Origin of the sequence: Microcoleus sp. Pol10D4, from assembly GCF_036701555.1 — a bacterium.
In the GTDB taxonomy this organism is placed as follows: Bacteria; Cyanobacteriota; Cyanobacteriia; order Cyanobacteriales; family Microcoleaceae; genus Microcoleus.
Map to the genome: position 1 here is coordinate 115,344 of NZ_JAUBRA010000002.1, position 57,671 is coordinate 173,014.

Sequence of the window (57,671 nt, forward strand, 5' to 3'; positions counted from 1 at the left end):
TAAACTCTGGAAAATAAACGGTGAAGAATTGTTAACTTTCAAAGTGGAGCGAGGTTGGATAACCAGCGCAAATTTTAGCCCAGACGGTCAGATAATTGCTGCGGCTGGCACTGATGGCACTGTTAAAGTTTGGAGTTTGAGAAAGATTGTGGAAAAGTTGCAAAAACAGCAGTCAATCGAAGCAAGCAACGATATCAAATTGATCCGAACTTTACAGGTTAAAAGTGATAAAATAATGAGTGTAACCTTCAGTCCAGATGGAGCAATGCTGGCGACGGGAAGTGCTGGGGGAACTGCGAGAATTTGGAGCAAAGACGGCACACCGCTAAGTATTTTAAAGCATACAAGTGGATTGACAAATATCAGCTTTAGTCCCGACAGTCAGATGTTGCTATCTGCAAGCACAGACAAAATGGTGAGGCTATGGAACATTGACGGTACGTTGATCCAAACTTTAAAAGGTAACAAGGATGCTGTTTGGAGTGCGAGTTTTAGTCCTGACGGCAAAGCGATCGCTAGTGCTAGTGCTGACGGTACGGTGATGCTGTGGAATTTTAATCTTGACAATTTGTTGATGCAGGGTTGCGATGGAGTCCGTAATTATTTTCAGACAAATCCGATCGCCAATCAAAACAATCGCCACCTCTGCGACGGGGTTGAAACTCAGTCAGGCATTAGGCAAAAAAACCCCGGTTAAGACTCAAAGTCGTGAGTTTTGCAGCAAAGTATTTAGGCAGCAACCGGCTTTTTGAGCGCCCGCTGCGTCTAGGGCTGATATCGTTAAAATTGGTAGCAGCTAATAGGTAATAGGTCAGCCCGATCGGTGTATTCAACTCTAGAACAAAAGTACCAGCGCCTGCAAAAAGACTTAAGAAACGGAGTCATCGCCCTTGGGGGCATTGTATGCACGGGTACTCTCTGGTATTGGCAAGTGGAAAAATGGTCTTTCCTAGATGCCGCTTACATGACAGTATTTACCCTAGCAACTGTGGGCTACGGTGAACTTCAGCCCCTCGGTCAACGCGGGCGAATGTTTACTATATGCCTGATTTTGATGGGTGTGATTGTGATTGGTTTCATCGTCAACCGCTTTACAGAAGCGCTGATTGAAGGATATTTTCAAGAAGGAGCAAGAATTAGGCAGCAGCGACGATTGGTAGATTCTTTGATCGGGCATTACATTCTCTGCGGTTTTGGGCGCACTGGCCGCCAAATTGCCTTGGAATTTCAGGCCGAATATATCTCTTTTGTGGTGATAGATTCGGCGATACAGTCGGTTGAGGCAGCTTTGGCGCTGGGGTACACGGCTGTCCAAGGAGACGCGACTTTGGACGAAACTTTGGTGAATGTAGGCATCGATCGCGCAATTTGCATAGTAGCAGCTTTGCCTTCGGATGCCGAGAATTTATACACTGTCATGTCAGCGAAAACTCTGAATCCGAAGGTACGGGCGATCGCCCGCGCCACCACAGAAGAAGCTGTAAAGAAGTTGCAGCGGGGCGGCGCCGATGCCGTTGTATCCCCCTACATTACCGGGGGAAAGCGCATGGCGGCGGCGGCTTTGCGGCCTCAAGTTATGGATTTTTTAGACGGTGTTTTGACGGGTACCGACAGTTCTTTTTACATGGAAGAATTTTTGGTCGATCCCAATAGTTGTGTCTACGTTGGGGAAACTTTGAGAGATGCCAAGTTGCGATCGCAATCAGGGGCTTTGGTTTTAGCAGTGCGGCGCGCTGGCGGGACTTTGATTGTCGGGCCTACCGGAGAAACTGCGATCGAAGGAGGAGATATGCTGATTTGTTTGGGTACTGCTGAACAACTGCGAACTCTCAATCAAATCCTCAGTCCCCTGAGTTTTCGCATCCCCCGGCCCCCAAAGTAATACGATGTCAGGTTTGTAGTCAGGAATGTAAGTCCTCTGTTGACTGTTGACTGTTGACTGTTGACTGTTGAAAGAGTGGTCGAAAAACTGAATTGTTGAGTGTTAAATGTTGACTCGATTTTATTATTCCAATGCAACCGGAAACGATAGGATATCAAATCCGTTGGCATCGGAATTATTCATCTCTCTCTTCCCTTTCTCTGTATCCTCTGTGTCAAGAGCGGTTTCATCATTCCGATACAACCGGAATTGATATGACAACTGACTGTTTGGACATTTGAACAATACCGATGCAACCGGAAACGATATGATTGAAAAAATTCATAATCTCCACCACACAAGGATTTAGGGCAAATAAAAATGCTCTCGGCTACTTTGCCGAGAGCATTTTTGAGCAGTTAAACTGCGTTTTGATACAAATTTGCTACATTCTCACAAATCCTAAAATCAAAAATCGCTGAAACCCAAAGCCGATGGTGGGATTTGAACCCACGACCGTTCGATTACGAATCGAATACTCTACCCCTGAGCTACATCGGCACAGACAATTTTGAATTATAGCACAACCTAAGCAAAAAAAGCAAGGAGTTGTAGAATTTAATTCAAAACTCCACAACTCGTAGCTTACCAACAGTTAAACGGTGACTTCCGCGTCAGTTGAGCCGCCTCTGGCCCCGGAATAAACTAAACCCCGCTGCATATCCAGCGTCAGCATAGTTCCGTCGCGAATTACGCGCGTGGCATTCTTTACGCCCACCATCACCGGCACGCCCAAGCGCAAACCGATAATCGCGGCGTGAGAAGTCAAACTGTCCTCTTCCGTCACTACACCTGCGGCTTTCCGAATCATCTCGACAAAAGCAACACTTGTGCGTTCCACTACCAAAATTTCTCCAGCGTGGAAATTGCCTACATCCGCAGCAGTGCGAGCAACCCTGGCCATGCCACTTACCGATCCCAAACCGACACCGGTGCCTTTGCCTAAAACTGCTGTCACTACTTCAACTTTGATCAAATCCGTCGATCCGGCAACGCCTTGCAGAGTACCGGCGGTCATCACCACTAAATCTCCGTCGCACACTAACTCTTTTTCCTGGGCGACTGTCATGGCAGAGTGAAATGTCTGGCCGGTGGAGGGCAAATCCAGCACCAGCAAGGGTTTTACTCCCCATACTAATTGCAGTTGTCGGGCTACGTCTACGTGAGGAGTAACTGCCAAAATCGGAGTTTTGGGCCGGAACTTCGAGACATTTCGGGCTGTGGCGCCGGTTTTGGTCAGCGTCATGATGGCCGCCGCGTTCAATTGTTCGGAGATTTGGCTGACTGCTTGGCTGATGCCGTTGGGGATCGATCGACCAATATCTTCTACATTCCTAATATTCCGCTTTATTCCTTCCCTCTCCATCCGCACCGCAATTCTCGCCATCGTCGCCACCGCTTCGACGGGGAACTTGCCGACAGCGGTTTCATTGGACAGCATCACGGCATCAGTTCCGTCAAGAATCGCGTTTGCCACGTCGGAAATCTCGGCGCGGGTGGGACGGGGATTGTTGACCATGCTGTCGAGCATCTGGGTAGCGGTAATTACCGGAATACCCAGGCGGTTGGAGGTAGCAATCAGCCGCTTTTGCAAAATCGGCACATCTTCGGCGGGTAGTTCCACTCCCAAATCGCCGCGGGCGACCATCACTCCGTTGCAAAGGGTGAGAATTTCCTCCATTTGTTCGATCGCCTCGTGCTTTTCGATCTTAGCAATCACCGGTACTTGCTTGCCCGCACTGGCAATCAGCTCTTTAATTTCGAGCACATCTTGGGGATTCCGCACAAAGCTCAGGGCTACCCAATCGACACCTTGGTCGAGGCCGAACATTAAATCTTTGCGGTCTTTATCAGTCAGCGCTTTAATTGACAGGTAAACTCCCGGAAAATTCACGCCTTTGTTGTTGGAAAGCGGCCCGCCGACGACGACGCGGCAGTACAATTCCCGCGCCGCGCGGTCTACTTTTTCGACCAGCATTTCCACTTTCCCGTCGTCAAGCAGAATTACTGCTCCCTCTGGAACTTCGTCTGCTAGGGGGTCGTAGGTAACGGAAGAAATGAGTTCGGTGCCGGGAACTTGGCGACTGGTGAGAATGAAAGGATCGCCGTTTTTGACAACTATAGAGCCTGTCTCAAAACGCCCTAAACGAATTTTCGGGCCTTGGAGGTCTTGGAGGATGGCTACCGGCTGGTTGAGTTCAAAGGATGTTTGCCGGATTAAGCGAATGCTGCGCTGGTGGTCTTCTTCTGTTCCGTGGGAAAAGTTGAGTCGCAAAGTTGTGGCACCGGCTTCTATGAGCTGGCGCAGCACTTGTGGATCCGAAGTTGCTGGGCCAATGGTGGCGACGATTTTAGTCCGGCGTAGGGCTTTTGGCAATTGCATCAGCGGTGTTCTGGGGAGGCAGGTGGATTTAGTGTTTAAATTTCGGCTAACGTTTCATCAGAAAAATGGGCGGAGCGTAGCGGAGGGCTGAAACCCCGTCCTTCTAGGACGGCTTTACATTGGATTGGGGTGGAGGGGTATGGTTGCCCCTCCGTGGAGATGTGGTCTTCTCCAAAACTCCCTTACGGGTAAAGTTAGCTTCGCCAATGTTTTGAGAGCTTGTTAAACTTGCAGCACTGTTTCAGTGACCTTAAAACTGTTTAACTGCAAATGACAGGGCAGGGGACTAGCTTCGCATCCCAGGGTGTCGTGACTCAAAAAACGTAGACCTCGAAAGTCTTAGGCTGGTCAGGACGGCTCGCAAGAATCTCTTACAAGCCTCATGCCTGATAGCTGAGGTTCCTGACTACAAGCAATGACGCTACTCTCAAGTCTTAAAAATTTTGATAGTCGTCAAGAAAGCAGGTATTGAACAATATATAGAATATCTGACTTTTTACCCATCGGTAATTTTTTCTTGGGGAGCGCTCTTTTTTGCAAATTTTTCCGATCTCAGGCTTGACATAAATACAGACATACCCATTTATTTTATTTGGTCTGCTGAACTCTTTTGGCTAATTTAGGACTGGTATCCTTGTACAACAGCAATACTTTGCTGCTTGTACAGACGCTAGTTTCTGGCGATCGAACTCAGTTCTTTCATAAAACTTTACTATTGTCCGGCTTGTATCTTATACTACGCAAGTGTGAAATATTAAGGAGTCTTAACAAAGATGTCGGAGGCAGGACGGCCGCTGACAGTGCCGAAAGAGTTTCTGAGTCCTCCCGGTGACTTTAATCCGACACTGCTGCTGTTTTTGAGTGCAGTAGCGATTATCGTGATTTCTTACTTGGGTTTCTGGTATTGGGAATGGCCCCAATGGTGCTGTTTTTTATTGAACGTGTTGGCTTTGCACATGGCTGGAACTGTGATTCACGATGCGTCTCATCATGCAGCCCATCGCGATCGCACAGTTAATGCTATTTTGGGACACGGTAGCGCCTTGATGTTGGGTTTTGCTTTCCCGGTGTTTACGCGGGTACATATGCAGCATCACGCCCACGTTAATGACCCAGATAACGATCCAGACCATTATGTTTCGACCGGCGGGCCTTTGTGGTTGATTGCTGCGAGGTTTTTTTACCACGAGATTTTCTTTTTTAAGCGCAAACTGTGGCGGAAATACGAATTATTGGAATGGTTTCTTAGCCGTTTGTTTGTGATCGCGATCGTGTATATCTCGATTCAATACGACCATTTAGATTACGTCCTGAATTTTTGGTTTTCTCCGGCTTTGGTGGTGGGGTTGGCGTTGGGGTTATTTTTTGATTATTTACCGCACCGTCCTTTTCACGAGCGCGATCGTTGGAAAAATGCCAGAGTATATCCTAGTCCTATTCTAAATATCTTGATTTTGGGGCAGAATTATCATCTGATTCATCACTTGTGGCCTTCTATTCCTTGGTACAATTACAAGCCTGCTTATGAGGCTGTGAAGCCACTGTTGGATGAGAAAGGTTCCCCTCAAAGTTTGGGAATATTGGAAGGGAAAAAGGACTTTTGGAGTTTTATATATGACATCTTTTTAGGGATTAGGCTGCATCACAAAAAAGCGTCTGATTGACAAAAAACCCGGTTTCTTTGAGAAGCCGGGTTTTTTTTATAACAAAAGCTTTTAACCATATATCCCCAGGGCAGGTTTTGTACTGTATCAAGTCCCGTAAAAAATAAACCCACCTGTAATGGTGAGTTAACTTTTAAATCAAGCCCAAAGTGAATGTATTATTTTTCCCCAGCCACCGCCACCGCTAAATTCCTATCGGGGCGCAAATTTTGAGCTCCCCGCAAATAAGGATGATAAATTTCAGTATGTGCCTGCCAGTTAACGTGAATTAAAAACCGGATGCAGCGTTCCAAAGCACCCTCAACGTGCATTTGCTGCACGTCCAACAAAGGAACATTACACCAGTGAGGACGTTCGCGGGCGATCGCGGCCGGAAACACAGCATCTAAATCACGAGTTGCAGAAAACGTAGCACTAATAATTAAATCGGGATTTATATCATTTTTTGCTTCTAATTCATCTAATAATTCTCTCACCGCTTCTCGAATTGCTGCCACCGAATTCTCGCTAGCAGTAGTTGCCCCACGAATCCCCCGCACTTGCCACTCCACGCAAATTTCCTCCATATTTTTGTTATTAGTCATTAGTCATTAGTCATTAGTCATTAGTCATACTAAATTAGGCTTAAATACCCACTTTATTTCTTAGTCCCCGCTTGAGTGGACTTCGTTTGTGTAGTTTTACCTCGAACTCGTAGGCGAAGCCAGCGCAAAGCGCTTATGATGGGCGAAGCGCCACATTTGAGTTTGAGGTCAACAGATTTCAATCGCCCAATCCTCCAGGGAATAACGAATGACTACTGACTCCTGACTAATGACTAATTTATTTAATCACGGGCGATACATCCACAGCGGCAAACCGCTAGTAGAAAGCTCGAATTCCAGCACATTATTGTAAGCTGAAAGCCCAGATATATCCAGACTACTCCCCAAGACGCGATTTAGGAAAGGTTTTTGTTTTTCTAGGGTGCAAGACTCGGTTTTTTCCGGGTCGAGGCCTGCGAGTTCGGCGGCAAGGCGGCGAGCGTCCTCTTCTGTTCCCAGTCGATCGACCAAACCCAATTCTAAGGCTTGCTGACCGGTAAAAACGCGACCATCGGCAAAACTTTTGACTTTTTCAACAGCCAAGTTTCGGGCTTCGGCAACGGTTTCCACGAATTGCTGGTAGCTGGTGTCGATCAAGTCTTGCAGAATTTCCTGTTCAGGATCGGTCAATTCTCGATCGAATGCCAAGATATCTTTATACGGCCCCGATTTAATCACCTGAAAAGAAACGCCTACTTTTTCTAACAGCCGTTCTAGATTGTTGCCCCGGATAATCACGCCAATGCTGCCGGTAATTGTACCGGGATTAGCAACGATATGCTCGGCTCCCATGCCGATGTAAACTCCGCCCGAAGCTGAAATATTGCCGAAACTGGCGACAATTTTGACTTTTTCGCGCAAACGCTTGAGCGCGCTGTAAATTTCCTGGGAATCGCCGACAGTGCCGCCGGGGCTGTCTATCCGCAGCAGCAAGGCGGGAAATTTGCGTTCTTCAACAGTTTTGAGAGCTTCTAGGACTCGTTTGCGGGTTTCTCCGGCAATGGCTCCGGTGATTTCGATACGGGCTATTTGTTTGCGGTAGCGGGGCTTGAATGGCCAAATCATGGGCAGTTTTCGGGCAATGTTACGGATTTTGGTAGCTAACTTCTAGTTTGACTCATCCGAGGGAAGAAGGCATTCGGATCTGGCAGAGGGAAGATTTTCCGCATCTGTGGTTCCCTCACTCTCGGACTCTTCCACTCTCTAAGTTTCGGGTTCCTCTGCCATAAGTGCGATCGAATTTAACTCAACAGCGATATATAATTGTAAAAATTGCTTAACAAATCTACATCATTCTCGTGAGAGCCAATCTCATCAATTATTTGGAGTCTCCGCCATGCAGCTAAAGCTTACCGATTCAAAACTGCCTTTTGCCCCGCTGTTGCTAATTGCGCCGTTTTTCCTGTGGGGAACCGCGATGGTAGCCATGAAGGGGGTGATGCCGCACACAACGCCGCTGTTTGTGGCATTCGTGCGTTTAGTACCTGCGGGCGTGTTGGTGCTGCTGGCGGCGGCACTAATGGGAAAACCGCAGCCGCAGGGTTGGAAAGCTTGGCTGTGGATTTCTCTGTTTGCTTTGGTTGACGCTACTTTGTTTCAAGGCTTTTTAGCCGAAGGTTTGGCGAGAACCGGTGCCGGCTTGGGTTCGGTGATGATTGATTCTCAACCGCTAGCGGTGGCGATTTTGTGTTTGTGGCTGTTTCAAGAAAAAATTGGTTTCTGGGGCTGGTTGGGATTAGTTATTGGCGTTGCGGGCATCAGTTTAATTGGGTTGCCGGATGGCTGGATTTTGGGGCTTTTTCATCCTGAAAACAGGGAGGTTTCTGCGGGTATCGAACAGTTGTTTCAGGGTGGAGAATGGTTGATGCTGTTGGCTGCTTTGTCGATGGCTGTCGGTACGGTTTTGGTGCGCTGGGTTTGCCGTTATGTTGACCCGGTGGTGGCGACTGGTTGGCACATGATTTTGGGCGGTTTGCCGCTGTTGGCAATTTCGGCTGCAACTGAGTCTGAACAGTTTGTGAATATCGATTTTTCCGGCTGGATGGCGTTAGGTTATTCTACTGTGTTCGGAAGTGCGATCGCCTACGGTTTATTCTTTTATTTTGCTTCGAGTGGCAGTCTCACAAGTTTGAGTTCTCTTACCTTTCTTACGCCTGTATTTGCTTTGCTATTCGGCAATTTGTTCTTGGGCGAAGTGCTCAATCCGCTGCAATCGATGGGAGTCGGGCTGACTTTGGTTAGTATTTATTTGATTAATCAGCGGGATACTTTGGGTGAGAAATTGCGAAAAGTGCGATCGGGTGAAGCGAGTGCAGAAGTTGAAGCAACAGGATTATTAGAATCGTCAGAGTTGAATTCTGTAGAATTACCCGTGCAGTTGCGGGTTAGCGAATTGGAATCAGAAGTGTAGCAGGTGGAAAAGTTTAGGGAGAATTGGTTAATTCTTGAATTAACTGATTTGGAGTTAAAATCCTAGGAGTAGTAACTGGAAAATCTCGCGGGTTGCGGGTGACAATGGCATCAATTCGATTGATTACAGCAGTGCTGTACTGAATCGCATCTTCAAAATCCTTGAAGTTGCAAGTTAATGCCATTGAAATAACAGAGTTATCTACGGTTGCTACTTGACAAAATGTGGCTAGCTGCCGCAAAAAATCCAGCGTCCAATCGCGGCCTCTGTCTCTGCGGATAATATAGTAAAGGTCGCTAAAAGTTGAGGCTGAAATATAGCCTTGAATTTGTGCTTCTTCAACAAAAGTTAAAATGCGATCGCTCTCAGCAAAGAAAGGTTCTCGTTCGAGCGCAACATCTACTATTATATTGGTGTCTATCAGGATTTTCACAAGTTATGTTTCTCTTTTAAATATTCCCATTTTGCTTGTTTGTCTGGATCGTCAAAATCCAGCGGTTCGGGTACAGCATCTCGATCGAATAAACCTTGAAATGCCTTCACGTTAGTTTTAAACTTTTTTTGAGGTGCTTCAGGTGCGATCGCATTTTCTGACGCGCTGGCTTGTTTAACCGTATCAGGTAGCTGCAAAACGATGATTTCTACATCTCCCGGCGGCATATTCACGGGTTCCACAACTACCAAGTTGCCAGTTGCATCGATTTTACCTCTCAGTTTGTATGCTTGCATGGTAATCTCCGATAACTATGTTTCTATTATATGACATAATAACTTGCTTCATTACCAATCCTCTTCATCACCAATCTTAATGTCTCTGCTTTGAATCTCTTCTATAAAAATTTTAAAACTGGGATTTTCTGCGTAATGCTTGATCAAAACTTTAGGCTTGCTATATTGTTCTGAAATTACTCGATAATATTTAGGATTTTTAGCATCGATCCTAAACTTGTGTTTTTTCTCAACTTGCAGATTTAAAGTATCGAGACAGTTTTTAACTTTAGATTTTTTCTTTTTGTCCGTATAATACAGTGGAAGCAACCAACACTCAATAGAATGTACGGAGATTGCAAATATAATTTTTTGTTGATATTTGCTGTAAAAATCATCGCCGCTTGCACCCCTAAACTTTTCAATAACTTTTTCAATTAACTGCTGAGGAGTAAATTCACCGTTTTCATCTTGCTTGGGGATATTATAATCTTCTGAAACATCCGTATCTATTTGGATAATGATATAGTCAATAAATTACAATGCTTCTTGAAAATCTCTTGACTTACAATAATTAAAAACTAGAGTCCAGCCGCCGTATGTGGATTTATTGTCATTGTCTTTATCTCTTTCTGGTTGAAGTTGTGTGATAACTAAATCTGGACTATTGAAATATCCTGCTAAAATATTTTCAATCACAATCTGGTCAGTCAATCCCTCAGTAATTAATCCAAAACTAATCATATTAAAAATTTTTAGGAAGTCCGCCGATATAGCCCCTCAAAAAAGCCTCTGATAATTTCACAGGTTCTTGTCCCTCTAGAGGTTCAGGTTTGAGAATGCGCCTAGCTTTAGTATGCCCTAATTGGTTGCGGTAGATCACAAACAGCCGCTGTTCATCATCATCTAAATCCAAACCGTCCAAAACTGCCGGGTTGTGGGTTGTGAATATAACTTGTTTGTCGTGTTTTTTTGCTAATTCGACTAATTCTTGCATTAATCTGCGACACAATCTGGGGTTGAGAGAAGCATCAATGTTATCTATTGCAAAAAATTTAGGTGTGATATCGGTAATAAATAGAGCAAAGTAAAAAAGCAAAAACAAAAACCCTTCATTGGAACTTCTTTGATCGAAGTAAGCTAAATCTGGATCTAAATATCTATCTTTAATTTGGAGAGAGCTTTGAATACTTGATAAATTTGGAGGAGATTCAAAATCTTGAAACCAATCTATCAATTGCAGTTTTTTCTTTATTTCATTAAGCTGCTCCGGGTTATCTGAACTCAAAAATTTTAAAAGTTTAAACAAACCTTCTCCATTAATGCCTAATGGTTGAATTTGACCTTCTTTTTCAAAAGTTCTTAAGGCTTGGTTTTCAGGAGAATAAATTATAAAAATATTGAGGGAAATTATCAGCGAGAATGCTTGCAACTCTTGGGTCAATCTTGATAGTTCTGGTTCTGAAAAATCCCTTTTTTCTTCTAATATAGAGCGGAGTTTTTCTGCCCCACCGTATTTGTCAATAACACTCTTAACAGCAGTTTTTAGAAAAGTTTCAATATCACCCAAAAAATTTTTACTAACCCACTTAGAATAGGGAAAATTATCATTTTGTAAAATACAACTGAATGGTTGTACCTCATTCCCTCTTAACTCAATTTTGATATCTTTAATCAAATTGTCAATTTCAAAAGCCGATCGCATCAATTGAGGTTCTGTAACTCTGATGCCCCTAGATGCTAAAAACTCGTTATCCAGCTTGTCATCTGCCGCCGCAGAAGCAAGGGCGATCGCCTCTAGGATATTGCTTTTGCCGCAGCCATTTTCACCGATCAATACAGTTACTCGTCCTAATTCTAGCTTCAGCTTTTGAATGGACTTATAATTTTCGATTCTGACTTCTCCAATCATAATTCAATCTCATATAATCTTAATGTACTCATTGTATCTCCGATCGCATGAATCTCAAAGAACGCTTGCACAGCCATCTGATTCAAATTGTACGCGATCGCAATCCATACCTCGCATCCGAAGGGCATTTTTATGCTCAGCAATACATCCGCGAACAGTTGGCACAGTGGGGAACTGTAGAAATTGACGACTTTTCCGTGCGCGGCCGAATTCATCACAATTTTATCTTGGATTTACCCCCCTTCGATCGGGCGAGTAAGAAGCGGTTGCCGCCGATCGTAATTGGTGCTCATTACGATACTGCACCCGGATCACCTGGGGCCGATGATAATGCTACTGGTGTTGCTGTTTTGCTGGAACTCGCAAGGGATATCGCATCTAAACCACTCAAATATCCAGTGCAATTAGTCGCCTTCGATATGGAAGAATACGGTTATTTGGGAAGCAGTCATCATGCAGGTAAATACAAGCAACAGCAAAAGGCAATCCGGTTAATGATTTCTTTGGAAATGTTGGGTTATTGCAACCATAATTCTAATTCTCAAAGCTATCCCGCTGGCTTGAAATATTTTTATCCAAATAGTGGTAATTTTATTGCTTTAATTGGCACTTTGCGGACGGTTCCCGATTTGATTAATTTGAGTGGCAAAATTCGCAAATCTGGTCAGCCCTGCGAGTGGCTGCCGGTGCCGAATCGAGGTTTAATTGTCCCCGATACTCGCCGCAGCGATCATGTTCCTTTTTGGGATAATGGTTATCCGGCTATTATGGTGACTGATACTGCTAATATGCGAAATCCGCATTATCATCGAGAAAGCGATAGGATTGAGACTTTGGATTTGGATTTTCTGGCTGGTGTTTGTCAGGGGTTAGTCAATGGCATTCGACATCTATAATTAACACGATCGATCGCCTGCTAGTTTGAGCGGTCATAAATTATGACTTTTATGACGAGAAGTTATGAATTTTATGAATTGACTCGAACAGAATTTTGTTGAATACTTGTAAATTAATCAAGCAAAAATTTCAAAAAAAAGAGATATGAATCCTACTTATCCCGATCGCACTCGCTGGCAATTTTGGATCGATCGCGGTGGCACTTTTACCGATATTGTCGCCCAGAGCCCTGACGGTAAGTTAGTCATTCACAAGCTGCTGTCGGAAAACCCAGAACGCTACACCGACGCCGCAGTTCAAGGAATTCGCGAGATTTTGAGAATTCCCGCCGACGCAGCTATACCCGCCGCCGAAATTGAAGCGATTAAAATGGGGACAACGGTAGCGACAAATGCTTTGCTGGAACGAAAGGGCGATCGCACAATTCTGTTAATTACTAAAGGTTTCGGCGATGCGCTGAGAATTGGCTATCAAAACCGCCCGAATATTTTCGCGCGTCACATTGTTTTGCCCCAGATGCTGTACGATCGAGTTATTGAAGTTGCAGAACGCTACAGCGCTCAAGGTGAGGAGTTAACTGCTGTCAATCCCGAGTTTATCCCGTCTTTGCAGCAAGCATACGATGAGGGAATTCGCAGTTGTGCGATCGTATTCATGCACGGCTACCGCTACTCGGAACACGAAAAACAAGTTGCTAAAATAGCGAAAGAAATTGGCTTTACTCAAATTTCAGTATCTCACGAAGTTAGCCCGCTGATGAAATTAGTTTCGCGGGGAGATACTGCGGTTGTCGATGCTTATTTATCTCCGATTTTACGTCGATACGTCGAACAAGTAATCAGTCAGTTAATCGAGGCAGATTTCGGGAATGAGGGATTATTAATGCCCAATGCCCAATGCCCAATTCCCAATGCCCAATTCCCCAAATTAATGTTTATGCAATCGAATGGCGGCTTAGTGGACGCCGCACAATTTCAAGGAAAAAACAGTATTTTATCCGGGCCTGCTGGGGGAATTGTCGGTGCAGTTCAAACGAGCAAAAAGGCAGGTTTTGATAAAATTATTACCTTTGATATGGGCGGAACTTCCACAGATGTTGCCCATTTTAACGGCGAATACGAACGCGAATTTGAGACGGAAATTGCTGGGGTGAGATTGCGATCGCCCGTGATGGCAATTCACACTGTAGCAGCCGGCGGCGGTTCAATTGTCTTTTTTGACGGGGCTCGCTACCGCGTCGGGCCGGAGTCTGCAGGGGCCAATCCTGGGCCCGCTTGCTATCGCAAAGGCGGCCCGTTGACGGTGACTGATTGCAATGTGATGTTGGGTAAAATTCAACCGGATTTTTTCCCGAAAGTATTTGGATTGAATGGAGATTTGCCGATCGCCCCTGACGTAGTAAAGCAAAAATTTGGGCAATTAGCGGGGGAAATTGGGGGCGAGAGGACGGCCGAAGAGGTGGCGGAGGGTTTTTTGGCGATCGCGGTGGAAAAGATGGCAAATGCTGTCAAAAAAATCTCGCTTCAGCGCGGTTACGATGTTTCGGAGTATACATTGTGCTGTTTCGGCGGTGCGGGCGGCCAACACGCTTGTGCGATCGCCGATGCTTTGGGGATGAAACGGGTATTTATTCACCCTTATGCGGGTGTGCTGTCCGCTTACGGTATGGGTTTGGCTGATGTGCGGGCTATTCGCGAAAGGGCGATTGAGCAACAATTAAATGCAGAATTATTACCTGAGTTGCATGATATTTTAACCGAATTGGAGGCTGAGGGAAAGAGGGAATTGAACCGCAGAGGCGCAGAGAACACAGAAAATGAGTCAGAGGTTTTAGTTGTTAAGAAGCTGCGCTTAAAATATCAGGGAAGTGACTCGGTTTTGGCGGTCAATTTTGCTGAAAATATTGAGGCGATGCAGGCTGAATTTGAAGCAGCCCACCGACAGCGTTACAGTTTTATTATGCCAGAAAAACCGCTGATTGTGGAAGCGGTTTCGGTGGAAGTTGTAGAAAAAATGGATGTGCCGGAAGCATCCACAATTTCCCCCTCTGATGGGACGCGCATCTTGCCCGTGCAACCAATTTCAACGGTGCAAATGTATGTTGTTGGCGGGTGGCGGAAAACGCCTGTTTATAAAAGAGAGGATTTGCGATCGGGCGACTGCATAGAAGGCCCTGCTATGATTGTTGAAGCTACGGGAACTAATATCATAGAACCGGGCTGGGAAGGGGAAATCACCGAAAATAACGATCTAATTTTGAACCGCAGATGCACGCAGATGGATGCAGAGAATATCGGCGTTCATTCGCGTTTATCTGCGGCTAAATCCGATCCGGTTTTGCTGGAAATTTTTAATAATTTGTTTCGGGCGATCGCCGAACAAATGGGCGTCACATTGCAAAACACAAGTTCCTCAGTCAACATCAAAGAACGCCTCGACTTTTCCTGTGCAATCTTCGACAAAAACGGGCAATTAGTTGCCAACGCGCCGCACATTCCCGTACATCTGGGCTCGATGAGCGAAAGCGTTGAAGCTTTAATTTTAGCACAAGGCAATGCGATTCAACCCGGCGATGTTTATGTTTCTAACAATCCCTACAACGGCGGCACACACTTGCCAGATATCACCGTTATTACTCCAGTATTTGAGCGTGATTCCTCCCTTCCTTTGTTTTATGTTGCCTCGCGGGGACACCACGCCGACATCGGCGGCATTACTCCCGGTTCCATGCCTCCTAACAGTACAACAGTAACTGAAGAAGGCGTATTGCTTGACAATTTTTTGTTAGTAAGCGAGGGCAATTTTCGAGAAAAAGAATTACTAAAAATTCTGACAGCGGGTAATTTTCCTGTTCGCAATTCCGCTCAAAATATAGCCGATTTGCAAGCACAAATTGCTGCTAACAAGCGGGGTGCACAAGAACTTCTCAAGATGATAGAGCATTATGGATTAGAGACTGTGCAAGCTTATATGGGCTTCGTGCAAGACAATGCGGAAGAGTCGGTACGCAGGGTAATTGATGTTTTGCAAGATGGCGAGTTTACTTATCCGATGGATAGTGGCGGACAAATTAAGGTAGCGATTACTATTGACAAATCGGCGCGCAGTGCAAAAATAGATTTTACTGGCACTTCCGGTCAACAAACCAACAATTTTAATGCTCCGGCTGCGGTGTGCAAAGCCGGTGTTTTGTATGTTTTCCGCACATTAGTAGATGACGATATTCCTCTAAATGCGGGCTGTTTGAAACCTCTCGAAATCATCAATCCCGAAGGCTGTATGCTGAATCCTCGCTATCCAGCGGCGGTAGTTGCCGGAAATGTGGAAACATCGCAGAATATTACCGATGCTTTGTATTGTGCTTTGGGAGTGATGGCTGCTTCTCAGGGAACTATGAATAATTTTACCTTTGGAAATCAGCGCTATCAATATTATGAAACTATTTGCGGCGGTTCGGGTGCTGGTGCAAGTTTTGATGGTACGGATGCGGTTCAAACTCACATGACTAATTCGCGTTTAACAGACCCAGAAGTATTAGAATGGCGCTTCCCGGTGTTGTTAGAAAGTTTTGCAATTCGGGCTAATAGTGGGGGGAATGGATCTCATAGTGGCGGTAATGGAGTTGTGCGGCGAGTGCGGTTTCGGGAGGCGATGACGGCGGGAATTTTATCGGGGCGGCGGGTGATTTCTCCTTGCGGTTTGAATGGGGGGGAACCGGGGAAAGTTGGGCAGAATTATGTTGAAAGAGTTGATGGAAAAGTTGAGGATTTGGGGAGTACGGCGACTGTGGAAATGCAGCCGGGGGATGTTTTTGTCATTGAAACACCGGGGGGCGGAGGATATGGTTATTTATAGTAGTAATATCAACTCCGGTAGCATTGGAATTAATATTACCCACAGTCAGGACACGGCACTGCTGCGTCCTCGGTATCATTCTGATGCTACCGGAAACGATATAAGTAAGCGCTCGCTTTTAATTTATCGTGATGAACCGACACGCATTGTTCGGGTGAAGATTCTTTTTTATGGGAAGTAATATAGCCAGAATTTTTGATAATAACTTTTCTGGTGTGTGAAAAGCTCGATCGCACGGGTTAACACCACATACTATCTTGAAAAAGCCGCAAAATGCCATAAATAGCGCTCTGCGAGCATCGTACCGCTAAAAAATGATCTTCAACTCTGGAATGTCGATCGACAAATCGTGTAGAATCGGGCTGCACCAGCATTTATTCTCCAAGCTATTCCAGAACAATTGTGCAAACACCTAATTTTTCAGAACTCAACCATCCTGTAGTCAAATCCCTGTTCCATCACAGCGACCAGGAATTATTGACCCTGTTTCAAAACCATCCCGATCAGGGTCGCTTCTTCACGGCGATTTTTTGCCGCTATGCTCAAATTGTACACTCCCTAATTCGCCATTCCGTGCGATCGCCCGTACAAGGCGATTACCTGTTTGCCCACACTTGGCTGCACATCTATCACGAACTGCGAGGCCTGGATTTGCGCCGCGAGATCCAAGAGTCTGATGGCGGAAATCTCAGTCTCCAAAACTGGCTGATTAATGTTACCGCAGTCTGCATAAATCAAGCTGAATTGCCCCCTGTTGAGTCGATTCACTACTCTTTGCAATCGGCTCCGCCTCCCCTGTGGTGTTACGTCAAACAAGCCTTGGAATTGTTGGCGCCGCTGCCTCGTTTAGTGGTATTGATGGCTCAGACTTTCCGCTGGAGCGAAACTAGAATTGCCGCTTATTTGCAAGCAGAAGGCGAAGCTATTTCCCCCGCTCAGGTAAAGGCTTTGCTGCAAAAAGGATATCAAAGTTTAGAATCAAATTTGCCGGAGGATATTCGGGCTATTTATCTAGGTGAAAATCTCGATTATCAAGAAGCACTTGTCTAGATATACACGATATAAATCCGCCCTTTCTAGTTGTAGGGGCGGGTTTTACCCGAAATATTTGGTAGGACTAACAGCATCGTAAACCCGCCCTTTCGCGAGGAAGAAGGAAAAAATGGCAGTTTATCAAGTTCGGTTGGTGAATGAGGCTCTCGCGCTCGATCGCACGATCGCAGTACCAGACGACCAGTATATCTTAGATATGGCAGAAGATGCCGGCATTCGCTTGCCGAATGGATGCAAGCAAGGAGAGTGTTCTGCTTGCGTTGTCAAACTGCTGAGCGGTGAAATCGACCAAAGCGAACAAAAGTTTTTGAAGCCGTCTGAATTGCAAGCGGGCTATGCTGTTACTTGTGTGGCTTACCCGCTTTCTGACTGCACTTTGTTAACCCATCAAGAACAAGTTTTGTATCAAGCAGCTCTTTATTTTAAGTAATAGGAAATCAGTTTTTTACCATCTTTTCTTCTAGCCTCGCTTGGCGCGGTATTTCTTTGTAGAAGAGCGAATTATATTCGCCGATCAAATCGTTATCCAAGCAGATTTGGTGTCATGTAAGGTGCGTGACTTTCCAGCATCTCGCTGTTAATTGAGGAACTAAAAAGTCACGCACCCTAACGAGTATAGATAAACCCGCCCTTATTAATTCAGCAATTGTAGAATCCGCTGAAGCGGAATTTCCGCCCAATCCAAGCGGTAATTCAGTTCGTAGGCTAGCTCGGCAACCGCTTTTTCCAAAATGTAAGCATCCAGCAAAACTTGTAGTTCCGGTATAGATTTGGGCAAGAAACTTGCATCGGCTGCTGTTACCAAATAGCTGTTAAGAAAAGTGAGGCTAACCCAGCGGTGCCAAACGTTCGCCCACTGCTGCATCTCCGGGAGATTTTCAGGGCGAATCATGCCGCTTTCTACTTCATTGCGGAGTGCCAAAGTAACAGCGTAACTCAAAGATTGCAGCATTCCCGCAACATCTCGCAGGGGCGACCTCTTCATCCGCCGCTCGCTTAAGGGTCGATCGCGTTCTCCTCCGAAATCAATAATTACGAAGTCTTTGCCTGTATAAAGAACTTGCCCAAAATGAAAGTCCCCGTGACAGCGAATTCTATCGGCGGTGATTCTCAAGTTCAAAATAGACTTGAAACGTTCCATGAGCAAATCTTCGCGGTTGAGGAGCGTCTGCGCCGATTTTTGTATTTCTGGCGGCAGTTTGGACAGCCGTTTTTTTAGCTCCAGCAAAGTTCTTCCGGCCAGATTTCTCATGTGTTGATAAATGGAACGCTGGTAAAAGGAGGTGAAGCTTTCAGGGGCAAAAGCGGGATTTTCTGTGTCAGAAGCTAAAGCGAGGTGAAGTTCGGCTGTCCGCTTACCTAAAAGTTCGGCTGATGCTAAGTAAGAGCCGATGAGTTCGCGAGCTAATGGCGGAATTTCTAGGGATAAATCCGCTACTAGCGAGTTTGGCTGCCGCTGCGTTTGTCCGGTCAAAGCGCTCGGTAAATAATTTTCGGGGGAAATAGATAAATTTTCGCCGGAATGCTTTGCTTCTACTGTCATTACTTGCTCGAAATAGTCACGCAGTGTGTCTAATGTATAAGACCAAGCATCTACGCTGTCGGGGATTAATTTTTGTAGGATTCCGACTGTAAGGACTTGTTGTGCTGGTGTGTGATATTCCAATGCTCCGGTAATTGGAGCGTAGTGTTGGATCGAGTTGCGCTCTGTTAAAAAGCGTCCGATTTCTAATTCAGGGTTAATTCCTTCCTCGACTTTTCGCAATATTTTTAGGACGAAGCGGTCGCCGTAACCTGCAGATGTATTGCTTTGTTCTTTTTTGAACAGGTGAGGTTCGAGCTGCGCTAACTCTTCTTCTGATTTGAATGCACTGTCGGCAATTCCTAGCAGTTGACCTGCCACACCTGTGTAACTGCGAGAATTGGCGATCGCCCCCAGCAGCGAGCTCAGAAAACCTTTCTCCCCAGCAGCATCAAATAGTATGCCGACTTCCTTGTTGGTTTCTGGGAAGTGCAGGCGCGCGATCGCCCGATCGTCCACATCACCTTTCATCTCTTCCCAACCTAAAGGCAAAACGTAAGTTTCCGGCATACCTTCAGTATAATTCAACAGCAAGAACAGAATGTAAACTTGAGATTGCTCCCCCGCACTATCTTTACATTCAACTGGTACAACATCACTTATTTCTAATGATTGAATTGTCCTGTCTGTACCGCTATACCAGCGATGGCGTCGCAGGTATCCCGGCAAAAGATTGAGCAGCATATCGCTTAACTGACTTGTAGCAAAAGCAGTTTTCCAATTGCCAATCACCGCTAAACTAGGCAAGTCTGTATGATGACCGTGCGACGAAAAATCTTCATTTTTAACAGTAAGAGTAAACCAGTAAAACGTGTGAGGACTCAAGCACAAAAAGTAAGGCAACTCGCCAACAGGAGGAAACTCCGTGCGGCCGAAAATCTCCACGGGAACAGCACCTTTAAAAGGCGCAAGGTCTAATTCTGCCGTCTGGACGAAGCGCGACAAATTAGCCACTACGAGGATGTGTTCGTCTTGATAAGTGCGTACAAAAGCTAAAACTTTGCGGTTTTCCGGGTACAGAAACTCGCAAGTCCCGCGACCGAATGCTTGGAAGCGCTGCCTAATTGCAATTAGGCGTTTCATCCACCACCAAAGAGAACTAGGATTCGCCCGCAGCGCTTCCACGTTAATAGATTCGTAGTGATATTCAGGGTCAACAATTGGCGGTGCGTACAGCCGCTGCGGGTTAGCACGGCTGAAACCGGCATTGCGATCGCCACTCCACTGCATCGGAGTTCTCACCCCGTTGCGATCGCCCAAATAGATATTGTCTCCCATGCCAATTTCATCGCCGTAGTAAAGCACCGGCGTACCCGGAAGAGACAGCAGCAAAGCATTCATCAACTCGATGCGGCGGCGGTTATTTCCCATCAAAGGAGCCAAGCGGCGGCGGATGCCCAAATTAATTCTCGCCTGAGTGTCTTGAGCGTAAACCCGATACATATAATCTCGGTCTTCATCACTCACCATTTCCAGCGTCAATTCATCATGATTCCGCAAAAATAATGCCCACTGACAATTATTGGGAATATGTGGAGTTTGCTGGAGAATGTCGCTAATTGGGAAGCTATCTTCCATATGCAAAGCCATAAATAAACGTGGCATCAGCGGAAAATGAAAGTTCATGTGACATTCATCCCCATTAGCGTAATATTCAACCGCATCCTCCGGCCACTGATTCGCCTCAGCCAGCAGCATCCGGTTCGGGAATTTCTCATCTACGTGCTGCCGCAATTGCTTCAGGAATTGGTGAGTTTCTGGCAGGTTTTCGCAGTTAGTACCTTCGCGCTCGTACAGGTAAGGCACCGCATCCATCCGCAGTCCGTCTACTCCCAGGGCCAACCAGAAATCTACCACATCTAAGATGGCTTGGCGGACGGCGGGATTGTCGTAATTCAAATCGGGTTGGTGGGAATAAAAACGGTGCCAGTAATAAGCTTTTGCTACCGCATCCCAAGCCCAATTAGAGGTTTCAAAATCTTTGAAAATAATCCGAGCATCTTGATATTTTTCCGGCGTGTCGCTCCACACATAAAAATCTCTTTCGTTACTGCCTTTTGGGGCGCGGCGCGCTCGCTGAAACCAAGCGTGCTGATCGGAAGTGTGGTTGACGATTAACTCAATAATGACTCGAATTCCCCGCTCGTGCGCTGCTTCTAAAAGGTCTTTAAAATCCTCTAAGGTGCCGTAAATCGGATTAACCGTAGTATAGTGAGATGTATCGTAGCCGTCGTCTCGGAGCGGCGACGGAAAAAATGGCAGTACCCAAATTGCTGTTACTCCCAAGTTTTGCAGGTAATCCAGTTTTTCTGTCAGTCCTCTAAAGTCGCCGATCCCGTCTGCATTGCTGTCTGCAAAAGCCCGAACTGGTACTTCGTAAATAATCGCGTCTTTGAACCACAAGGGGTCGTCATTTAACATTGAGTTGGGCATGATTTGTAGCGATGATTGGTAATTAGTAATTTGTACTTAAAATTTGGTAATTGGGATTTGTTAGTTCCCATCCAAACCGATAAATCATAACTCATAATTTGACCGCAATTCCTCATGCCAGCGGCAGACTTTTAATCGTAATTTATTAACGCAAAACTTATAATTTCTTAACTATAAAATCTCAAAAATCTGTTTTGCTATTTCGGATACAGTTCACAATCCGGGTACTGTGCTAGCTACCGATGCGCGGTGCACACCCTACCAAGGCGTGTCAACTTAAGCCTGAAACCCCTCTGTATCTCTCGCTAGTAGCCCAGTCTAGATCCCTTGTTGACACTAAGCACACCCTACAGACTCAGGATTAGGTGCGGTATTTACTACCTGCCGGACGGTTGCCACGACATTACAGTACCTTGACGTTGATTACTAATTTTCGTTACATTAGTTTACATAAAGCAACAAAAGTTAAGGAAAAAGCAAATATGGCTATTGTAATCGCTCTTTTAATCGTCGGTTGGGTCGCAGCCTCAGTAATTGGCACTCAAGCATATTTCCTTGGGGAACAGTCAAAGCCCATCCACGAGCGGAATTGGAACGATGATTCTTTTGAAAAATTGGCTGTAGCAATCACAGCAACAGAGATGGATTACAGCGTTCGCGTTCCCGCCTACAGCATGGATGCTTACGGCAGCAGCACCATCTCGAATTATTGATATCAAGTAACAGGTTTCACCATTTTCAATAACAGGCAGGATGCCTATTCCTAATTTTCAATAACAGGCAAGATGCCTGTTCCACAAGAAGACTTATTATTTGTGGAACAGGCAAGATGCCTGTTCCAAACTATTCGGCAACTACAAACTGTTACCTGTCAGCGCTGGGCGAGAATCTTTTTTGCGAAATTGCAAAGAGTTATTTTCGCAGTCGATCGCAATTGTATCTCCCTCGACAAACGCATTTTCCAGAATCTTGTTAGCCAGCGGGTTTTCCAACTCCCGCTGGATAGCGCGTTTCAAGGGACGAGCGCCGTAAACCGGGTCGTAACCGACATCTGTGATATGGTTTTTCGCCGCATCCGACAGTTCCAAAGTGATTTTTTGCTCGGCCAACAAACGCTCGATCCGCTTGACTTGAATGCTGACAATTTGCCGCAGTTCGACCTTGCTCAAAGTGTGGAACAAAATTATCTCGTCCACCCGATTGAGAAATTCCGGCCTGAAGTGCGATCGCAGCGCTGTCATCACCCGTTTTAACATCTGTTCGTACTCTTGGTCTGTCTCCCGGTCTTGAGTCAATAAATTTTCATTTTCGCTCTTGTTTTCAGTCTTGTGTTCAGTCTTGTTTTCACTCTTAGTTACAGTATCAACATCGACTCGCTCGGCCGACACCTCAACGGTACCATCGGCAGCCACTTTATAATCTGTCTTTTGACTTGACAAATCTTTCGTTTCCTGCTTCCGACTCGCAGGTTTTTTGACGGTTTTTTCCTTCTTAGTAAACACGTCTAAAATGTGGTCGCTGCCGATATTGCTAGTCATCACAATTACGGTATTTCTAAAGTCAACCACTCGACCTTGAGAATCGGTAATTCTGCCGTCATCCAACACTTGCAGCAAAATGTTAAATACGTCCGGGTGCGCTTTTTCCACTTCGTCAAACAGCACTACCGAATAAGGATGTCTCCGCACAGCTTCGGAAAGTTGTCCCCCTTCATCGTAACCGACATATCCGGGAGGAGCTCCTACCAACCGAGAAACGCTGTGCTTCTCCATGTATTCCGACATATCGATACGGACGATCGCATCATCGCTGTCAAACAAAAACTCCGCCAAAGCCCGCGCTAACTCAGTTTTTCCGACGCCTGTGGGGCCCATAAACAAGAAAGAGCCGATCGGCCTCCCCGGATCTTTCATACCCGCCCTAGCGCGCCGAATTGCCGCCGCCACGGCTGTTACAGCTTCCTCTTGACCGATGACTTTTTGGTGCAAATGTTTTTCCAATTGCAGCAATTTTTGGCGTTCGGATTCTAACAACCGGTTAACCGGAATGCCCGTCCATTTGGCGACAATTTCCGCAATATCGCCCTCAGTAACTTTTTCGCGCAGCAGGGAAGAACCTTGAGCTTGCTGTTTCAAAAGTTCCGCTTCTTTCGCTTCGCGATCGCGCACCGCCGTTTCCAACTTGCCGTACTTTAACTGTGCGGCTTTATTCAAATCGTAAGCCCTTTCTGCTTGTTCGATTTGGACTCGCAATTGGTCTTCTTCTGCTTTCAATTTATTGATTGCATCCAACAACTGCTTTTCGCCCAACCACTGAGAGGACAATTTTTCCTGCTTAACTTTTAAAATGTCAATCTCAGATGTGATGCGTTCGACGCGGAAGCCGAGCCCAGGGGCTAGAGCACCTTTGCCCTCGCCTTCGATCGACAATTTTTCCATTTCCAACTGCATCACCCGGCGGTCAATGCCTTCCAATTCCACAGGTTTAGAGGTAATCTCCATTTTCAAGTGGGCGGCCGCTTCATCTACAAGGTCGATCGCCTTGTCCGGCAAAAAGCGATCGGAAATATAGCGAAAAGACAGAGTTGCAGCAGCTACCAGGGCCGAATCAGTAATTTTTACCCCGTGGTGGCGTTCGTAACGGTCTTTCAATCCGCGCAAAATCGAAACAGTATCTTCAACGCTGGGTTCGCCGACAAATACTTGTTGAAAGCGACGTTCCAGTGCAGGATCTTTTTCAATATTCTTGCGGAATTCGTCGAGAGTTGTAGCGCCGATACAGCGCAATTCACCTCTCGCCAACATTGGTTTTAACAAATTTCCCGCATCCATTCCCGAACCGGAACTGCCACCGCCACCAGTCCCGACAACCGTGTGCAATTCGTCAATAAATAGGACAATTTGCCCGTCGGAATCGATGACTTCCCGCAGGACAGACCGCAATCGTTCTTCAAATTCGCCCCGGAATTTTGCCCCAGCAATTAAACTGCCCATGTCGAGGCTAAATAGCTGGCGATTTTTCAAAGATTCCGGTACGTCGCCGTTGACAATTCGCTGGGCTAAACCTTCGGCGATCGCAGTTTTTCCGACTCCGGGATCGCCAATTAACACCGGATTGTTTTTTTGACGACGGGAAAGAACTTGTACCACGCGGCGGATTTCCTCGTCGCGGCCGATTACTGGGTCGAGTTTGCCGGCTTTGGCGGCTTCTGTCAAATCGCGGCCGTACTTGCTGAGGGCGTCGGAGTTAGCTTCGCCATCTTGATCTTGCGCTTTAGCGCTGCTGCGGCTGCCTTTCCCCGTTTCGGAATTTTTTTCTTGGGCTTTAGCGGTGGCGCGGACTAATTTGATTGCTTCTTCGAGTTTTGGTCGATCGAGTGTACCGGCTGGGGGTTTGCGATCGTAACCTGGGCGGCCCGGCGGCCCGTCGCCTTTTGTCAGCAACCTGCGGCCGACTCGTTCGTCTTCTACTAAACCAATTAATAAATGTTCAACGGCGATAAAATTATCTTGCCAAGTCGCCCTGGTGGCCTCGGCAACATCTAACATCACTTCTAAGCCGCGGCCGAGGTATAGTTGGTCAGCGTTGGCAACTCTGGGCTGTCGTTTGGCAAAAGCATCTAACTGCTGGGCGAAGCGGGGGGCATCAACTCCAGCTTTGCTGAGAATGCTGTTGGCCTGGCCTTGCTGTTCGAGAAGGGCGATGGCTAAATGTTCAACCTCTAGCTGCTGATTGGCAAAGCGGCGGGCTACATCCTGGGATTTGACAATGGCTTCCCAGGCTTGATCTGTAAATTTGCTAGGGTCTGTTGGCTGCACGTTGGTTCCTCGCAATCAAGGGGATTCCTGTTGTTATCCGTTAATACATCGTCTCATAACCATCATAATCTTTAAACAGGATTATGAATTTCTGAGTGCGGTTAACTAAGGCGGAAGTTATAACCTAATTGACCTGTTGCAAAAGCTTACAGTCGGCAATCCACCCCGAAATTTGGTGCGTTCAGACCGACTAGGGCGATTCCCTTCGGGATAGGTTCGCTGGCCGTACTTATAAAAATATTGCCAGAATCAAGATTTTTTAGCAACTGAAAATTTATGCTATTTCCCACTTACCAATTTTTAGTATTTTTCCTAATTGTTTTTAGCGCGATCGTCTCGGTGAAACCCCAAGTAGATTTGTATAAAATTGTCTTGTTAGTTTCGAGTTTATTATTTTATTCCTTTTGGAGTTTAGACTTTCTATTGCTGCTTATTTTATCGACACTCTACAATTATATCATTCTCCGGGTTCTCTGCAACAGTAAGTATAAAAAAATTGCTTTAATCTCCGGTCTAATTTTCAACATTGGCTATCTCGGCATCTTTAAATATTGCAACTTCTTTGTAACTTCTTTATTTGAGGTACTGAACCAGCTACAAATTCCAGCCAACTTTCCAGTTTTGCAAATAATCGCCCCCGTCGGCGTGTCTTTCTACACTTTTAGAATGATTTCTCATTTAATCGACTGCTACCAGCAAAAAATCCCTTGTCCAAAATTTGTAGACTATGCCACCTACATTACCTACTTTCCCCAAATTGCCTCCGGGCCAATCTCGCGAGCCCGCGAATTTTACTCGCAGTTAAATTCACCTAAAAAATACGACTATCAAATCGAAGAAGTTATAGTCTTGATTTTGTCGGGACTATTCAAAAAATATACTTTATCGAGCTTTTTGTTTAACTTCACTCAACTGCCATTCACAGTCCCCCAGCAGTATAGCAGCATCGATTTAATCCTCGCGGCAATTTCCTATTCCTGTTTAATTTACGTAGATTTCAGTGGCTACTCGGATTTAGCCAACGGCATCTCCTGTTTGCTGGGTTTTAAACCCATTGCCAACTTTAATATGCCATACCGATCGCTCAGCCTGCAAGAATTTTGGAAAAGGTGGCACATCAGTCTTTCCGAGTGGCTGAGGGATTACGTTTACTTTCCCTTTGGCGGCAACAAATACGGCAAGTTGAGGAAGTACCTCAATCTCTTTTTAACAATGGCGATCGGTGGATTGTGGCACGGCGCAGGTTTAAACTTTATTTTCTGGGGAGCAATTCACGGTTTAGGATTAATTGTCAACCATTTATGTAAAGATCTCCCCCAAGCTATCCACTTTAAATTAGACTATGCCTTTCCCAGATTGGCTAAATTTTGCAGTTGGCTGCTAACATTTACTTTTGTTACTTGTAGCTGGGTATTTTTCGGCACTCCCAACTGGGAAACGGCGGTGAGTTTTTTTGAAGGAATTGTCAATCCTGCGGTAGCCACTTTTCAATTTAACTTTTGGCAATTGTATTTAGTAATTGCAGTCATTGGCACGATCAACTTGTGGGGCGATCGCATCTCCGAACTATTGCAAACCGTATTGTCATTAAAAAACATTTTTTTTCGGGTTGTCTTAGTTTCGCTGCTCGTGTATACTATCTTGATGTTGGGGCCAAGTACCATGCCGCCTTTTATTTACTTTAATTTCTAAGAAATATGAAAGACCGGGAAATTTTGCTGATTGTTACTTCTGTAATTCTCACTTTAATATTTTCAAACTTATCATTATTTCTAAAAAGCTTTGCTTCAACTCCTTTCGCCAGTCCAGAAATCAAAGAAGCAGCGCGCCAGATCGAAATAGACGGTTTCAGAAAATCAGAACAAGATTTTTGGAGCAAAATTAAAGATATTAACTTCGATAGCCTCCCCAAAGAAGCAGAAATTCCTCCTGTCAAAACCGAAACAAAAGCTGCCGTTGAACCCCCAAAGCCTGCTAATCCTCAAAAACAAACTCCAGTTAAAAAACCAACCTCAGTTAAAAAAACAACTCCAGCTAAACCCAAACTGACCATACCTTATCGCAAATTTTTATTTATTGGAGATTCGGTAATGTTCGACTTAGGAATTCAACTCCAGTACACTCTTAAGAAAAAATACAATATCGCCGATACCAAAATAGACTATAAGGTCTCGACTGGATTAAATCGGATAGATTATTATGATTGGTATGCCAGAACTCGCCAAATTCTTAATAATTACCAGCCGGATGTAGTGATAGTTTTGTTCGGAGCAAATGATCGTCAAAATATCATTGATTCTCAAGGAAAAGGCCGCGCTGTCCTGACCAAGGAATGGCAAAAAGCTTATCAAGAAAGAGTTGAAAGATATGCCAAGTTACTGGATTCGTCATCCGTCAGAAAAGTGTATTGGGTCGGTCAATCGATCCCTAACAAATCTCCGTATCTCAAAGCTTTTCCCATCATGAACGATATTTATAAAAATGCCAGCAAATCTTCATCCAAAATCGAATTTATTTCTACTTGGGACACTTTTGGAAAAGCCGGAAAATTTGTTCCTGTAATGGCTAATAAATCTGGTAAGCGAGGCTATGTAAAAAATAATGACGGCTTGCACTTTACATCCCACGGAGCTCAAATTATCAGCGACTTAATCGTTGACAAAATGGTGAGCGACAAAATCTTAAAAGATCCGACAAAAAAATGACTTTAGTAGGTTGAGTTTCGTGGCAAAATCTAAAAGTGTGACATTTGACCAATTATTGCTAAATAATATATTGAGTTCGGGACGCACATTGGCCTTGATCAACTAGGTTTATAGGAAAAATCTAGGCTTGAGTTATAATAAACTTACTCGTGAAACCGGGTTGATAACTCCCTATGCGTCCAAGACTAATATTGACAAAAAGCCATAGTAAATGTAATGCTGAATTCAGCATCCAACAACGGCCTCCATATCTAGCAATTGTCATGGCGACAAATTATGACGAGCAATGTGTGGAAACTCGATCGCACTAACATCCCTGAGTCAAGGGGGTGCAGCGGCACAGCACTCATCTTCCTTCTCACTAAATATACTCAACCTTGGCAAAGAATAAACCTAGTTGAAAAATTCCTGCAACAGTGCGGCATCGAGCCTTTTGCTGAAGTTTTGGGCGTACCCAACAGCGGAATATTCAGAGAAAATATACCGCAAGCCGTCAGAAAACCGCATCCGAATTTGCTGTTTCGGGCTTTGGCAATTCAGGCATTGGGGAATGTGCGAGAGGGGCTGATATCAAGTGAGAGAGAAGCTAGAGCAAGTGATTTTAGCAAAAATCTGCTGGCGGCGTTAGAACAGGAAGCGCGAGGGGGAGCGACTCCTTTAATTCGGTGGTCTGCGGCTGTTAGTATTAAGTCAATTTGGTTGGATGAAGCAGGCCAATGGCAAGGCAAGGAAGGTGCTGTCAATGCCACAATCAATGCAGAGGAAATTGAGCGACGGGTTGTAGAAGAGCAAATTCAACTATTAGCAAGCAACAAAATTGCTTTAGGTGACAGCAGCAGACATGACAGCCACAAGGAATATGAGAATTGTCTCGATTTTTGGGTGTACGGCCCTAGCTGGCTGCTGCCCAGTCTGCCAATGGATTGCGAAGAATATCTGTTTTGGATCGATCGAGTATTTGCTGCGATCGCACTTACGGGCCCGTACAAATTGAATGCTGAAAACGATGCAGCGGTAACAAACTTTTTGGAAGTTGCAGAAAATAATTTTAATGACTGGGAATTCTCTAAAATACTTGCCAAAATTTTTGAGTTCCTGCACCACCCGGAAGCGAAAGTAAAAAATCTAGCTACAATTATTTTAGAACCTTACAAAGATAAGCTAGACCGAAAATCGGCGCAGATTATGACAGCGCTGGTATATAAATTTAAGGTAAAATATCAGCCCTTAGAATGTCTGACTCTTCCCGAAATAGAAGAGTACAAAGCGTCACTGTATTTCGGTCAAATGGAAATTGACGACTTGTATGGTGAGGCTTTGTCGCTGTGTGGCGATCGGGATGTCGAACTCGCAAGTTTATTGTCAGCTACACAAAGGGAATCCCAAAATACTCTAGAGGAGCATATCAACAATCTCAGCAAGTTAGTTAAGTCAATCATAAATTGCCAGAGGTTGTTAGATGCTAATAGGGAACTTTTGTATTTGACTGTAGATCGGCTAGAAAAATGGGATTACACTCTAGACAATAAACTGGCGGCGCACCGCAAACAAATCCAAAACCTGAGCTTGGATAAAAGTACATCCGAGCAGTGCATAAACCTGGACAATGAACTCAATTATATCAGAGATGCTTTGCAGCATACTTTGTATGAAATCACCTCAAATATTAACAGCCAAATTAGAGAGTTAGAACTTTCTGCGTCCAAAAATAGCAAGACTGCAACAGATATGTTTAAGTGGACGTGGCTATTATTCAGGGTGGGTTTTTCAGTAGGGCTGTTTTTGTATTTATCGGATTTAGTGATTAAGTGGATATTCGCGGTCAGCTACACAAGCGAATTTTTAGTTTATTGGACTATTTTATTTAGTGTGATAGTAGTATTTTTGTTAGTATTATCTGTATTTTTTTCTGGGATCGCTGCTTTAAACCAGCGCCGAGAATCTAAATTACTTCCAAAATTTGATAGCTTAAGCCAAATAGGGAGCAGTTTTTCTATATTGTGGCAAAAAATTTATTTGCAACAGTTTGTACCGTCGGTGCGATCGCATTAAAAGTTTCAGTTGACAGTTGACAGTTGACAGTTGTGGGTACGACTGTTGTCAAAAGGAAAACGGAAGAGGGAAGATAGTTTTTCCTTCCCCTTCCCCCTCTTAAGAAATTTAGGATGCGGTTGTTGCTGCTACTTTCTGGGTGTTGCTACCTTGATTTGCCAGTTGAATTAATTCAACTTTATATCCATCTGGATCTTGCACAAAAGCGATGACTGTTGAACCGTGCTTCATCGGGCCGGGTTCGCGACTAACTTTACCGCCGTGAGCTTTAATTTCTTCGCAAGTACCGTAAATGTCATCAACGCCGATCGCAATATGACCGTAAGCATCACCCAAATTGTACTCTGTGACGCCCCAGTTGTATGTTAACTCCAAAACTGTAGTGTCTGATTCATCGCCGTAGCCCACAAAAGCCAGAGTAAATTTACCGTCTGGATAGTCCTTTTTCCGCAGCAATTTCATGCCCAGAACCTCGGTGTAAAATTTGAGGGACTCTTCCAGGTTGGCGACTCGGAGCATCGTGTGTAGTAGTTGCATTTAGCTCACTCCAAATTTTTTAAGCTTTAATCTATTTTAGCGATTTCTTGCTGAAAAAACTCGCGCCTCAACCGTCGCAATTGCCACAGGTTGATAACTGTCTATTTGATTTAGCTTTGTACTTCCACCACACCCCTAAACATATTCATGCCGCAAGTAAATAAGTATCGTCCAGGTTTTTGAGGGGTGAATTCAACAGCCGTCACCTGATTTAGAGGTAATTCGCGCACAATGTGAAAATCTGGTAACAACACTTTTTCCAGACAACTGTTGGGGTCGCGCCTCAAGAAATTGAGCCGGACTAATTTACCTGCTTTCACAACTACAGTGGCAGGCTCATAACCCCCGTCTACAGTAATAGTCAACTCTTGTATCCCCTGAATATATTCAGCTTTCTGCCCTTTAGCTTTACTGAACAAAAACCACCACAATTCCAAACCTATTAATGTCAAACCACCTATTGTTACGCCAACTTTTAAACCTAGTGGCTGTTCAATGCTGCGGAATTGAGTCGTTGAAGTAGAATGCGGGACGGACATTTCGGCAGCTTGAACTCCCGATGCAATTCCCATCACAAGTCCTAAACTCGCGAGACTTCCCCAAAATTGACGATGGTGTAACATTTTTCTCATTCCTCCAAATTTATGCACTAGATTTGGCTTGAAAGTTCCGTAATCGCAAAGCATTAGTAACTACAGAGACTGAACTGAAAGCCATTGCTGCACCGGCGATAATTGGATTTAGCAGCCAGCCAAAAATGGGGTACAAAATTCCCGCCGCGATCGGTATTCCAGCGATGTTATAAATAAACGCAAAAAACAGATTTTCGCGGATGTTCCGCATGGTGGCGCGGGAAAGCTTAATTGCTGTAACTATGCCTTGCAAATCTCCTGAAATTAAGGTAATGTCGCTGGCGGCGATCGCCACATCTGTGCCGGTGCCGATCGCAATTCCCACGTCTGCTAAGGCCAAAGCCGGTGCATCGTTAATCCCATCTCCCACCATCGCGACAATTTTTCCTTCCCGTTGCAGGGCTTGGATTTGAGCTGCTTTTTGGTCGGGTCTAACTTCCGCAAAAACGCGAGTAATGCCCACGGATTGGGCGATCGACTCTGCAGTCGCGCGATTATCTCCAGTCAGCATCGCCACCTCCAAACCAAGTTTTTGAAGCGCTTTCACGGCCTGCGCTGACGAGGGTTTGAGGGCATCAGCAATGCCCAGAATTGCCTCTATTTTGCCCTCTACAGCCATCCAAACAACCGTTTTGCTTGCAACTTCCAAAGCTCTCGCCCGCAGTTCCAGATATTCAGTATCGCAGCCGAGTTCCTGCATCCACCTCAGCGTTCCCAGGGCGATCGACTTTCCGCCTACAACCCCTCGTACACCACTCCCGGCGATCGCCTCAAAATTCTTAACATCCGTCAAATTTACCTCTTGGGATTGAGCATATCTAACAACAGCTTCCCCCAAAGGATGCTCCGAATTTCGCTCTACAGACGCCGCCAATTGCAGCAACTTTAACTCATTGCTGTTCGCCGTTCCTTTAATGGTCACAAAATCAGTTACAGTCGGCTTGCCTTCTGTGAGAGTTCCAGTTTTATCTAACACGATAATTTGAATTTGGTGAGCCAATTCTAAACTCTCGGCTCCTTTAATTAAAATCCCGTTTTCTGCACCTTTCCCAGTTCCCACCATCACAGCAGTCGGAGTCGCCAAGCCCAAAGCACAGGGACAGGCAATAATCAGCACTTCCACCATTGTTACGATCGCCAAAGTGATATTTCCAGTCGCGTTAAACCAGATAATAAAAGTAGCTAAAGCGACGGCAATTACTATGGGAACAAACCAACCAGTCACTTGGTCTGCTAACTTTTGAATCGGTGCTTTTGAACCCTGTGCGTCCTGCACCATCTTGACAATTTGAGCTAAAAATGTATCTTTGCCAACTCTTGTCGCCCGAAACTGGAAGCTGCCAGTTTTGTTAATTGTGGCTCCGATAACTTCGTCGCCAAGCTGCTTTTTGACAGGCAAACTTTCTCCCGTAACCATTGCTTCGTCTACCGTCGAAGCCCCCTCAATTACATCTCCGTCTACGGGGATTTGCTCGCCCGGCCGCACCTGCACGACATCGCCAATCTCCACTTGGGCGATCGGCACTTCCAACTCTTCCCCGTTGCGAATTATCCGAGCAGTTTTTGCTTGCAAACCCATGAGTTTGCGAATGGCCTCCGAAGTCTCTCCCTTCGCCCGATTTTCTAGGGTTTTCCCCAACAAAATTAAGGCAATAACGCTGGCGGCAACTTCGTAGTAAACGCCAGAATTTAAACCTTGGGCTGTGAATAAGCCTGGGAAAAATGTCACAAATACAGAATAAAAGTAAGCAGCACTTGTACCCAAGGCAATCAGAGTATCCATTGTTGCCACCCGCCGTTTTAGGGATTTCCAAGCTCCCACATAAAACGATTTCCCGCACCAAAATTGTACGGGGGATGTCAGGACTAATTGCAGCCAATAATTGTGCAGCCACGCGGGAATAAATGGCAGGTGCAAGCCGGTCATCGCTGGAATAGCGCCCACAACTAGCAGGATGCTGATGATACCTGCTGTCCAGAGTTTTCGCTGCAAGGTTTGAGATTCCGATTTGCGATCGGCTTGTTCGGAATCATCCTCTGGCGCCGCCATTTCTTGAAGCGGCAAAGCTTCGTATCCCGCATCGTCAACCGCCGATTGAATAGTTTCTAAGTTGGTTTGCTGGGAGTCGTATTGGATGGTTGCTTGTTCCATCCCAAAATTGACATGACACTCAAGTACGCCGGGAACAGATTGAATGGCTTGTTCGATAGATGAAGCACAAGAAGCACAACTCATGCCCCGCAATTTAAGTGTGAGATTGTCCATAGATCCCCTCCTAAATTAGACAATTACCTTCTGTCTTTAAATAGCTGGATAGCCAGCAGATGCGATCGCTTTCCTAACTTCACTTTCTGACTTAGCTGTTTGAATCGTGACCAATTTTGTCTTGAGATCGGCCTCAACTTTTGAGGCTGAGTCAATGGCTTGGACTGCTTTTGTGATTGTAGTCGCACAAGCAGAACAAGCCATCTTAGGAACTTTTAGCTGTAAAGTCATAATTTCAACCTCAGCAGAAACTACTCTGCTCAATCAATGAATTAACTCCATTGTAAAGTCTCCAGTCCACAGGAGAGTCAAGGGGAATTGTAAAATAAATCAGGAATTATGAAAAAAGTGGTTTGACACGCTACCCATAGGCGTAAGGCGCGCACTGCGTACCCTACATAATCAGGTTCAAGTGAGTTCTGTAAATCTTAACTTTGAGTGCGATCGAGGGCAGAGCAATAATTCTTTACAAGTTCGCCGCAAAAATTTCATCCTAATTTCATTTATATGTGAAAAACTGAAAATAAATGGCCGTTTTAAGGATATAAGCTCTATGAAACCAATTTCATTGAAAACAGGCTTTGCAGCACTGATGTTGACCGCCACAGCCGCTTTAACCAGTGGAGTGCTTGCAGCTTGTTCAAAAGCCCCTTCCAGTGAAACTCAAGCCCCAAACGTTACGGCTGCAACCGAAGCAAACAACAAGCAAAACGTGGCACAAGGCGGCGGCATGGGTGGTATGAATCATGGCATGAATCACGATATGTCAATGGATTTAGGCCCGGCTGATGCCGACTACGATTTGCGATTTATTGATGGCATGACAGTACACCATCAAGGTGCTGTAAACATGGCTCAAGATGTGCTTAAACAATCCAAACGCCCGGAAATGAAAAAACTTGCGACTGATATAATTGCTGCTCAAAACCGCGAAATAAATCAAATGAAAGAGTGGCGAAAAGCTTGGTATCCCAAAGCCAGCAGTACGCCGATGGCTTATCACGCTCCAATGGGTCACATGATGGCAATGACTCCCGAACAAATGCAAAGCATGATGATGAGCATGGATTTAGGGGCCGCTGACGACCAATTTGACTTGCGATTTATCAATGCGATGATTCCCCACCACGAAGGAGCTTTAGTGATGGCTGAAGATGCTTTGAAGAAGTCAAAACGCCCGGAAATGAAGAAATTGTCTCAAGAAATTCTGACTTCGCAAAAGCAAGAAATTGAGCAAATGAAACAGTGGCGGCAAGCTTGGTACAAACAGTAATTTAGCTCACCTCAACAAAACGTGACCCACATCCCGAAAATGAGTGACATTAATCACAGTAGCTCAATAGTTAAGAAAATACTTGGTTCACAAAAACAAGAAATTGAGCAAATGAAAAAGTGGCGACAACCTTGGTAGACAAAGTAATGTAGCTCGACTGTGGCTGTCAGCATTTGTCTGACTCCACCTCAGTTTTCTGAGATTACCTAAACATACTGTAGATAATTGAGTAGCCCTACCTCTAAAGTAGTAGAAGTTACGTAAGAATACTGTAGACAATGGATAAGCCCTACCTCTAAAGTAGTAGATAGGTCAGCAAAAAGCTATATAGATAGAGAGGGTAGTTTATGATATTGAATACATTGGAATTAAACAGCACTTATAAATCAAATGCAGCCGTAGATGAGCTACTGAGCGCATTGACAAACGAAATTGAAGCCCAAGCAGAGATAAAAAAACCGGAAAAAAATCTACAGCAAAATCGCTTGTCATTAGGCGAAACTTATCTTCGTATTTTAGAAGCTGGTGGGCATCTGGGCTGCTGATGCGAAATTTCATCCTAATTTCATTTGACCGTGAAATACTAGGTTGAGTAGAGCATTTCTAGCTCTTGGTCATTGCTTAGCGGTCGCTTCTTGGAAAATGCTAATAAGTAACTTTACTTAATGGGTATCACTTACTTACCTTGGCAAAATACCAACTGCTAAACCTGTGGCACTCAACCTGATTTCAAGGATAATGCCAACGATGATATTTCACAAATATGCTCAATCTCCGGCAATTATTAGCAGCTTTTCTGGAACTTTGTTCAGCCTAATTTTGCTAAGTTCTCCGGCTGTCGTTTTGGCACACGCGGGACACGGAGATGAATTTCACCAAAGCGGCGAAACAACTCAAATTCCAGCCACTATTTCTGTTGATGCGGAAACATCGAAGCGGATCGGAATTAAAGTTGAGTCAGTGAAAGCTCAGCGATTGGCTGTGGGCATTAAAACTACCGGACAAATTGAGACTTTACCCAACCAAAAAGTTGAAGTTCGGGCTCCCGTCAGCGGCACAGTGGTTGAGTTGCTAGTTAAACCGGGTGACAAAGTATCAAAAGGTCAACCTGTTGCTGTTTTATCCAGTGCGGAATTAGGGCAATTGCGCGTGGAATCGATCGCGAAACGAGCCGAAGCTGAAGGGGATTTGCAGCAGGCGCAGGCTGACTTTAAGTTAGCTCAAGAAAATTACGATCGCCAACTTCAAATATCCGCAGCAGAAATCGCCCAAGCCCAAACCCAATTGGCAGCGGTAACTAAGCAGTACCAGCAAGAACAAGAATTAGTAAACAAGCGTTCTGTTGTGCAAGCCGCTAAAGAAAACTATCAGCGTCAAGTTGAAATAGCGCAAGCCGAAATAGCGCGGGCAGAAACGGAATTAACTATTGCGAAAGAACAGTTCGATCGCGACAAAGAATTAGTGGCATCAGGGGCGATCGCGCGGCGCACAATGCTGGAATCGCAAGCCCACTTCGCCGAAGCCAAAGCCAATGTTGCTAAGGCAAAAAGCCGTCCTGAAGTTATCAAAGCCCAAACCGAAATTAAACAAGCCGAAGTAGACCTCCCTATGCGGGAATTGCGGGAATCTCAAGGCAGAGTAGCAGAAGCAAAAGCTCAACTTACCAGAGCTCTGAGTCGCCGGGAAGTCCTAGAAGCCGAGAACCAAGTCAAACGCGGCAAAACTGCCGTCGAAGTCGCTCAGTCGCGCATTCGCTTGGCTGACGCAGCCTATCAAGCGCGGCTGCAACAATTAGGAAGTGCTGCCAACGATCGAGGACTCGTTACCGTAGTTGCTCCGATTTCCGGGACGGTAGCCGATCGCGAAATCACTCCAGGAGAGTCAGTAAACTCGGCGGAAAAACCGCTGATGAGTATCTTAAATGACAGCAGCGTTTTTGCCACAGCAAATATTTACGAAAAAGACCTGAATCAAATCCAGTCAGGTCAAAAAGTAAGGGTAAAAATTGCTAGTTTCCCTAACCGCACTTTCACCGGAATAATTAACTTAATTGGCTCTGTGGTAGAAGGTGAAAGCCGGGCTATTCCTGTCAAAGCGGAAATTGATAATAGTGATGGTGTCCTCAAACCGAATATGTTTGCCGAATTAGAAATATTAACCAGTCGAACTACAACACCAGTTCTTGCAATTCCTACCTCAGCAATTGTAGAAGCTAATGGGAAGCAGTTGGTTTACCTGCAAAATGGCAATGCTTTTCAAGCAGTTGAAGTTACTTTAGGTAATACTTCCGGGGATTTAATTGAGGTGAAAAGTGGTTTGTTTGAGGCAGATTTAATAGTTACTCAACGCGCTCCTCAACTTTATGCTCAATCTTTGCGAGGTGATAGTAAACATTCAGAATCTGAGGAAAAGACGGCCTTAACTCCAAATGGAATAGAGGCTAGTTTTAAGAGTTTTCCAATGCCTCTATGGTTGGCGGGAGTAGCAGGAGGAACAATCTTATGTACTGTAGGTTTCTTAGTTGGGGTTATGGCTGGTCGCCGCAAGAGCGATCGGAAAGTTGCCGGAACTAATAAAGTGTGACAATTCGCCTTAATTTTAATAAACATAGTTTCTGCGAACAATCCGCTTTTTATCCTGATTTTATATTCTTATGTCCAAATAGCTCAAATAATAATTACCACTATTTCACTTCATGCTCAACTCAATCCTCAAATGGTCGATCGCTCAACGTTGGCTAGTTGTAATCGGTGCAATAATAGTCACTTTTTTGGGTAGTTATAATTTAACTATAATGCCCCTTGATGTTTTTCCTAATTTTGCCCCGCCTCAAGTAGAAATTCAAACAGAAGCTTCTGGATTGGCCCCTGAAGAAGTAGAGTCTTTAATCACTTTACCAATTGAGAGCGCAGTCAATGGAACTCCGGGGGTAGAAACCGTGCGATCCTCTTCGGCGGTAGGTATTTCAGTTGTGCGAGTAATTTTCAAAGCCGATACAGATATTTATCAAGCGAGACAATTAGTTGCTGAACGTTTACAGCAAACCCGATCAAAGTTGCCTCAAGGTGTTGAAGAACCGCAAATATCTCCTGTATCTTCTCCGATTGCCACAATTTTAATGTATGCCTTCACCCTAAAAGCAGAAGGAAAGGAGCCAAATACTGATTTAATGGAAGTGCGACGGTTAGTCGATCGAGATGTCACTAACAGATTACTTGCTGTGCAGGGAATATCACAAGTAATTGCCTATGGAGGTGATGTTAGAGAGTATCAAGTTTTGGTCGATCCCGTCAAATTAACTGCATTTAATATCTCTTTAGAAGATGTGACAAAAGCGGCACAGCAATCAAATACCAATGCGTCTGGGGGATTTTTGATTACACCCGATCGCGAAGAAATTATTCGTGGCGTAGGTCGGATTGAAACCATTGAAGAATTGGCAGAATCAGTAGTCATATCTAGGGATGGAAAACCCATCAAATTACGCGATGTGGCAGAGGTAAAATTGGGAGCAGCACTAGCTAGAGGAGATGGTAGTGTTAATGGTGAGAGAGGAGTGGTTTTACTGGTAAACAAGCAGCCTCAAATTGATACTCCAACTGTGACCAGAGCAGTTGAAAAAGCAATGGAGGAAGTGCAAGCCGGATTACCCCAGGATGTGAAAGTACAAGTAACTTTTCGCCAAGAAAGTTTTATTGATTCTGCTATTGAAAATGTCCGAGATTCCCTACGAGATGGCATCATTATTGTTTCAATAATCATGCTGATGTTTTTGATGAATTGGCGCACAACTCTCATCACTCTCAGCGCCATTCCCTTGTCCTTGCTGATAGGAATGTTGATTTTATCATGGTTTGGAGAAGGGATAAATACTATGACTCTTGGGGGATTGGCAGTAGCAATTGGTTCTGTTGTGGATGACTCAATTGTGGATATGGAAAACTGCTATCGGGGATTGCAAAAAAATCAAGTAGATGGCAAGCCTAAAGACGATTTTGAAATTGTTTATAGCACTTCGGTAGAGGTTCGCACCAGTGTAATTTTCTCTACAGTAATCATTGTTATTGTATTTGCGCCGATTTTTTATTTAACGGGAGTAGAAGGGCGAATCTTTACCCCAATGGGAGTGGCTTATTTAGTTTCTATTATGGCCTCTACTTTTGTAGCAATGACTCTTTCCCCTGCTCTTTGCGCTATCTTATTAGCAAATCGTCAATTGCCATCGGATGATACTTGGGTGTCGGCATTTAGCCAACGGCTTTATCGTCCTGCTTTGAATATGGCAATTAATCGTCCGAAATTCATCTTATTGCCAGCCATCGCTGCTTTTATTGCTTCCTTAATTGTGCTTCCCTCACTAGGAAGAGTATTTTTACCCGAATTTCAAGAGCGATCTTTAGTTAATACAATGTTACTTTATCCTGGGAGTTCCCTGTCTGCTACTAATGATATGGGACTTTCAATGCAGAATGCTCTCAAAGATGACCCTCGATTTACAGCAGTACAATTGCGATCGGGACGTGCGCCCGGTGATGCTGATGCCGGAGGGGTAAATTTAGGACATTTGGATGTAGAACTGAGCGATATTGGCATTAAAAAGCGAGAAGAAAGTATTGCCAAAATTCGAGAGGAATTTAATAAATTACCGGGTGTGGCTACCAGCGTGGGAGGCTTTATTTCGCATCGGATGGATGAAGTGCTTTCAGGAGTGAGAAGTGCGATCGCGGTGAAAGTTTTTGGGCCTGATTTGATAGAATTAAGAGCGATTGGGAAGGAAGTGGAAACAGCTATGGGCGAGGTAAAAGGTATTGTTGATTTGCAGTTAGAACAACAAATTCCCATTCGTCAGTTACAGATTAAATTTGAGCGAGCTTCGGCTGCACGTTACGGACTTACTATTGGAAGTCTTACAGAAACTATAGAAACTGCCTTGAATGGGAAAGTAGTATCTCAAGTCCTTAAAGAACAGCAGTTATTTGATTTATTGGTGTGGTTGAAACCGGAAAGTCGCAGTAATCTTGATACTATTCGTAACTTATTAGTTGATACTCCTTCTGGGCAGAAGATCCCACTCGCACAAGTCGCAAAAATTGAATACGGTACTGGCCCTAATACGATCAACCGCGAAAATGTTTCCCGTTTATTGGTTGTGGCTGCGAATGTGTCAGGACGAGATTTACGCTCAGTTGTTAATGAAATTAAGACCAAAGTACAACAGCAGGTAATCTTGCCTTCAGGTTATTTTATTCAGTATGGTGGACAATTTGAATCAGAAGAACGAGCTACCCAAACTATAATCCTATTTGGTAGCTTAGGAACAGTAATTATTGCGGTTCTGATGTACTTTGCTGTCCATTCTTTTGCAGGTGCGCTGATGATTATGATTAACTTACCCCTTGCATTAGTAGGAGGAATTTTCTCGATTGCGATCGGTGGTGGCATCATTTCTGTAGCTTCACTTGTGGGTTTTATCACCTTATTTGGAGTAGCGGTTCGTAACGGTTTGCTTTTGGTGGATAATTTCAATCAAAAACTAAGCAAGGGAATGCCTTTCAAGCAAGTAATTAAAGAAGGTGCGATGGAAAGATTGGTGGCGATTTTGATGACAGCTTTTACCTCTGCTTTAGGCATGGTTCCCCTGGTAGTTGGTACAGGCGCAGGCAAAGAAATTTTGCAACCTCTGGCGGTTGTGGTGTTGGGTGGATTGTTTACTTCTACAGCCTTAACTCTGTTAGTTTTGCCAGCTTTGTATGCTCAATTTGGGCATTTTTTACTACCTCAACAACCTCAGCCAGTTATTGAAGACGGGAAGGTAGCTAAAGCTGAAATAGCGAACTGATAAAGCCTACTCAACTTCCTCAATTAAACTGCAAAGTTCTTCGCTATCGGGATTATCAGAAGCTCGATTTGTCCAAAGTTTTTTATAAGCTTCCAACTCAGCTTTGAACGCACTCAGGCGCTGAATTTCCTCCTCAAGGAAATCAATTTTGCGACTTAATAAGTCTTGCACTAGCGGACAAGCTGTTATTCCTTGACGGCGAGATGCCAAAATTTGCTGAATTTCTTGAAGAGAAAAGTTGAGTCTTTGGGCTTTCTTGATAAATTGCACTTGTCTGGCAGCATCGGCTGTGTAGTAACGGTACCCACTACTGCTGCGTAAGGCAGGTTCTAGTAATCCTAAGCTTTCATAGTATCGCAGGGTGCCTACAGCAACACCAGTTTGCTTGGCTAGTTCTCCAATTTTTAGTAGCTGCTTTTCTAGGGATTCTGTTTCAAATTTTGTCACAGCCGTTCTAGGTAAGTTTGAACCATCTAATTATAGCGGTAGCCACTTTCACTTTTTTGTGCTGGTTATACTCAGCCAGGTTCTTATTATAAAATATTCTATCTTGTCCATAATTCTAGTGGCTGAAAAAGCAGCAGTAACTCAAAACAGAGTTACTGCTGCTGTCGGATATTCTCTTGCTTATCCCTGCTAAAAATCCGTGAGGTAATCTACACACACCGGGGAAAATAAGGATTATTTATCGCAATTAGCTAGCGGGCAGTCAGGAGTAGGAGTAGTGCAGGAGCCGGCAGCAAAGACAACAGCGGCTGTACCTGCTGTCAGGAGAACTGCCGTCAAAGCTGCGAGAGTGAATCGTTTAGTCTGAGTTGCTTTAGTCATTAATTTTTACCGGGGAATCTAGGATCGAAAAGTTTCTTTGGGAAACTATAAATAGCATAAACTCTCAAGTCGGCTATAGAGTCAAGGGGGGAAACATTAAGAATTATAAAAATATTTAATTTCCGAGGTCGCCAGCCGAATACCTGTATGAAAGTCTGAAGATTTCATCCTGATTTCAGGTTTGTGTGTCATACTTTTTAATCATTGTACGCAAAGACTCAAACAAATGAAATCGCTCCAATCAAATTTAATTATTTTAGGCAGCGTCGGATTGTTATTTTTGGGAGCTTGCAGTAAAGGCGACCAAGCAAGCGATCCAAATACCACTTCAGAATCCCCTCCTGTCGCCTCTCAACCTGCGTCTTCTGCTCCGGCCACTGCTCCTGCAACAGCAACTAAAGGGGGGCAAGTTGTAAAGTCTGGAGCTTACTATTTAGAGTTTGTACCTGAAAAAGAAGCTACCGGAACTCATTTAGATCTTTATTTGCAAAAAGGGGATAAGAAGGAACCAGTTCCTAACGCCAAAGTGACGGCTCAAGTGCAGTTACCGAATGGGAAGCAGCAAACCCTAGCTCTCAAGTATGATGCTGAGGGCAAACATTACGCTGTGGTGTTTCCCGGCAAAGAACCCGGTCAGTATCCAGTAAAAATGACTGCGGATATTAACGGCGAAAAAGTTGACGGTCGTTTTACCTTCAGTCAATAGATAGCTGATTTCCTAATGCGCTCTAACTTAGGGGCGCATTAGTTATTAGCAACAAACAACTGCCTCCTCCATTTCCACTAAAAAGCCGATCGCGTTTCGATCGCACTTAATTTCTTATTTGGTTACCTGAGTTTTTTTTGAACGGGAAAAACACTCGACCTGCCAAACTTTGGAAGTAGATGCCACCCACAGTACCTAAAAACATTAAATAGGCGATCGCCTGCACGACATAGAGCTTATCCGTGTATCCAAACAGCGCACTCAACAACAAACCGGGAAACTTTTCTTCGGGAAGCAGTGGGGAGATATTCCAGACCATCGGCCCGAGAATGCAAGAGTGGATTTTAGTAAATCTTTCGTAATAGAAACACAGTGCTGCTGATTCGCGATTTGTTTGCGATAAAATAGTCATCGCGCTGTCAAAAATACCCAAAGTAGATACCACTAAACCCGCTACAATAAAGAGCAATAAAATGCCCATATATTTAAAAAACAGGCGGATATTAATTTTGACTCCCCATTTAAAAAGCAGGACACCAAGTCCGGCGGCTGAAAGTATTCCTCCCAAAGCGCCGATCGCCGGAATAATGCCTTGTTGAAACTTGGCGACGACAAACAAAACAGTTTCAAACCCTTCGCGCAAAACGGCTATAAAAACTAAACTAAATACGCCCCAACCAGCATGAGAGTTTTGCGTTAAGGCAGCACTTACAGCGCCTTCAACTTCGGCTTTCATAAATCGCGCTTGCTTGGTCATCCAAATCAGCATCCAGCTCAGCATTGCGATCGCTATCACCCCAAAAGTGGCCTCTAGCAGCGACTCCATAATCGGTGCAAAAGGCTGATTGGATGCGGACAAAATTTGAATAGTCCAGCCGAACAGTACACCTATTAAAGCGCTGGCAATCAGTCCAACGCCAACACCGCCGAAAACCCAAGGACTTAAATAACTTTGTCCTGATTTTTTGAGACAAGCGAGAACGATTCCGACAACTAAGGCGGCTTCGACTCCTTCGCGGAGGGTAATTACAAATGTGGGCAATGCTTCGCCAAAATTCATTTTTTTATGCTGGGAATGAGAGTGGTTAATGAGCGAGGTAATTGGCAGATTATTTACCAATTACCGCTCTTGATGAGAGGGATATTTTTACTTACGATGCTGGTTTGAGAACTTTTTGGCTGTCGCTTTCGATCGTTTTAACGAGCTGGCTGACTTGTTCGGTGGTTTTTACGGGGGCAGGGGGTGCGATCGCCGTTGGCCAATTTGTCTTAAGTTCAGTCATGTTGGCAACAATTGCTTTATCGATTTCCGGGCTGGTTTTAGCCACTTGATCGGCAATATCTTTGTACAGGCTTTCCGCGTACATGACAAAACCCCGCGAATCTTGGTATTCAATAATTGCGGAAATTTTGCCGTTAGCAACCGCCGCTCCGTATTCGGAATTAGCTGTATCTAGCAAGCCGTTAATCACTTGCAGCACGAATTTCGGATCTTTTCGCTGCGCTTCGGGAAGGGCGGCAATTGCTCCATCAACTGCTTGCATTGATGTGTCGAATTCCGCATTCACTTGAGCCGGATCTTTTGCACCCGCTTTAACTAAATCCTGCAATTTAATTAAAGTAGCCTTAAATTCAGGAATTTTACGCTCGTTTAGCTGATCTTCCACATCGGCATAAATTTCTTCGACTGGATGCCCGATGTGCGGTTCTGCTTGGTCGGGTTTGCCTTGATCCAAGAGTTCTTTTGCTACGAAAAGATGCCCTTTCATCAAGCCAAGTTTAGTCATGTAGTCTACATCTTTGGCTTCACCTGTGAGGACGACATCTTCAATAGTCACCATGTCTTTAATTTCGTCGAATTGGGGTTGAGTAATGACATTTTTTGATACCAATTCTTCGACTTTCCCGTAAGGACGGCTGGCTTGAATCTTGTTAGAAAGTGCCGGTACTCCTAACTTGGCTTCGAGTTTATCTAACTCTGAAAGAATGGCAGTATTGATGTTGATGCCACCTTTGCCGCCGTGGTTCATGCTGTGGCCGCTTGTGGATGCGGGACTGGCTGTGGCAACGGGTGAGACTGTGCTGCCGGTGTTGCTGGCGGTGGGGGTGGAAACGCAACCGGCCAGAGCAACGAGGATGGCTGTAGCCGTGGCGGTCGGTAATAAGCGAAAGGATGGTAACATGGCTGTTGCTAATTTTTACATTATGTGCATTTGGACTTACAAGTTATTAAGAATAATTCTCAATTTGCAAGCTATTCATTCTACCTATTTGCGATCGATCTTGTCAAATAATTTCATACTTTCTTTGAAGCGGCGCACCGTGGTAGCAGGATGTGGGTTAAGCGATGACTTCAAATACCCCCATGCAGCCTGCTTCGGCGATCTCATCTTGATGGGGATGAAACATATATTTTCCAGGGTAGCCGTAGGTAAATTCTAAAATATGCCGTTCAGCTACTCCCATTGTAATTACATCGGTTCTTTCACTGGGAGTTAAAGTCATTCCCGTGCGGTACACATCAAAAAAGTTGGCGTGCAGGTGAAAAGTCACTGCTGCTTCGTACTCAATCAGGTTGAGAACATACAGCCGGATTAGCTGATTTCGGTAAATAGGGAGCGGGTTTTTCATGTAATAATTGGGCAACCCGTTAAAAGCGTATAGTTCGTTTTTTTCATCGTCGTTTACGTCGTATCCTCCCATGATTAACATGATTTCATCGGCGGGAGGACGGGGTTTTGGCGGATCGATAATGAACATTCCATATAGTCCTTTACCGATGTGGCGCGTTACGGGAGCAATATGGCAGTGATATAGATGCACTCCGTAGGGCGCGGCATCGAATTCATAAATAAATACCGAACCGTTTTTCACTGGTTTAACGCCATCCATTTCGCTGGTATGAACGCCGTGAAAGTGCAGCGAATGAGAATGTCCGGCTTTGTTATAAAAAATGACCCGGATACGATCGCCCTCAGTTGCCCTTAATGTCGGCCCCGGCACGCGATTGTTCACGTTCCAGGTGTTGAAGGTGACGGCGCTATTAAGTTGGACGATCGAAGTATTAGCTTCCAGGCGAAATTCGCGTACCGTGCGCCCGTTTTCGCGCGTCACCGTGCCGTAATCAAAATCCCGCGCAATTTGCATCGGGTTGATATTGCTGACGGTGATTGCATCTGCAGGCATGGGCGGTACTCTCGCGACTGATGTCGGTTTGCGAGTCAAGTGTTGAAGTGCGATCGCGCCGCCCGCTACCCCAGCCCCAGCTATTCCTAGCTGTAGCAGTTGGCGGCGACTCCAGCGCCCCGGCTTTTTCATGGCGGGACGATCGGATAAATCTGTCATACTTATTGAAAATTTTTATCAAATATTCACTCGTGCTAGATTATAAGACATTACCAGCTTGTTGTCAATAATTGTCAACTATCATCTTTTTCTGGGAAGTCAATCGATTTTAGATTTTAGATTTTATATTTTAGATTTATTCCCGTCAGTCAGCCTGCGCGTTGGAATGAATCCGGGGGCTTGCGATCCAATTAGTTTCGGTCATAAAATTTCATGCTGATTTCATCTCAGTATGTGATGTTAGATGTTGGGGTAGATGCTGTCGATCGCTAACAATGTATAAGGATTTACCGCTATAAATTAGAGTTATGAGAGTTTTGCTAGTTGAAGATGAGCCAGATTTAGGGAAAGCGATCGAGCGAACCTTAAAGCAGGAAAAATATATAGTTGATTGGGCCCTAGATGGCAATCAAGCTTGGGAATATTTAGAGAGTCACTGGATGCAATACACCCTCGCTATTTTTGACTGGTTGCTACCAGGATTGTCAGGAGTGGAACTGCTGCGGAGATTGCGTGCTAAAAATAGCGCTCTCCCCGTCTTGATGCTGACAGCAAAAGACCGAATGGAAGATAAAGTGGCGGGACTAGATGCCGGGGCTGACGATTATTTAGTTAAACCGTTTGGCATGGCGGAACTGTTAGCAAGATTGCGGGCTTTGCAAAGGCGATCGCCCCAAATTCAACCGCAACAACTACAGGTAGGGAATCTGGTTTTGGACTGCGGAGCTCGAACTGTGTGCCATCTCGATCGCAACGGCAAAAACCAGATAATTTCGCTGACAAACAAAGAATTTCAACTGTTAGAATATTTTATGAAACATCCGAACCAAATTATCACCACTGACCAAATTCGGAATCAGCTATGGGAGGCGAGCGCAGATACCTTTAGCAATGTGGTAGCAGCTCAAGTGCGCTTGCTGCGGCGCAAACTTGAGTCGGTTGGCGGCGCGAATTTAATTGAAACCGTTCACGGCGTCGGATACCGCATGAGAAATTAAAGCTGTAGGGGCAACGGCGGGGGGATTATATCTCGTTTCCAGTATCTGGCTATCATATAGAAAACTCGTGGAACAGGCATCTTGCCTGTTCTTAAGAAGGGTGCAAAGTGTATGTAACTTTAATATGTAACTTTCAACTTACATACATTTTGCACCATTGTCAATTACCTGTTGAGGAACGGGATATCCCGCCAGTTCCACAATAAAATTTAATTTTGTGGAACAGGCATCTGGCCTGTTATTAACAATTATATAAAATCTAACTTTAAATGAATCAAAATAAACTATTTAACCGAACTCGCTGGCAATTAGCCATTTCCTATGCAGCAGTAATGGGTTTGATTTTAAGCTTACTGGGATTTGGCGTATATAAGGCGATCGCCCACGCTCACTGGGTAGCCATAGACCGGGAATTAGAATCGGTAGCGGGGACGCTACACGACAGCCTAGAACTCAAATTACAGCAGCCCGGACGCTTGGAGCCTATAGTCAACGAACTTTTGCCCAACCTCCGCCTCATTGGAGTTCAAGGCATTAAAGAACAGTTGCCAAGCCGCCATATTTTAAGCGCTATCAACCAAGGCTATTACTATATTCGTTTATTTGATTATTCCGGTAAACTAATTGCTACGGCTGGCGATTATCCAGAAGAATTACCAGCCGGATTTAACTCCCAATACTGGCAAACAATAACTGACACCAAAGGTAATGTTTATCACCAAATTTCTGTAGCGCTACACACCCAAACACAGCAAGATTGGGGATATTTTCAAGTTGGGCGGAGCCTGCAAGACTTTAATGATTATCTCAGTACAGTGAAATGGGTTTTGAAATTAGGATTGCCTACAGCATTGATTTTGATCGGCTTTTCGAGTTGGTTATTGGCAGGATTAGCCATGAAACCGATTTATTCTTCCTACCGACAAATTCAACAGTTTACAGCGGATGCAGCCCACGAATTGCGGACGCCTTTAGCGGCTTCGCAGGCGACAGTAGAATCAGCACTGTTGACGCCTCAATTAGATGAAAAAGAGGCGCGGGAAATTTTGCGGACGATCGATCGCCAAAACCGACGATTAACTCAGTTAGTGGCTGATTTGCTGCTGCTGGCTCGCATGGATAATCAAGTGATACGCGATCGCCCTCAATTGTGTTGTTTGAATGACCTAGTTAGCGATTTAGTAGAGGAATTGGCAGCTTTGGCGATCGCTTCTAAGGTAGCCCTAACATCCGAAATGGGCGTACAGCAGCAATTAAATGTTGTCGGCAATTCCGACCAACTTTATCGCTTAGTTTCTAATTTAATTGTTAATGCCATTCAATACACTCCGGCGGGCGGGAAAGTAACAGTTATTTTAGATTGCAATCACATCGAGGCGATCGTTCAGGTTCAAGATACGGGTATTGGGATCGCGGCGGCAGATTTAGAGCGAATATTCGATCGATTCTACCGAGTCAACAGCGATCGATCGCGCAATACCGGCGGTTCGGGACTGGGATTGGCGATCGCCCAAACCATCGCCCGGGCACACGGCGGCAGCCTCAGCGCCCGCAGCGAATTGGGGCAGGGCGCTACTTTCCTGCTGCGGTTGCCTTTGTGAGCTACTATGTGAGGGAAACCGAATCATCTTTTTGGGGTAATCCCTTTTGCAAAAGAGAGCGCGATCGCCGAAAATCATTAAATAGTCATTAGTCCTCAGTCATTAGTCAGTAGTGAGTAGTTAGTAGTCAGTAGTTAGTAGTCAGTAGCGAGTAGTTAGCAGCTAACAACATATAACAGGAAAATTAAGCTCGGCTAACAATTAATGACCAATGACCAATGACCAATGACCAATGACTAATCACGGTTCATTCCCGACAAATACCTAGCGAAAAATTATGACAGTTTTAGAACAGGGAACAATCTCAATCCATACCGAAAATATTTTCCCGATTATCAAGAAGTCGCTATACACTGACCACGAAGTCTTCTTGCGGGAACTAATTTCTAACGGAGTGGATGCCATTGCCAAACTCAAAATGGTTTCTCGTTCCGGCGAATACGGCGGCGACATGGGCGAACCGCAAATCAACATTGCCATAGACAAAGAAAACAAAACCCTCTCAATTTCCGATAACGGGATCGGCATGACACCCGACGAGGTAAAAAAATACATCAACCAAGTCGCTTTCTCCAGCGCAGAAGAATTTATTCAAAAATACCAAGGCAGCGGCGACGACGCCATTATTGGTCACTTCGGCCTCGGTTTCTACTCTTCTTTCATGGTGGCGAAGAAAGTAGAGATTGATACCCTTTCTTACCAAGAAGGCTCCCAAGCAGTACACTGGTCTTGCGACGGTTCCCCCGCTTTTGAACTATCAGAATCCTCCCGCACCGAACGCGGAACTACTATTACTCTTACACTCCAAGATGAAGAAGAAGAATATCTAGAACCCAGCCGCATCGAGCACTTAATCAAAACTTACTGCGATTTCATGCCAGTTCCCATCAAATTTGAGGGTAAGGAACTCAACAAGCACAAAGCAATTTGGCGGGAATCAGCCAGCAATTTGCAAAAAGAAGATTACTTAGAACTGTACCGCCACCTTTACCCGTCCCAAGACGAGCCTCTGCTGTGGGTACACCTGAATACAGATTATCCTTTTATTGTCAACGGGATTCTTTACTTTCCCAAACTGCGCCCGGAGGTCGATGTTACCCAAGGGAATATCAAGCTATTCTGCAACCAGGTTTTTGTCAGCGACCACTGCGAAGAAATTATCCCGAAATTCTTGATGCCGCTGCGGGGAGTGATTGACAGTACCGACATTCCCCTGAACGTTTCTCGCAGTTCTTTGCAAAGCAATCGCACTGTGCGGAGAATTGCTGATTATATTGCGAAAAAAGTGGGCGATCGCCTGAAAGAACTCTACCGCGACGACCGTAACGAATACATCCGCTGCTGGCAAGATATCGGCACTTTTGTCAAGTTCGGAACTCTCAACGATGACAAGTTCAAAAAGCAAGTCGAAGATATTTTAATCTACCGCAGCACCTACGAACCAACAGCCGAGAAGCCAGAAACTGTAACGCCCGAAGTTCAGGTGCAAAGTGAGGAAGGAGATTTGTGGCAGGATGTGACTCCGAAGTCGGAAACTTCTACTTCGACGCAACCTTACACGACGCTGAAAGAGTATTTGGAACGCAATCAAAAACGCCATGAAAATCGCGTGTTTTATTGTACCGATCCTGCCTCTCAAGCAACTTACGTGGCAATGCACAAAAGCCAAGGTTTAGAAGTGCTGTTCATGGATTCTTTCATCGACACGCACTTTATTAGTTTCTTGGAACGAGAACACTCAGATGTCAAATTCTCGCGGGTTGATTCCGACATCGACGAAACGCTAATTGACAAAGAGAAAGAAGCGGAGATTGTCGATCCGGCGACGAATAAAACTCGCAGCGAACAAGTTAAGGAAATGTTCCAAAAAGCTCTCAATAAGCCGAAAGTGAACATTCGCACAGAAGCTTTGAAGTCTGACTCTGCGGAGGCGACGCCACCTGCGATCGTACTTTTGCCGGAAGCTTTGCGCCGGATGCGGGACATGACGGCGCTGTTGCTGCAGCAAGCGGCCGAATTCCCAGAAGACCACGTTTTGCTGGTGAATACGTCTCACCCGCTGATTCAAAATCTGGCGAGTTTGAGTCAGGGTGCGATTATTCAAGGTGGCGGCGAGTCTCCGTCGGCTGAGTTGGCGAGTATGATTTGTCACCACGTTTACGACTTGGCTTTGATGGCCCAGAAGGGTTTCGATGCTGAAGGGATGAAGGATTTTGTCGAGCGATCGAATCAAGTCTTGACAAAGTTGACTGAACGTGCAATGTAATTCCCCCCCCAACCCCCCTTGCTAAGGGGGGGAGCAAGAGTTTATTTCTCTTGCTAAAGGGATAACTAAAGCCTTCTTCCTTCTTCCTTCTTCCTTCTTCCTTCGGGTATAATGAAATGCTGCACGCAAAAAACGGTAATCTGGAGGGAAGTATGTCACGGAAATGTCAGCTAACGGGGAAGAAGGCGAATAACGGTTTTGCAGTTTCTCACTCACACCACCGCACTCACAAATTGCAAGAGGCAAATTTGCAGTGGAAGCGGGTTTGGTGGCCGCAGGAGAAGCGCTGGGTAAAATTGCACCTTTCTACAAAGGCGATTAAAACCTTGGAACACAAGGGTTTGGAAATAATGGCGAAGGAAGCTGGAATTAACCTGTACAAGCTTTAAAAAACTTGGCTAAATTAAAATGAGGGCGATCGCACACTTGAGAGTGCGATCGCTCTTATTTTAGAGAAAAACCTTTACTAAAGCTATTTTCGGCATTGCAGTAAATAAGTAGTCATCAGGCCTTTGCCTTTAATTTCGATCGCGCCGCGGTTTTCAAAGAAATACTTTTCTCGCAATTGCTGATAAGTTGTTTCTGTTACCTGAATACTCCCTGGCTTGCCGTGAGATTCCATGCGGGAAGCAGTGTTAACGGTGTCTCCCCATAAATCGTAAATAAATTTTTTAATTCCAATAACTCCGGCAACAACCGGGCCGCTATTGATGCCGATTCTGATGCTTAAATCTTGATTGTGGGTATGGCTGAAGTCAGTAATTGCCTCCTGCATATCGAGGGCCATTTGTGCGATCGCTTCTGCGTGATCCGGGCGAGGAATTGGCAGCCCTCCTACTACCATGTAAGCGTCGCCAATCGTCTTAATTTTTTCCAAACCGTGCTTTTCTGCTAGGTTGTCAAATGTCGAAAAGATGTCATTCAGCAAGGCTACTAATTGCGTTGGAGAAACTCGCGAACTCAATTGAGTAAAGCCTACTATGTCCGCAAACAAGACAGTAACGTCAGCAAAAGTATCTGCGATCGTACTGTCTCCCCGCTTCAAACGATTTGCTATTTCTTCCGGCAAAATATTCAACAACAAGCGTTCTGATTGTTCCTGTTGAACTCGCAGTGCACTTAAAGTATCATTCAGAGCATTAGTTCGTTCTTTTACTCTAAATTCTAACTCTTCATTCAGCTTGTAAAGCGCCATTTCAGCCCGCCTGCGGTCTGTGATATCCGTACCGATTGCCAGCATTCCCGCGAACTTTCCTGCTGCGTCAAACAGCGGTTTATTTGCCCAGGATACCCAAACGCGATCGCCGTTACGCCGGATACTTTCATTTTCATTTCGCGTGTATTGTTCTGGGTTTTGCAAAATATCTCTCAACTTTGCTGCCAAGTCATTTCCTGTTGTATCTGTCTGGGGAATAATTGTTCCCACGGCGTTTTTGCCAATTATCTCTTTTTCCTCGTAACCAAAAAACTTCTGTGCAAATTCGTTAAAAAAAGTAATATTTCCTTCCGTATCTAGTTTTAAAATAATGCTGTTAGCATTTTCCACTAATTCCCGATACTTAATTTCGCTTTGGCGCAGCGAATCCTCTGCTGAGGTGCGTTCCGCTACTGTGGCGGCCAATAACAGCGAAGTAATTACAATTACGCTCATAAAAGCCTGCAAAAATAAGATTGCCTGATTGATATTTTCCGCTTTGGCAATGAAGGGGCCGCCTCCCTGAGAACCTCCCCAAATGGCGATACTGGATACAATGAAAGATGCTAAAACCGCCCCGCCCCGGCCGAATTGAATGGTTGCCCAAATTACTAAGGGAAATGGCAAGTATTCGAGGGGATAACCGGAGAGATTACTTTCACTTTTTGAGTTGTATACTAGCCAACTGACGCTTACTAATAACACCAGGCCTATTGCAGCACCGATTCGATTTACAATTGTTTGATAACCTGTATTTTGTGAAGGGCTGAGCACTGGTTTGTGATTGTATATAATCAACAGAAGGGGAGTAAAAATTAAAACTCCTAATGTATCTCCGAGATACCAATTCCATCGAATGTGCCAATATTCGCTCCAGTCAACTAAACCAGTTACACAGAGGCGCAGCGTGCCGAGAGTGCAGTTGATTTGAGTGGCAACTACAGTACCGCAAAAAATTAAATTGACTACATCGATCAGCCGAGCAAGTGAGGGGCGAAACTTTAGCTGTTGCAGCAAGGTAAAGGCGCATAAAGCTTGTAAACAAGCGCAAAAGGCACTAAGTGCTGCAAGTGTTAAAGATACCTTAAGGTTAATAGTCTCGTAAAAAACCACGCCTAAAGCTATTCCCGGCCAAATGCGGCGACCAAATAATAAAATTGCAGCTTGTGCAATTCCTGCGGGCGGCCAGACACAGGTAGCTAATTTATTTACGCCTGGGATTGAAATTGCTATTGTTGCTCCCAAAGCGTAAACAAAAGCAAGAGCAGCTACTTTTGCTAAGTATTGCCAATTTCTAGATTGAAGAAATCGCAGAAACTGATTTTTTGGGGAAATCATACTGAGTGTTATATTTTTAACTAACTATAGCAACCGCGCCCGAAGATTAGGAAATTATTGATTCTGAAATATGACTTCTTATATTGCTTCTTCCTTCTTCATTATTTCTGATGCTATAACTTGATTCCTGTCAGAAAATAAGTGTTCATCTGGCCTTTGCCTTTAACTTCGATCGCGCCGCGACTTTCAAATACATACTTGTCCTGCAATATATCATAAATTGCAGACGTGACTTGAATGCACCCCGGCTTGCCGTGGGATTCCATGCGGGAAGCGGTATTAACGGTGTCTCCCCATAAATCGTAAATAAATTTTTTAATACCGATTACTCCGGCGACAACCGGGCCGGTGTTAATGCCAATTCTGATGCTAAAATCTTGATTGTGGGTATGGCTAAAGTTAGTAATTGCCTGCTGCATATCGATCGCCATTTGGGCGATCGCCTCTGCATGATCGCTGCGGGGCATTGGCAATCCTCCTACTACCATGTAAGCGTCGCCAATCGTCTTAATTTTTTCCAATCCGTGCTTTTCTGCTAGGCGATCGAATGTGGAAAAAATGTCGTTAAGCAAGGAAACTAATTGGGGCGGAGAAATTTGCGAACTAATTTGGGTAAAACCGACTATATCTGCAAATAATACTGTGACTTCGGCAAAAGTATCGGCGATGATGCTTTGGTCTTGTTTTAATCGGTCGGCAATGGGTTGTGGTAAAACGTTTAACAGGAGACGGTCAGATTTTTCTTGTTCTAAACGCAAAGCTGCCTCAGCTTGTTTACGAGTTGTGATATCTTGAACAGTACCTTCGTAATAAAGCAAATTTCCGTAGGAATCGCGCACGGTATAAGTATTTTCTGAAATCCAAATTATGCTGCCATCTCGGCGGTAAATTTGAGATTCAAAATCCGATACTTTGCCTTGCTCTTCTATTAAGCGGACAACTTCGGCGCGGCGATCGGGGTCAACATAAAGTTGTTGGCTAATATCAGTTAATGTGCCGACCAATTCCTCGCTCGAACTGTAACCGTAAATGCGAAGCAAAGCAGGATTGGCGCTGAGATATTGCCCATCTGGGGTAGTTTGAAAAATGCCGACTATCGCATTTTCAAAGATGCTGCGGTATTTTTCTTCAGCTTGCCGCAGTGCTTCTTCAGCCCGCTGGCGTTCTCGCGCTTCCATTGCGAAAGTTACAGAGTCTGCTAGAGAAACAGCAAAACTTTGTTCTTCAATCGTCCAATAGCGGAGCCTTCCTACGTGTTCTAAACAGAGAACTCCTGCTGTTTCTCCGCCTATTTGAATCGGCGTATCTAGCATAGAAGTGATGCCGATAGGAATTAGGTAAGATTCCGCAAATTCTCTAGTTCTAAAATCGTTTTGTGCGTCAAAGGCAGCAATTGCGCGTTCTTCTCGCAGTGCTTGAAAATAGACAGGATAATCTGCTGCTGCTAATTCCAAGCCGTGTGAGTGGTGGTTGAGAGTGCGATCGAACAAATCCAGGCACTCGATCTTGGATTTAGTGCGATCGTACAGCCAGACGCTCGATCGGGCAACTTCCAGAGTACGGCTAGCAGTTTCAGTTATTTCTTGAAGCGCTTTTGTTAAGTCGCCTTGATTCAGCGCTTTATTTTTGGCTAAATCAATTAATGCCGATTTCTGTTTCTGTAGCTGAATTTCGCTTTGTTTCAGGGCATTTGTCCGCTCTTCTACTCGGATTTCCAGCTTTTCATTCAGCTTTTGCAGCGCTATTTCAGCTTTTCGGCGATCGGTGATATCTGTCCCGATGCAGAGGATGCCCAAAAGTTTTCCCGCTGTATCAACCAACGGTTTATTTGCCCAAGATACCCAAACGCGATCGCCGCTGCGCCTCATGTTTTCATTTTCATAGCTGGTAAAGCGATCGGGATTGTGTAAAATTTGACTATAAACCAACTCTAAGTTATTTCCTTCACAGTCCGTCGGTGGAATAATGGTTCCCAAGGCATTTTTTCCCAAAATTTCTTCCTCCTTGTAACCAAAGAATTTTTCGGCAAATTCGTTAAAAAAAGTAATATTGCCATCAGCGTCCAGTTTCAGAATAATACTGTTAGCATTTTCCACCAATTCTCGATATTTAATTTCGCTCTCCCGCAGAGAATGCTCTGCTGATGTGCGTTCAGCTACTGTCGCTGCCAATAGCAGCGAGGTAATCGTAATTACACCCATAAAAGCTTGCAAAAATAAGATAGCCTGATTAATATTGTCGGCTTTGGCTGTGAAGGGTCCCCCTTCATGAGAACTGCCCAAAATTGCGATGATTGAGACAATAAATGATGCTAGGACAGCGGCTCGCTGACCGAATTGAAGCGCAGCCCACATGATCAAAGGAAACGGCAAATATTCGAGGGGATAACGAGAAATAGAATCTTCATATTTCGACTCAAAAACTAGCCAGCTCACTCCGATTAATAATATTAACCATAATCCTCGCTCAATTAAATAATTTTTCTCTGTTTCTGTTTCTCTTTTTAAATGATATGTGGTTCCTTGAGGACGAAGAAATATTAGAAGTAAGGGAGTAAAAATTAAAACTCCCATTGTGTCTCCTAACCACCAATTCCATCTAGCCGACCAATATTCACTCCACTCTATTTTGCCAGCTAAATATAGAGAAAACGCGCCAATAGTGCAACTGATTTGAGTAGAAATTAGACCGCCAAACAAGATTAAATTAATTACATCTTTCAAGCGCTCGATAGAGGGACGAAACCGGAACCAGCCCAGGACAGTTACGGCAAAAACAGCTTGCAGAATTGCCCCGGCGTTTCCTCCCAACCAAAGTGCAAATATCTGTTCACTTGGGTTAACCAAATTGAGCAAAAATGTACCCAAAACTATGGCAGGCCAGACTTTACTCCCAAACAATAAAAGTCCGGCTTGGGCAATTCCTGCGGGCGGCCACACCGAGGCAGCAAAGGGATTGACACCTTGAATTGAAATTGCTAGCCTCGCCCCCACGGCGTAAGCGACAGCAACAATAGTTACTTGAACTAAGTACCGCCCAATTCGGGATTGAGGGAATCGAAGAAACTGATTTAGGTTCAGATTCATATCGAGTGTTAAGTTTTAGGGAATTTCACATCAGAAGAAAGAGGGAAGTTCGGCAACGAGCAATGTACGGGATGTAACGGATATAACAGATGTCAGGAAGAGGGAAGAAGGAAGAGAAAGAGGGGAGCTAATGTAGGGTTTACACCGCGCACATTGCGAGCCTAAATGTAGGTGCGCGGTCGCGCACCTTACCAATTATAAAGGCTTAGTTGATGGCGGCTTCAATCCACTGTTTCAACGTAGAATTTACTTCATCAATGAGAATTTCCTGTGATTTGTGAGTTGCTCTTTCCACAACTTCAACTTTGCCTGATTTCAGCGAACGACCCGGAACAATCCGATAGGGAATGCCGATCAAATCAGCATCTTTGAATTTAACTCCGGCTCGTTCGTCGCGGTCATCTAGTAACGTTTCAATGCCAGATTGGTTGAGTTCTGCATATAGTTTTTCGGCGACTTCTACTTGTTGGGAGTCGGAAATATTGGGGATGCTAATGATGGCGTGATACGGGGCGATCGCCACTGGCCAAATTATCCCGTCTTTGTCGTAGGATTGTTCTACCGCCGATTGAGCTAGCCGCGACACGCCGACGCCGTAGCAGCCCATCACAAAGGGCATTTCTTCGCCTTGTTCGCTGGTGTAGGTGGCGCCCATTGCTTGGGAGTATTTGGTTCCTAATTGGAAGATGTGGCCGACTTCGATGCCTCTGGCGCTTTGCAAGGTTTGTTCGGGGTTGTGCACGGCCCGATCGCCCTTTTTGGCTGTTCTGACACCTACAACCGTTGCTGGCAGGGGAAATTCTTTATCCCAATTAGCTCCGACAACGTGGTATCCTGATTCGTTTGAACCGGTGACAAAGTTTGTCAGGTCAACTGCAGTGCGATCGACTAAACGCAAAAACTTAGAGTTTACCTCCTTGCTGCCAGCGATATAATCATCAGCAAGATCGGGAGCCATATAACCGAGAGGTAAAGATTTAGCCGCCCATTTCCGCTGAGCTTCCGCATCGGGAACAGTCAAAAATAAAACAGTTTTAGCTTGATAATTGCCCGCTAACTTCGTCAACTCATTCAGCAACTTTACCTGATTCACATCTTGGTCGCCGCGAATGCTTACCAATACCAAGACTGTGATGCCATTGTCGTAAACAGCTTGGTAAAGCACATTTTTGACAACTTGCGTCGGAGAACATTTCAAAACTTTGCAAAGTTTATCAATTGTTTCAGTTCCCGGCGTTTCCCGCTTTTCAAAAGTTGCAAATGGCGACGGTTCCACATCAGCAGGCATCGATACAGCCTTTTCCACATTAGCTGCATACTGACCATCTTCAGTATAAAGAACTTCATCTTCTCCCGCTTCAGCCAGCACCATAAACTCTTGAGAACCAGAACCGCCAATGGCTCCAGAATCAGCATCTACTGCTCGGAATTGCAAGCCCGATCGGCGCAGCATATTGCTATAAGCTTGAGCCATATCCTGATAAGTTTTTTTCAAACTTTCTTCGTTTGTGTGGAAAGAATAGCCATCTTTCATAATGAATTCGCGACCCCGCATCAACCCAAAACGCGGGCGAATTTCATCGCGGAACTTAGTTTGGATTTGATAAAGATGTAAAGGCAATTGCCGATAGGAACGAATCATATCTTTAGCAATTGTAGTAATTACTTCTTCGTGAGTTGGGCCCAGTCCCAATTCTCGCTGCTGCCTGTCTGTCATGGCAAACATAATACCTTCAGCTTGAGTATAGGTATCCCAGCGGCCGGATTCCCGCCACAAATCGGCC

At 44.8% G+C, this 57,671-nt stretch carries 43 protein-coding genes and 1 tRNA gene (2 of these 44 cut by a window edge); 21 read left to right on the plus strand and 23 right to left on the minus strand.

From position 1 onward, the window contains the following. Together QUA36_RS01945 and QUA36_RS01950 are read left to right on the plus strand one after the other, a co-directional pair. A protein-coding gene (locus tag QUA36_RS01945) for an AAA-like domain-containing protein (RefSeq protein ID WP_333455226.1) crosses the window boundary here: on the plus strand, window positions 1-697 show its final stretch. Its footprint begins 2,189 nt before the window's first position; the window shows 697 of its 2,886 coding nt (coding positions 2,190-2,886); its start codon lies off the left edge, out of view; the stop codon is at window positions 695-697. 126 nt (window positions 698-823) lie between these two features. Next, window positions 824-1,882, plus strand: coding sequence for a potassium channel protein (locus QUA36_RS01950; protein WP_333159278.1), 1,059 nt, complete (start codon window positions 824-826; stop codon window positions 1,880-1,882). Between the two features lie 468 nt (window positions 1,883-2,350). Here the strand turns inward: QUA36_RS01950 and QUA36_RS01955 are convergent. Both QUA36_RS01955 and pyk read right to left on the minus strand, forming a co-directional pair. Beyond that, window positions 2,351-2,422: transfer RNA gene (locus QUA36_RS01955), tRNA-Thr, on the minus strand. Between the two features lie 94 nt (window positions 2,423-2,516). Then, window positions 2,517-4,304, minus strand: a complete 1,788-nt coding sequence (gene pyk, locus QUA36_RS01960; protein WP_333227193.1) for a pyruvate kinase — start codon at window positions 4,302-4,304, stop codon at window positions 2,517-2,519. A gap of 773 nt (window positions 4,305-5,077) precedes the next feature. Here pyk and crtR point away from each other — a divergent pair. Further along, window positions 5,078-5,968, plus strand: coding sequence for a beta-carotene hydroxylase (gene crtR / locus QUA36_RS01965; protein ID WP_333365429.1), 891 nt, complete (start codon window positions 5,078-5,080; stop codon window positions 5,966-5,968). A gap of 158 nt (window positions 5,969-6,126) precedes the next feature. Here the strand turns inward: crtR and aroH are convergent, their stop codons facing one another. Together aroH and sppA are read right to left on the minus strand one after the other, a co-directional pair. Continuing rightward, entirely contained in the window at window positions 6,127-6,552 is a 426-nt protein-coding gene (gene aroH / locus QUA36_RS01970; RefSeq protein ID WP_333159192.1) for a chorismate mutase, read from the minus strand. A 246-nt stretch (window positions 6,553-6,798) separates the two neighbouring features. Beyond that, complete coding sequence (gene sppA, locus QUA36_RS01975; RefSeq protein ID WP_333455228.1) at window positions 6,799-7,617, minus strand: signal peptide peptidase SppA; 819 nt, start codon at window positions 7,615-7,617, stop codon at window positions 6,799-6,801. Window positions 7,618-7,888: 271 nt separating this feature from the next. Between sppA and QUA36_RS01980 the strand changes: the two genes are divergently transcribed. Further along, entirely contained in the window at window positions 7,889-8,962 is a 1,074-nt protein-coding gene (locus tag QUA36_RS01980; protein ID WP_333455230.1) for a DMT family transporter, read from the plus strand. 13 nt (window positions 8,963-8,975) lie between these two features. Here QUA36_RS01980 and QUA36_RS01985 read toward each other — a convergent pair whose 3' ends face one another. The 5 genes from QUA36_RS01985 to QUA36_RS02005 form a co-directional block, all read right to left on the minus strand. After that, the gene (locus QUA36_RS01985) at window positions 8,976-9,395 is read right to left on the minus strand and encodes a PIN domain-containing protein (RefSeq protein ID WP_333455232.1); all 420 of its coding nucleotides are present in this window, start codon (window positions 9,393-9,395) and stop codon (window positions 8,976-8,978) included. Continuing rightward, a complete protein-coding gene (locus tag QUA36_RS01990; RefSeq protein WP_333033220.1) occupies window positions 9,392-9,691 on the minus strand; it encodes a hypothetical protein in 300 nt (99 codons plus the stop codon). Before QUA36_RS01990 ends, QUA36_RS01985 begins: the two co-directional genes overlap by 4 nt. Window positions 9,692-9,742: 51 nt before the next feature. After that, window positions 9,743-10,000, minus strand: a complete 258-nt coding sequence (locus QUA36_RS01995) for a hypothetical protein (protein WP_333455234.1) — start codon at window positions 9,998-10,000, stop codon at window positions 9,743-9,745. A 207-nt stretch (window positions 10,001-10,207) separates the two neighbouring features. Beyond that, complete coding sequence (locus QUA36_RS02000; protein ID WP_333455236.1) at window positions 10,208-10,414, minus strand: hypothetical protein; 207 nt, start codon at window positions 10,412-10,414, stop codon at window positions 10,208-10,210. A gap of 1 nt (window position 10,415) precedes the next feature. Further along, entirely contained in the window at window positions 10,416-11,582 is a 1,167-nt protein-coding gene (locus QUA36_RS02005) for an AAA family ATPase (RefSeq protein WP_333455238.1), read from the minus strand. Between the two features lie 47 nt (window positions 11,583-11,629). Between QUA36_RS02005 and QUA36_RS02010 the strand changes: the two genes are divergently transcribed. The 4 genes from QUA36_RS02010 to QUA36_RS02025 all read left to right on the plus strand — a co-directional run bounded on the left by QUA36_RS02010 (window position 11,630) and on the right by QUA36_RS02025 (window position 17,817). Then, the gene (locus QUA36_RS02010; protein WP_333455240.1) at window positions 11,630-12,478 is read left to right on the plus strand and encodes a M28 family peptidase; all 849 of its coding nucleotides are present in this window, start codon (window positions 11,630-11,632) and stop codon (window positions 12,476-12,478) included. Between the two features lie 145 nt (window positions 12,479-12,623). Beyond that, window positions 12,624-16,334 carry a hydantoinase B/oxoprolinase family protein gene (locus tag QUA36_RS02015; RefSeq protein WP_333455242.1) on the plus strand — a complete coding sequence of 1,237 codons (3,711 nt, stop codon included), beginning with the start codon at window positions 12,624-12,626 and terminating at the stop codon, window positions 16,332-16,334. A 402-nt stretch (window positions 16,335-16,736) separates the two neighbouring features. After that, complete coding sequence (locus QUA36_RS02020) at window positions 16,737-17,384, plus strand: sigma-70 family RNA polymerase sigma factor (protein ID WP_333365406.1); 648 nt, start codon at window positions 16,737-16,739, stop codon at window positions 17,382-17,384. Window positions 17,385-17,496: 112 nt separating this feature from the next. Next, window positions 17,497-17,817: a 2Fe-2S iron-sulfur cluster-binding protein gene (locus QUA36_RS02025; RefSeq protein WP_333046751.1), complete on the plus strand. Its 321-nt coding sequence runs from the start codon at window positions 17,497-17,499 to the stop codon at window positions 17,815-17,817. Between the two features lie 204 nt (window positions 17,818-18,021). Here QUA36_RS02025 and treS read toward each other — a convergent pair whose 3' ends face one another. Continuing rightward, the gene (gene treS, locus QUA36_RS02030; RefSeq protein WP_333455244.1) at window positions 18,022-21,402 is read right to left on the minus strand and encodes a maltose alpha-D-glucosyltransferase; all 3,381 of its coding nucleotides are present in this window, start codon (window positions 21,400-21,402) and stop codon (window positions 18,022-18,024) included. Window positions 21,403-21,884: 482 nt separating this feature from the next. On the opposite strand from treS, the gene QUA36_RS02035 reads away from it, so the two are divergent. Then, a complete protein-coding gene (locus tag QUA36_RS02035) occupies window positions 21,885-22,115 on the plus strand; it encodes a photosystem II protein, Psb35-related (protein WP_333159172.1) in 231 nt (76 codons plus the stop codon). Between the two features lie 141 nt (window positions 22,116-22,256). Here QUA36_RS02035 and QUA36_RS02040 read toward each other — a convergent pair whose 3' ends face one another. Next, a complete protein-coding gene (locus QUA36_RS02040; protein WP_333455246.1) occupies window positions 22,257-25,220 on the minus strand; it encodes an AAA family ATPase in 2,964 nt (987 codons plus the stop codon). 276 nt (window positions 25,221-25,496) lie between these two features. Between QUA36_RS02040 and QUA36_RS02045 the strand changes: the two genes are divergently transcribed. The 3 genes from QUA36_RS02045 (at window position 25,497) to QUA36_RS02055 (ending at window position 29,977) form a co-directional block, all read left to right on the plus strand. Beyond that, window positions 25,497-26,912, plus strand: a complete 1,416-nt coding sequence (locus tag QUA36_RS02045) for an MBOAT family O-acyltransferase (protein WP_333455248.1) — start codon at window positions 25,497-25,499, stop codon at window positions 26,910-26,912. A 5-nt stretch (window positions 26,913-26,917) separates the two neighbouring features. Further along, the gene (locus tag QUA36_RS02050; protein ID WP_333455250.1) at window positions 26,918-27,925 is read left to right on the plus strand and encodes a DUF459 domain-containing protein; all 1,008 of its coding nucleotides are present in this window, start codon (window positions 26,918-26,920) and stop codon (window positions 27,923-27,925) included. Between the two features lie 276 nt (window positions 27,926-28,201). Then, the gene (locus tag QUA36_RS02055) at window positions 28,202-29,977 is read left to right on the plus strand and encodes a hypothetical protein (RefSeq protein WP_333365388.1); all 1,776 of its coding nucleotides are present in this window, start codon (window positions 28,202-28,204) and stop codon (window positions 29,975-29,977) included. Between the two features lie 108 nt (window positions 29,978-30,085). Here QUA36_RS02055 and gloA read toward each other — a convergent pair whose 3' ends face one another. The 4 genes from gloA to QUA36_RS02075 form a co-directional block, all read right to left on the minus strand. Continuing rightward, complete coding sequence (gene gloA, locus QUA36_RS02060; protein ID WP_333455252.1) at window positions 30,086-30,514, minus strand: lactoylglutathione lyase; 429 nt, start codon at window positions 30,512-30,514, stop codon at window positions 30,086-30,088. 110 nt (window positions 30,515-30,624) lie between these two features. Further along, window positions 30,625-31,137, minus strand: coding sequence for a cupredoxin domain-containing protein (locus QUA36_RS02065; RefSeq protein WP_333365381.1), 513 nt, complete (start codon window positions 31,135-31,137; stop codon window positions 30,625-30,627). Window positions 31,138-31,156: 19 nt separating this feature from the next. After that, entirely contained in the window at window positions 31,157-33,412 is a 2,256-nt protein-coding gene (locus QUA36_RS02070; RefSeq protein WP_333455254.1) for a heavy metal translocating P-type ATPase, read from the minus strand. Window positions 33,413-33,448: 36 nt separating this feature from the next. Beyond that, the gene (locus QUA36_RS02075) at window positions 33,449-33,643 is read right to left on the minus strand and encodes a heavy-metal-associated domain-containing protein (RefSeq protein ID WP_333159158.1); all 195 of its coding nucleotides are present in this window, start codon (window positions 33,641-33,643) and stop codon (window positions 33,449-33,451) included. Window positions 33,644-33,965: 322 nt separating this feature from the next. On the opposite strand from QUA36_RS02075, the gene QUA36_RS02080 reads away from it, so the two are divergent. From QUA36_RS02080 to QUA36_RS02095, 4 genes are all read left to right on the plus strand, one after another. Next, window positions 33,966-34,685 carry a DUF305 domain-containing protein gene (locus QUA36_RS02080; protein ID WP_333159156.1) on the plus strand — a complete coding sequence of 240 codons (720 nt, stop codon included), beginning with the start codon at window positions 33,966-33,968 and terminating at the stop codon, window positions 34,683-34,685. Between the two features lie 347 nt (window positions 34,686-35,032). After that, window positions 35,033-35,230: a hypothetical protein gene (locus QUA36_RS02085; RefSeq protein WP_333455256.1), complete on the plus strand. Its 198-nt coding sequence runs from the start codon at window positions 35,033-35,035 to the stop codon at window positions 35,228-35,230. A 202-nt stretch (window positions 35,231-35,432) separates the two neighbouring features. Next, entirely contained in the window at window positions 35,433-37,268 is a 1,836-nt protein-coding gene (locus QUA36_RS02090; RefSeq protein WP_333455258.1) for an efflux RND transporter periplasmic adaptor subunit, read from the plus strand. A gap of 112 nt (window positions 37,269-37,380) precedes the next feature. Then, on the plus strand, window positions 37,381-40,524 hold the full coding sequence (locus tag QUA36_RS02095) for an efflux RND transporter permease subunit (RefSeq protein WP_333455260.1): 3,144 nt from the start codon (window positions 37,381-37,383) through the stop codon (window positions 40,522-40,524). A gap of 6 nt (window positions 40,525-40,530) precedes the next feature. Here QUA36_RS02095 and QUA36_RS02100 read toward each other — a convergent pair whose 3' ends face one another. Both QUA36_RS02100 and QUA36_RS02105 read right to left on the minus strand, forming a co-directional pair. Then, window positions 40,531-40,971 (minus strand): heavy metal-responsive transcriptional regulator, encoded by a 441-nt coding sequence (locus QUA36_RS02100; RefSeq protein WP_333159150.1) that lies wholly within the window; start codon window positions 40,969-40,971, stop codon window positions 40,531-40,533. 234 nt (window positions 40,972-41,205) lie between these two features. Further along, window positions 41,206-41,352 carry a porin gene (locus tag QUA36_RS02105; RefSeq protein ID WP_333455262.1) on the minus strand — a complete coding sequence of 49 codons (147 nt, stop codon included), beginning with the start codon at window positions 41,350-41,352 and terminating at the stop codon, window positions 41,206-41,208. Between the two features lie 226 nt (window positions 41,353-41,578). Here QUA36_RS02105 and QUA36_RS02110 point away from each other — a divergent pair, with 226 nt between their 5' ends. After that, entirely contained in the window at window positions 41,579-42,058 is a 480-nt protein-coding gene (locus QUA36_RS02110) for a hypothetical protein (protein WP_333450797.1), read from the plus strand. A 106-nt stretch (window positions 42,059-42,164) separates the two neighbouring features. Here QUA36_RS02110 and QUA36_RS02115 read toward each other — a convergent pair whose 3' ends face one another. The 3 genes from QUA36_RS02115 to QUA36_RS02125 form a co-directional block, all read right to left on the minus strand. Beyond that, a complete protein-coding gene (locus QUA36_RS02115) occupies window positions 42,165-43,118 on the minus strand; it encodes an FTR1 family protein (protein WP_333159144.1) in 954 nt (317 codons plus the stop codon). A gap of 91 nt (window positions 43,119-43,209) precedes the next feature. After that, window positions 43,210-44,241: a helix-hairpin-helix domain-containing protein gene (locus tag QUA36_RS02120; RefSeq protein ID WP_333159142.1), complete on the minus strand. Its 1,032-nt coding sequence runs from the start codon at window positions 44,239-44,241 to the stop codon at window positions 43,210-43,212. A 157-nt stretch (window positions 44,242-44,398) separates the two neighbouring features. Further along, on the minus strand, window positions 44,399-45,403 hold the full coding sequence (locus tag QUA36_RS02125) for a multicopper oxidase domain-containing protein (RefSeq protein WP_333455265.1): 1,005 nt from the start codon (window positions 45,401-45,403) through the stop codon (window positions 44,399-44,401). A 308-nt stretch (window positions 45,404-45,711) separates the two neighbouring features. Between QUA36_RS02125 and rppA the strand changes: the two genes are divergently transcribed. The 4 genes from rppA to rpmB all read left to right on the plus strand — a co-directional run bounded on the left by rppA (window position 45,712) and on the right by rpmB (window position 50,657). Beyond that, complete coding sequence (rppA, locus tag QUA36_RS02130) at window positions 45,712-46,401, plus strand: two-component system response regulator RppA (RefSeq protein ID WP_333159138.1); 690 nt, start codon at window positions 45,712-45,714, stop codon at window positions 46,399-46,401. 269 nt (window positions 46,402-46,670) lie between these two features. Further along, a complete protein-coding gene (rppB, locus tag QUA36_RS02135; RefSeq protein WP_333455266.1) occupies window positions 46,671-48,002 on the plus strand; it encodes a two-component system sensor histidine kinase RppB in 1,332 nt (443 codons plus the stop codon). A gap of 277 nt (window positions 48,003-48,279) precedes the next feature. Further along, entirely contained in the window at window positions 48,280-50,268 is a 1,989-nt protein-coding gene (gene htpG, locus QUA36_RS02140; protein WP_333159134.1) for a molecular chaperone HtpG, read from the plus strand. 152 nt (window positions 50,269-50,420) lie between these two features. After that, a complete protein-coding gene (rpmB, locus tag QUA36_RS02145; protein WP_242724808.1) occupies window positions 50,421-50,657 on the plus strand; it encodes a 50S ribosomal protein L28 in 237 nt (78 codons plus the stop codon). A gap of 83 nt (window positions 50,658-50,740) precedes the next feature. On the opposite strand, the gene QUA36_RS02150 is transcribed toward rpmB, so the two are convergent. From QUA36_RS02150 to proS, 3 genes are all read right to left on the minus strand, one after another. After that, window positions 50,741-52,801 carry an adenylate/guanylate cyclase domain-containing protein gene (locus QUA36_RS02150; protein WP_333455268.1) on the minus strand — a complete coding sequence of 687 codons (2,061 nt, stop codon included), beginning with the start codon at window positions 52,799-52,801 and terminating at the stop codon, window positions 50,741-50,743. A gap of 113 nt (window positions 52,802-52,914) precedes the next feature. Further along, complete coding sequence (locus QUA36_RS02155; RefSeq protein WP_333455270.1) at window positions 52,915-55,887, minus strand: adenylate/guanylate cyclase domain-containing protein; 2,973 nt, start codon at window positions 55,885-55,887, stop codon at window positions 52,915-52,917. A 205-nt stretch (window positions 55,888-56,092) separates the two neighbouring features. After that, window positions 56,093-57,671, minus strand: the 3' portion of a protein-coding gene (gene proS, locus QUA36_RS02160; RefSeq protein WP_333455272.1) for a proline--tRNA ligase. The gene runs 227 nt beyond the window's last position; 1,579 of the gene's 1,806 nt are visible here — the last part of the coding sequence; its start codon lies off the right edge, out of view; its stop codon occupies window positions 56,093-56,095.

Bases quoted from the DNA above. Each gene is read 5' to 3' on its own strand.
- pyk (WP_333227193.1), bottom strand. From the start codon at position 4,304: ATGCAATTGCCAAAAGCCCTACGCCGGACTAAAATCGTCGCCACCATT.
- crtR (WP_333365429.1), top strand. From the start codon at position 5,078: ATGTCGGAGGCAGGACGGCCGCTGACAGTGCCGAAAGAGTTTCTGAGT.
- aroH (WP_333159192.1), bottom strand. From the start codon at position 6,552: ATGACTAATAACAAAAATATGGAGGAAATTTGCGTGGAGTGGCAAGTG.
- sppA (WP_333455228.1), bottom strand. From the start codon at position 7,617: ATGATTTGGCCATTCAAGCCCCGCTACCGCAAACAAATAGCCCGTATC.
- QUA36_RS01980 (WP_333455230.1), top strand. From the start codon at position 7,889: ATGCAGCTAAAGCTTACCGATTCAAAACTGCCTTTTGCCCCGCTGTTG.
- QUA36_RS01990 (WP_333033220.1), bottom strand. From the start codon at position 9,691: ATGCAAGCATACAAACTGAGAGGTAAAATCGATGCAACTGGCAACTTG.
- QUA36_RS02000 (WP_333455236.1), bottom strand. From the start codon at position 10,414: ATGATTAGTTTTGGATTAATTACTGAGGGATTGACTGACCAGATTGTG.
- QUA36_RS02005 (WP_333455238.1), bottom strand. From the start codon at position 11,582: ATGATTGGAGAAGTCAGAATCGAAAATTATAAGTCCATTCAAAAGCTG.
- QUA36_RS02010 (WP_333455240.1), top strand. From the start codon at position 11,630: ATGAATCTCAAAGAACGCTTGCACAGCCATCTGATTCAAATTGTACGC.
- QUA36_RS02015 (WP_333455242.1), top strand. From the start codon at position 12,624: ATGAATCCTACTTATCCCGATCGCACTCGCTGGCAATTTTGGATCGAT.
- QUA36_RS02025 (WP_333046751.1), top strand. From the start codon at position 17,497: ATGGCAGTTTATCAAGTTCGGTTGGTGAATGAGGCTCTCGCGCTCGAT.
- treS (WP_333455244.1), bottom strand. From the start codon at position 21,402: ATGCCCAACTCAATGTTAAATGACGACCCCTTGTGGTTCAAAGACGCG.
- QUA36_RS02035 (WP_333159172.1), top strand. From the start codon at position 21,885: ATGGCTATTGTAATCGCTCTTTTAATCGTCGGTTGGGTCGCAGCCTCA.
- QUA36_RS02045 (WP_333455248.1), top strand. From the start codon at position 25,497: ATGCTATTTCCCACTTACCAATTTTTAGTATTTTTCCTAATTGTTTTT.
- QUA36_RS02050 (WP_333455250.1), top strand. From the start codon at position 26,918: ATGAAAGACCGGGAAATTTTGCTGATTGTTACTTCTGTAATTCTCACT.
- QUA36_RS02055 (WP_333365388.1), top strand. From the start codon at position 28,202: ATGACGAGCAATGTGTGGAAACTCGATCGCACTAACATCCCTGAGTCA.
- gloA (WP_333455252.1), bottom strand. From the start codon at position 30,514: ATGCAACTACTACACACGATGCTCCGAGTCGCCAACCTGGAAGAGTCC.
- QUA36_RS02065 (WP_333365381.1), bottom strand. From the start codon at position 31,137: ATGTTACACCATCGTCAATTTTGGGGAAGTCTCGCGAGTTTAGGACTT.
- QUA36_RS02070 (WP_333455254.1), bottom strand. From the start codon at position 33,412: ATGGACAATCTCACACTTAAATTGCGGGGCATGAGTTGTGCTTCTTGT.
- QUA36_RS02075 (WP_333159158.1), bottom strand. From the start codon at position 33,643: ATGACTTTACAGCTAAAAGTTCCTAAGATGGCTTGTTCTGCTTGTGCG.
- QUA36_RS02080 (WP_333159156.1), top strand. From the start codon at position 33,966: ATGAAACCAATTTCATTGAAAACAGGCTTTGCAGCACTGATGTTGACC.
- QUA36_RS02085 (WP_333455256.1), top strand. From the start codon at position 35,033: ATGATATTGAATACATTGGAATTAAACAGCACTTATAAATCAAATGCA.
- QUA36_RS02090 (WP_333455258.1), top strand. From the start codon at position 35,433: ATGATATTTCACAAATATGCTCAATCTCCGGCAATTATTAGCAGCTTT.
- QUA36_RS02095 (WP_333455260.1), top strand. From the start codon at position 37,381: ATGCTCAACTCAATCCTCAAATGGTCGATCGCTCAACGTTGGCTAGTT.
- QUA36_RS02105 (WP_333455262.1), bottom strand. From the start codon at position 41,352: ATGACTAAAGCAACTCAGACTAAACGATTCACTCTCGCAGCTTTGACG.
- QUA36_RS02110 (WP_333450797.1), top strand. From the start codon at position 41,579: ATGAAATCGCTCCAATCAAATTTAATTATTTTAGGCAGCGTCGGATTG.
- QUA36_RS02115 (WP_333159144.1), bottom strand. From the start codon at position 43,118: ATGAATTTTGGCGAAGCATTGCCCACATTTGTAATTACCCTCCGCGAA.
- QUA36_RS02120 (WP_333159142.1), bottom strand. From the start codon at position 44,241: ATGTTACCATCCTTTCGCTTATTACCGACCGCCACGGCTACAGCCATC.
- QUA36_RS02125 (WP_333455265.1), bottom strand. From the start codon at position 45,403: ATGACAGATTTATCCGATCGTCCCGCCATGAAAAAGCCGGGGCGCTGG.
- rppA (WP_333159138.1), top strand. From the start codon at position 45,712: ATGAGAGTTTTGCTAGTTGAAGATGAGCCAGATTTAGGGAAAGCGATC.
- rppB (WP_333455266.1), top strand. From the start codon at position 46,671: ATGAATCAAAATAAACTATTTAACCGAACTCGCTGGCAATTAGCCATT.
- htpG (WP_333159134.1), top strand. From the start codon at position 48,280: ATGACAGTTTTAGAACAGGGAACAATCTCAATCCATACCGAAAATATT.
- rpmB (WP_242724808.1), top strand. From the start codon at position 50,421: ATGTCACGGAAATGTCAGCTAACGGGGAAGAAGGCGAATAACGGTTTT.
- QUA36_RS02150 (WP_333455268.1), bottom strand. From the start codon at position 52,801: ATGATTTCCCCAAAAAATCAGTTTCTGCGATTTCTTCAATCTAGAAAT.
- QUA36_RS02155 (WP_333455270.1), bottom strand. From the start codon at position 55,887: ATGAATCTGAACCTAAATCAGTTTCTTCGATTCCCTCAATCCCGAATT.